At 37.8% G+C, this 57,671-nt stretch carries 62 protein-coding genes and 1 tRNA gene (1 of these 63 running past the window's edge); 57 read left to right on the forward strand and 6 right to left on the reverse strand.

Features of this window, described 5'->3' with window-relative positions:
• Positions 1-371 precede the first annotated feature (371 nt).
• From E7Z78_RS05280 to E7Z78_RS05290, 3 genes are read left to right on the forward strand one after another with little or no spacing between them, the layout of a single operon-like run.
• Complete coding sequence (locus E7Z78_RS05280; RefSeq protein ID WP_303724136.1) at positions 372-2,960, forward strand: DUF5814 domain-containing protein; 2,589 nt, start codon at positions 372-374, stop codon at positions 2,958-2,960.
• 6 nt (positions 2,961-2,966) lie between these two features.
• Positions 2,967-4,568, forward strand: a complete 1,602-nt coding sequence (locus tag E7Z78_RS05285) for a helicase HerA-like domain-containing protein (protein ID WP_303724137.1) — start codon at positions 2,967-2,969, stop codon at positions 4,566-4,568.
• A 10-nt stretch (positions 4,569-4,578) separates the two neighbouring features.
• Positions 4,579-5,070: a hypothetical protein gene (locus tag E7Z78_RS05290; RefSeq protein WP_303724138.1), complete on the forward strand. Its 492-nt coding sequence runs from the start codon at positions 4,579-4,581 to the stop codon at positions 5,068-5,070.
• Here E7Z78_RS05290 and E7Z78_RS05295 read toward each other — a convergent pair.
• Positions 5,060-5,485: a DUF123 domain-containing protein gene (locus E7Z78_RS05295; protein ID WP_303724139.1), complete on the reverse strand. Its 426-nt coding sequence runs from the start codon at positions 5,483-5,485 to the stop codon at positions 5,060-5,062. The two genes, E7Z78_RS05290 and E7Z78_RS05295, sit on opposite strands and share 11 nt — an antisense overlap.
• A 45-nt stretch (positions 5,486-5,530) precedes the next feature.
• On the opposite strand from E7Z78_RS05295, the gene E7Z78_RS05300 reads away from it, so the two are divergent.
• The 5 genes from E7Z78_RS05300 (at position 5,531) to E7Z78_RS05320 (ending at position 9,932) form a co-directional block, all read left to right on the forward strand.
• A complete protein-coding gene (locus E7Z78_RS05300) occupies positions 5,531-5,944 on the forward strand; it encodes a DUF371 domain-containing protein (RefSeq protein WP_303724140.1) in 414 nt (137 codons plus the stop codon).
• Positions 5,945-6,003: 59 nt separating this feature from the next.
• Positions 6,004-6,090: transfer RNA gene (locus E7Z78_RS05305), tRNA-Leu, on the forward strand.
• Positions 6,091-6,217: 127 nt separating this feature from the next.
• On the forward strand, positions 6,218-7,723 hold the full coding sequence (locus tag E7Z78_RS05310) for a hypothetical protein (protein ID WP_303724141.1): 1,506 nt from the start codon (positions 6,218-6,220) through the stop codon (positions 7,721-7,723).
• 92 nt (positions 7,724-7,815) lie between these two features.
• The gene (gene galU / locus E7Z78_RS05315) at positions 7,816-8,670 is read left to right on the forward strand and encodes a UTP--glucose-1-phosphate uridylyltransferase GalU (protein ID WP_303724142.1); all 855 of its coding nucleotides are present in this window, start codon (positions 7,816-7,818) and stop codon (positions 8,668-8,670) included.
• A gap of 38 nt (positions 8,671-8,708) precedes the next feature.
• Positions 8,709-9,932: an aldo/keto reductase gene (locus tag E7Z78_RS05320; protein ID WP_303724143.1), complete on the forward strand. Its 1,224-nt coding sequence runs from the start codon at positions 8,709-8,711 to the stop codon at positions 9,930-9,932.
• Here the strand turns inward: E7Z78_RS05320 and E7Z78_RS05325 are convergent.
• Positions 9,929-10,111 (reverse strand): hypothetical protein, encoded by a 183-nt coding sequence (locus tag E7Z78_RS05325; protein WP_303724144.1) that lies wholly within the window; start codon positions 10,109-10,111, stop codon positions 9,929-9,931. The two genes, E7Z78_RS05320 and E7Z78_RS05325, sit on opposite strands and share 4 nt — an antisense overlap.
• Before the next feature lie 168 nt (positions 10,112-10,279).
• On the opposite strand from E7Z78_RS05325, the gene E7Z78_RS05330 reads away from it, so the two are divergent.
• The 8 genes from E7Z78_RS05330 (at position 10,280) to E7Z78_RS05365 (ending at position 17,687) form a co-directional block, all read left to right on the forward strand.
• On the forward strand, positions 10,280-10,489 hold the full coding sequence (locus E7Z78_RS05330) for a TIGR04165 family Cys-rich peptide (protein ID WP_303724145.1): 210 nt from the start codon (positions 10,280-10,282) through the stop codon (positions 10,487-10,489).
• Position 10,490: 1 nt separating this feature from the next.
• Positions 10,491-11,618 (forward strand): TIGR04083 family peptide-modifying radical SAM enzyme, encoded by a 1,128-nt coding sequence (locus E7Z78_RS05335; protein WP_303724146.1) that lies wholly within the window; start codon positions 10,491-10,493, stop codon positions 11,616-11,618.
• Between the two features lie 9 nt (positions 11,619-11,627).
• The gene (locus tag E7Z78_RS05340) at positions 11,628-11,909 is read left to right on the forward strand and encodes a hypothetical protein (protein WP_303724147.1); all 282 of its coding nucleotides are present in this window, start codon (positions 11,628-11,630) and stop codon (positions 11,907-11,909) included.
• A gap of 163 nt (positions 11,910-12,072) precedes the next feature.
• The gene (locus tag E7Z78_RS05345) at positions 12,073-14,121 is read left to right on the forward strand and encodes a cation-translocating P-type ATPase (RefSeq protein WP_303724148.1); all 2,049 of its coding nucleotides are present in this window, start codon (positions 12,073-12,075) and stop codon (positions 14,119-14,121) included.
• 94 nt (positions 14,122-14,215) lie between these two features.
• Positions 14,216-15,205, forward strand: coding sequence for an ATP phosphoribosyltransferase (locus E7Z78_RS05350; RefSeq protein WP_303724149.1), 990 nt, complete (start codon positions 14,216-14,218; stop codon positions 15,203-15,205).
• Between the two features lie 112 nt (positions 15,206-15,317).
• Positions 15,318-16,220 carry a CBS domain-containing protein gene (locus tag E7Z78_RS05355; protein WP_303724150.1) on the forward strand — a complete coding sequence of 301 codons (903 nt, stop codon included), beginning with the start codon at positions 15,318-15,320 and terminating at the stop codon, positions 16,218-16,220.
• A gap of 15 nt (positions 16,221-16,235) precedes the next feature.
• Positions 16,236-17,159: a deoxyhypusine synthase gene (locus E7Z78_RS05360; RefSeq protein WP_303724151.1), complete on the forward strand. Its 924-nt coding sequence runs from the start codon at positions 16,236-16,238 to the stop codon at positions 17,157-17,159.
• Positions 17,160-17,687: a hypothetical protein gene (locus E7Z78_RS05365; protein ID WP_303724152.1), complete on the forward strand. Its 528-nt coding sequence runs from the start codon at positions 17,160-17,162 to the stop codon at positions 17,685-17,687.
• 49 nt (positions 17,688-17,736) lie between these two features.
• Here the strand turns inward: E7Z78_RS05365 and E7Z78_RS05370 are convergent, their stop codons facing one another.
• Both E7Z78_RS05370 and pyrF read right to left on the reverse strand, forming a co-directional pair.
• On the reverse strand, positions 17,737-17,982 hold the full coding sequence (locus E7Z78_RS05370) for a DUF5654 family protein (protein WP_303724153.1): 246 nt from the start codon (positions 17,980-17,982) through the stop codon (positions 17,737-17,739).
• Between the two features lie 85 nt (positions 17,983-18,067).
• Entirely contained in the window at positions 18,068-18,715 is a 648-nt protein-coding gene (gene pyrF, locus E7Z78_RS05375) for an orotidine-5'-phosphate decarboxylase (protein ID WP_303724154.1), read from the reverse strand.
• Positions 18,716-18,912: 197 nt separating this feature from the next.
• Here pyrF and cbiM point away from each other — a divergent pair, with 197 nt between their 5' ends.
• The 18 genes from cbiM to E7Z78_RS05465 all read left to right on the forward strand — a co-directional run bounded on the left by cbiM (position 18,913) and on the right by E7Z78_RS05465 (position 30,783).
• A complete protein-coding gene (gene cbiM / locus E7Z78_RS05380; RefSeq protein ID WP_303724155.1) occupies positions 18,913-19,578 on the forward strand; it encodes a cobalt ECF transporter S component CbiM in 666 nt (221 codons plus the stop codon).
• Between the two features lie 10 nt (positions 19,579-19,588).
• Positions 19,589-19,876, forward strand: coding sequence for an energy-coupling factor ABC transporter substrate-binding protein (locus E7Z78_RS05385; protein ID WP_296874036.1), 288 nt, complete (start codon positions 19,589-19,591; stop codon positions 19,874-19,876).
• A gap of 41 nt (positions 19,877-19,917) precedes the next feature.
• Entirely contained in the window at positions 19,918-20,610 is a 693-nt protein-coding gene (cbiQ, locus tag E7Z78_RS05390; protein ID WP_303724156.1) for a cobalt ECF transporter T component CbiQ, read from the forward strand.
• Positions 20,611-20,616: 6 nt separating this feature from the next.
• Complete coding sequence (locus E7Z78_RS05395; protein ID WP_303724157.1) at positions 20,617-21,450, forward strand: ATP-binding cassette domain-containing protein; 834 nt, start codon at positions 20,617-20,619, stop codon at positions 21,448-21,450.
• A gap of 136 nt (positions 21,451-21,586) precedes the next feature.
• Positions 21,587-22,045 (forward strand): riboflavin synthase, encoded by a 459-nt coding sequence (gene ribC, locus E7Z78_RS05400; RefSeq protein ID WP_292894000.1) that lies wholly within the window; start codon positions 21,587-21,589, stop codon positions 22,043-22,045.
• Between the two features lie 12 nt (positions 22,046-22,057).
• Positions 22,058-22,762 (forward strand): glycosyltransferase family 2 protein, encoded by a 705-nt coding sequence (locus E7Z78_RS05405; protein ID WP_303724158.1) that lies wholly within the window; start codon positions 22,058-22,060, stop codon positions 22,760-22,762.
• An 8-nt stretch (positions 22,763-22,770) separates the two neighbouring features.
• On the forward strand, positions 22,771-23,121 hold the full coding sequence (locus E7Z78_RS05410; protein WP_303724159.1) for a DUF2304 domain-containing protein: 351 nt from the start codon (positions 22,771-22,773) through the stop codon (positions 23,119-23,121).
• Positions 23,121-23,792: a (Fe-S)-binding protein gene (locus tag E7Z78_RS05415; RefSeq protein ID WP_303724160.1), complete on the forward strand. Its 672-nt coding sequence runs from the start codon at positions 23,121-23,123 to the stop codon at positions 23,790-23,792. The genes E7Z78_RS05410 and E7Z78_RS05415 overlap by 1 nt, the downstream gene beginning before the upstream one ends.
• Positions 23,779-24,981 (forward strand): LUD domain-containing protein, encoded by a 1,203-nt coding sequence (locus E7Z78_RS05420; protein WP_303724161.1) that lies wholly within the window; start codon positions 23,779-23,781, stop codon positions 24,979-24,981. Before E7Z78_RS05415 ends, E7Z78_RS05420 begins: the two co-directional genes overlap by 14 nt.
• Positions 24,982-25,184: 203 nt before the next feature.
• Positions 25,185-25,898: a (5-formylfuran-3-yl)methyl phosphate synthase gene (locus E7Z78_RS05425; protein WP_303724162.1), complete on the forward strand. Its 714-nt coding sequence runs from the start codon at positions 25,185-25,187 to the stop codon at positions 25,896-25,898.
• Between the two features lie 13 nt (positions 25,899-25,911).
• Positions 25,912-27,396, forward strand: a complete 1,485-nt coding sequence (guaB, locus tag E7Z78_RS05430; RefSeq protein WP_303724163.1) for an IMP dehydrogenase — start codon at positions 25,912-25,914, stop codon at positions 27,394-27,396.
• Positions 27,397-27,618: 222 nt separating this feature from the next.
• Positions 27,619-27,888, forward strand: a complete 270-nt coding sequence (gene rpl37A, locus E7Z78_RS05435) for a 50S ribosomal protein L37Ae (protein WP_297825608.1) — start codon at positions 27,619-27,621, stop codon at positions 27,886-27,888.
• A gap of 3 nt (positions 27,889-27,891) precedes the next feature.
• Positions 27,892-28,023: a DNA-directed RNA polymerase subunit P gene (locus E7Z78_RS05440; protein WP_303724164.1), complete on the forward strand. Its 132-nt coding sequence runs from the start codon at positions 27,892-27,894 to the stop codon at positions 28,021-28,023.
• Between the two features lie 151 nt (positions 28,024-28,174).
• Positions 28,175-28,555, forward strand: coding sequence for a ribonucleotide-diphosphate reductase subunit beta (locus E7Z78_RS05445; RefSeq protein WP_303724165.1), 381 nt, complete (start codon positions 28,175-28,177; stop codon positions 28,553-28,555).
• Positions 28,548-28,814 carry a KEOPS complex subunit Pcc1 gene (locus E7Z78_RS05450; RefSeq protein WP_303724166.1) on the forward strand — a complete coding sequence of 89 codons (267 nt, stop codon included), beginning with the start codon at positions 28,548-28,550 and terminating at the stop codon, positions 28,812-28,814. The genes E7Z78_RS05445 and E7Z78_RS05450 overlap by 8 nt, the downstream gene beginning before the upstream one ends.
• 34 nt (positions 28,815-28,848) lie before the next feature.
• The gene (locus E7Z78_RS05455) at positions 28,849-29,196 is read left to right on the forward strand and encodes a prefoldin subunit beta (protein WP_303724167.1); all 348 of its coding nucleotides are present in this window, start codon (positions 28,849-28,851) and stop codon (positions 29,194-29,196) included.
• Positions 29,197-29,231: 35 nt separating this feature from the next.
• Positions 29,232-29,516, forward strand: coding sequence for a DUF3194 domain-containing protein (locus E7Z78_RS05460; RefSeq protein ID WP_303724168.1), 285 nt, complete (start codon positions 29,232-29,234; stop codon positions 29,514-29,516).
• Positions 29,517-30,093: 577 nt separating this feature from the next.
• Positions 30,094-30,783, forward strand: a complete 690-nt coding sequence (locus E7Z78_RS05465; protein WP_303724169.1) for a HisA/HisF family protein — start codon at positions 30,094-30,096, stop codon at positions 30,781-30,783.
• Here E7Z78_RS05465 and E7Z78_RS05470 read toward each other — a convergent pair.
• Positions 30,775-30,954, reverse strand: coding sequence for a hypothetical protein (locus E7Z78_RS05470; RefSeq protein ID WP_303724170.1), 180 nt, complete (start codon positions 30,952-30,954; stop codon positions 30,775-30,777). The two genes, E7Z78_RS05465 and E7Z78_RS05470, sit on opposite strands and share 9 nt — an antisense overlap.
• 110 nt (positions 30,955-31,064) lie before the next feature.
• On the opposite strand from E7Z78_RS05470, the gene E7Z78_RS05475 reads away from it, so the two are divergent.
• The 5 genes from E7Z78_RS05475 to E7Z78_RS05495 all read left to right on the forward strand — a co-directional run bounded on the left by E7Z78_RS05475 (position 31,065) and on the right by E7Z78_RS05495 (position 42,554).
• Positions 31,065-31,913, forward strand: coding sequence for a cation diffusion facilitator family transporter (locus tag E7Z78_RS05475; protein ID WP_303724171.1), 849 nt, complete (start codon positions 31,065-31,067; stop codon positions 31,911-31,913).
• Positions 31,914-31,922: 9 nt separating this feature from the next.
• Positions 31,923-32,744 (forward strand): PfkB family carbohydrate kinase, encoded by an 822-nt coding sequence (locus tag E7Z78_RS05480; protein WP_303724172.1) that lies wholly within the window; start codon positions 31,923-31,925, stop codon positions 32,742-32,744.
• A gap of 159 nt (positions 32,745-32,903) precedes the next feature.
• A complete protein-coding gene (locus tag E7Z78_RS05485; RefSeq protein WP_303724173.1) occupies positions 32,904-40,151 on the forward strand; it encodes a DUF3320 domain-containing protein in 7,248 nt (2,415 codons plus the stop codon).
• 9 nt (positions 40,152-40,160) lie between these two features.
• Positions 40,161-41,912, forward strand: coding sequence for an excinuclease ABC subunit UvrC (gene uvrC, locus E7Z78_RS05490; RefSeq protein ID WP_303724174.1), 1,752 nt, complete (start codon positions 40,161-40,163; stop codon positions 41,910-41,912).
• A 99-nt stretch (positions 41,913-42,011) separates the two neighbouring features.
• Complete coding sequence (locus tag E7Z78_RS05495; RefSeq protein ID WP_303724175.1) at positions 42,012-42,554, forward strand: zinc ribbon domain-containing protein; 543 nt, start codon at positions 42,012-42,014, stop codon at positions 42,552-42,554.
• On the opposite strand, the gene E7Z78_RS05500 is transcribed toward E7Z78_RS05495, so the two are convergent.
• On the reverse strand, positions 42,551-42,847 hold the full coding sequence (locus E7Z78_RS05500; RefSeq protein WP_303724176.1) for a hypothetical protein: 297 nt from the start codon (positions 42,845-42,847) through the stop codon (positions 42,551-42,553). The two genes, E7Z78_RS05495 and E7Z78_RS05500, sit on opposite strands and share 4 nt — an antisense overlap.
• 87 nt (positions 42,848-42,934) lie before the next feature.
• Between E7Z78_RS05500 and E7Z78_RS05505 the strand changes: the two genes are divergently transcribed.
• The 18 genes from E7Z78_RS05505 to serS form a co-directional block, all read left to right on the forward strand.
• On the forward strand, positions 42,935-44,641 hold the full coding sequence (locus E7Z78_RS05505) for an ATP-binding cassette domain-containing protein (protein WP_303724177.1): 1,707 nt from the start codon (positions 42,935-42,937) through the stop codon (positions 44,639-44,641).
• 2 nt (positions 44,642-44,643) lie between these two features.
• Entirely contained in the window at positions 44,644-45,069 is a 426-nt protein-coding gene (locus E7Z78_RS05510; protein WP_303724178.1) for a universal stress protein, read from the forward strand.
• Positions 45,070-45,191: 122 nt separating this feature from the next.
• Positions 45,192-45,359 (forward strand): 4Fe-4S binding protein, encoded by a 168-nt coding sequence (locus E7Z78_RS05515; RefSeq protein WP_292609466.1) that lies wholly within the window; start codon positions 45,192-45,194, stop codon positions 45,357-45,359.
• A gap of 5 nt (positions 45,360-45,364) precedes the next feature.
• Complete coding sequence (locus E7Z78_RS05520) at positions 45,365-46,543, forward strand: NAD(P)/FAD-dependent oxidoreductase (protein ID WP_303724179.1); 1,179 nt, start codon at positions 45,365-45,367, stop codon at positions 46,541-46,543.
• A 9-nt stretch (positions 46,544-46,552) separates the two neighbouring features.
• Entirely contained in the window at positions 46,553-47,521 is a 969-nt protein-coding gene (gene galE, locus E7Z78_RS05525) for a UDP-glucose 4-epimerase GalE (protein WP_303724180.1), read from the forward strand.
• Positions 47,522-47,530: 9 nt separating this feature from the next.
• On the forward strand, positions 47,531-48,424 hold the full coding sequence (locus E7Z78_RS05530) for a hypothetical protein (protein WP_303724181.1): 894 nt from the start codon (positions 47,531-47,533) through the stop codon (positions 48,422-48,424).
• 68 nt (positions 48,425-48,492) lie between these two features.
• Positions 48,493-49,914 carry an amidophosphoribosyltransferase gene (gene purF, locus E7Z78_RS05535; protein ID WP_303724182.1) on the forward strand — a complete coding sequence of 474 codons (1,422 nt, stop codon included), beginning with the start codon at positions 48,493-48,495 and terminating at the stop codon, positions 49,912-49,914.
• 5 nt (positions 49,915-49,919) lie between these two features.
• Positions 49,920-51,167 (forward strand): peptidase U32 family protein, encoded by a 1,248-nt coding sequence (locus E7Z78_RS05540; protein ID WP_303724183.1) that lies wholly within the window; start codon positions 49,920-49,922, stop codon positions 51,165-51,167.
• The gene (gene cfbC / locus E7Z78_RS05545; RefSeq protein WP_292742273.1) at positions 51,160-51,954 is read left to right on the forward strand and encodes a Ni-sirohydrochlorin a,c-diamide reductive cyclase ATP-dependent reductase subunit; all 795 of its coding nucleotides are present in this window, start codon (positions 51,160-51,162) and stop codon (positions 51,952-51,954) included. Before E7Z78_RS05540 ends, cfbC begins: the two co-directional genes overlap by 8 nt.
• Before the next feature lie 2 nt (positions 51,955-51,956).
• The gene (locus E7Z78_RS05550; RefSeq protein WP_292742272.1) at positions 51,957-52,421 is read left to right on the forward strand and encodes a methylated-DNA--[protein]-cysteine S-methyltransferase; all 465 of its coding nucleotides are present in this window, start codon (positions 51,957-51,959) and stop codon (positions 52,419-52,421) included.
• 64 nt (positions 52,422-52,485) lie between these two features.
• The gene (locus E7Z78_RS05555; protein WP_292742271.1) at positions 52,486-52,806 is read left to right on the forward strand and encodes a hypothetical protein; all 321 of its coding nucleotides are present in this window, start codon (positions 52,486-52,488) and stop codon (positions 52,804-52,806) included.
• On the forward strand, positions 52,781-53,947 hold the full coding sequence (locus E7Z78_RS05560; protein WP_303724184.1) for an MFS transporter: 1,167 nt from the start codon (positions 52,781-52,783) through the stop codon (positions 53,945-53,947). Before E7Z78_RS05555 ends, E7Z78_RS05560 begins: the two co-directional genes overlap by 26 nt.
• A gap of 67 nt (positions 53,948-54,014) precedes the next feature.
• Positions 54,015-54,533: a YgjV family protein gene (locus tag E7Z78_RS05565; RefSeq protein ID WP_303724185.1), complete on the forward strand. Its 519-nt coding sequence runs from the start codon at positions 54,015-54,017 to the stop codon at positions 54,531-54,533.
• A 13-nt stretch (positions 54,534-54,546) separates the two neighbouring features.
• Positions 54,547-54,993, forward strand: a complete 447-nt coding sequence (locus tag E7Z78_RS05570; RefSeq protein ID WP_303724186.1) for a GNAT family N-acetyltransferase — start codon at positions 54,547-54,549, stop codon at positions 54,991-54,993.
• Positions 54,994-55,036: 43 nt separating this feature from the next.
• Positions 55,037-55,681, forward strand: a complete 645-nt coding sequence (locus E7Z78_RS05575; protein ID WP_292742269.1) for an HAD family hydrolase — start codon at positions 55,037-55,039, stop codon at positions 55,679-55,681.
• A gap of 16 nt (positions 55,682-55,697) precedes the next feature.
• Positions 55,698-56,048 carry an arsenate reductase family protein gene (locus E7Z78_RS05580; RefSeq protein ID WP_292742268.1) on the forward strand — a complete coding sequence of 117 codons (351 nt, stop codon included), beginning with the start codon at positions 55,698-55,700 and terminating at the stop codon, positions 56,046-56,048.
• Between the two features lie 18 nt (positions 56,049-56,066).
• Complete coding sequence (locus E7Z78_RS05585; protein WP_292742267.1) at positions 56,067-56,849, forward strand: nitroreductase family protein; 783 nt, start codon at positions 56,067-56,069, stop codon at positions 56,847-56,849.
• Between the two features lie 121 nt (positions 56,850-56,970).
• On the forward strand, positions 56,971-57,671 hold the 5' portion of the coding sequence (gene serS, locus E7Z78_RS05590) for a serine--tRNA ligase (RefSeq protein WP_292742266.1). It continues 577 nt past the right edge of the window; 701 of the gene's 1,278 nt are visible here — the first part of the coding sequence; it begins with the start codon at positions 56,971-56,973; its stop codon lies off the right edge, out of view.

The raw sequence follows: 57,671 nt of genomic DNA on the forward strand, positions 1-57,671 counted from the left end.
GAATATACGAAAAATAATTGAAATTAAGCCTAAAAATTTTTTGACAAAAAATCAAAAATCAATTTTGGCGGACACCCAAAAATAATATTTATAATAATTCATTCATTTGTAACTAAATTTTAACAATCAAAACATTAAAATACTATAAAAAAGAATTATTATTTAAGAATTTAATTTCAAATGTAATTAATTTTTTTCACCGTCATTTTTGAACGGTTTAAATTCATAAGGTGTTTAAAAGAAAAAGTTTCCAAATATACCTATTAGGGGGATAATCTTATTCTCTCTTTAATCATGTTCTTTTGAACACCTTATTTTTTTCATCTTGTTTTTATAAGATTTATTAACAATTAATAATATATCTAAATACAATGCTAGTTTTAAAAAAGATTAAAAAACAGTGGAGACTATATCCGATAGGTTCGCCGAAAAATGCACTGAACCATAAGAGGGAACCTGAATTTGTTGGAAACATCAAGTTCTCACATGACGGCGACACATTATCAATATCAAGATTCGTGGCGGATTATAACTTCAAGGACAACTCCACTTTAAATGAAAAGCTCATGCCTCCGGGAGAGGTAATTAAGCTATTGCGTTCACAGGCGGTTTTTCTAGCGACAAGAGATAAGAAGGTTGAGGATTTCCTGAAATCCCTGAACATCAAGGTAAGGCACACTCAGGTATGTGATTTCTGTGCCTATGACGGAAACATTACCATAGTCAATTCGGATTATTCATATAAGCATAACAATCAATTGATCTGCAGGGACTGTGCACATGACACCATAAAGCAGGAAATAAAGCTTCAAGGGTTTGATAAAAAGATTTTCAGAAACCTGAAATCCACACTTGAAAAGACAGGAAGCCTTGAAAAGACATTGTCCGTGCTTGACCCTCATTTCGACCCATTGAAAAACCGTAAATTAACTTTATTCGACAAGACAAGAAAGTCAAAGCATATCATCCCTCCAATTGACATGAAAAGGTTAAAGATTGACAAGAGGTTCAAGGAGGTGTTGCTTGAGTCCGGAAACACCAAGCTATTGCCGGTCCAGTATCTTGCAATCAAGGAAGGGCTTTTAAAAGGAGAGGACCTTTTGGTAGTGAGTGCTACAGGTTCAGGTAAGACACTTGTCGGTGAGCTTGCAGGTATTTCAAAGGCTCTTAAGGGCAAGAAATTCGTTTTCCTAACTCCACTGGTCGCCCTTGCAAATCAGAAATATCGTGATTTCAAAAGGAAATACTCAAAGCTTGGATTGAAGGTTGCAATCAAGGTCGGAAGAAACAGGGTGAAGGCGAAAGGAGAGCTGAACCTGCCGGACAGTGATGTTTCAAAGGCAGACATTGTTGTGGCCACCTATGAGGGAATAGATTATCTTTTGAGAAACGGAAACTCACAAAGCCTGTCCAATCTAGGTGTGGTGCTGATAGATGAGATTCACATGATTGATGATGAGGACAGGGGAACACGTCTAAACGGCCTTATAAAACGTGTAAAGCACCTGTACCCTAAAACCCAAATAATAGGATTGTCTGCAACCGTGAAAAACCCTGACTTTTTAGCCAGTGAGTTCAACATGAAGCTTGTCGAATACTCAGAGCGTCCAGTGCCTCTGGAAAGACATTTGGTGTATGTTAGAAACGAATCCTCCAAAAGGCACATCATGCAGAAACTGGTAAAAAGGGAGTACAACACCAAATCCAAAAAGGGATATCGTGGACAGACCATAATATTTACAAATTCAAGGCGAAAAACCCATCAAATCGCCAATTACCTCTCAAACAAGCGCATAAATGCACAGGCATACCATGCGGGATTGTCATATTATAAAAAGGAAAAGATTGAAAAGGACTTTGACAAGGGTAAAATCTCCTGTGTAGTCACAACAGCAGCCCTTGCTGCAGGTGTGGATTTCCCAGCTTCACAGGTCATATTCGACTCACTGGTGATGGGTAACAAGTGGATTAATCCGAATGAGTTTTCACAGATGCTCGGGCGTGCCGGAAGGCCATCCTATCACGACCGTGGTATAGTATATCTTCTTCCTGAAGTTGGCAATGATTTTCAGGGAGAATCCGAAGAGGCCATGGCATTGGATTTGCTTGAAAGCAACAGCGATGACGTTTACATTGAATATGATGAGGAATCAGCATATGAGCAGATTCTTGCTGACATATCCTCAACATCCATCCAATCAACAAACGAGCTCAATAAGTTCTACAAGAACATTGACGTGCCGATAAGCATAAAGATTGCCGTTGATGAGATGGAGGATTTAGATTTAATCAATCGCATGGCAAACCGGTTGGAGGTCACCAGATACGGAAGGGCAACATCAGTCTCATTCCTTTCAATTCCTGAAGCTGAATTCATCAAAACCACTTTAAATGATAGAAATTACTTGAAGCATTATGTCGGACACTCTCCTATGTATAAGAAAAAGGAAAAGTACGATAAGCTCAAGGTGCTGATTCTTGCAATGGCAATGGACCTGGAGATGTTTGAAAACGCTTATCTTTCAAGCGTCATCCACAATCAGATATCAAACGCATTGAAAATCAAGTTCTCAACAAGGCTGTTTGCAGAATCCACCCTAGACATAATATCAAGCGGAGAGGCCATTGACAAGGTAGACAAGAAATTCCAGGATGCATTAATCCAATTGCAGACAGATTTCATGCAGTGCAGGTGTCAGGAAAGACCGTTCTGCCAATGCCTGCAGAGGGGAATATCAGAGGTAATCGTCCATGAGAGGCTCAAGGGAAAGGACCCTCAAGACATTTCAAACAAGCTCTTCAGGAAATACCAGATACAGGTCTATCCGGGAGACATATTCTCATGGCTGGACAATTTCGTCAAGAATCTGGATGCAATCAAAAGGATTGCTCAAGCTTACAATAAAAGAAATATAGTTAAAAAAACAAACTACTTAATTAAGAAAATTGAAAATGGGTGAACATCAATGTATGCAGAAGAAAAAATATTGGTCGGATGCAATGACAACACCAATGTGTTTTTATTGCCTAAACTGGCAAACCGTCACGGTCTGATTGCCGGTGCAACCGGAACTGGTAAAACAATAACCTTAAAAACCTTAGCAGAATCATTTTCTGATATGGGCGTGCCTGTATTCTTGGCGGATATGAAAGGGGACATTTCAGGACTTGCTAAAATAGGTTCAGAAACAGAAAAAATCAAGACTAATGTTGACAAGTACGGTCTTGCAGATAAAGGATTCAAATATCAGCAATATCCTGTGGAGTTCTGGGATTTATTCGGTGAAAAAGGTCTTCCCGTAAGGGTGACAATGTCTGAAATGGGACCGATTTTACTGGGTAAAATCTTAAATCTCTCAGAAGCCCAGCAAGGGGTATTGAATATAGTGTTCAAGGTGGCTGATGAGAAATCATTGTTCATCATTGACATGAAAGATTTGAAATCAATGATCAATCACGTTGTTGAAAATAAGGCGGAATATGAAAGTCAATACGGTGCCATTGCTGAAAAATCAGCAAATACAATCTTAAGGAATTTAATCACCCTTGAAGACCAAGGGGGAGACATGTTCTTCGGAGAGCCAGCTCTTGATTTGAACGATTTCATGAGGGTTGATGAAAACGGCAAGGGTATTATCAACGTATTGGACTCACAGAAACTTTCCCTATCTCCTGAAATCTACTCAACATTCCTCTTATGGATGCTTTCCAATCTCTATCAAAACCTTCCAGAAGTAGGGGATATGGACAAGCCTAAATTCGTATTCTTCTTTGATGAAGCTCATTTGCTGTTTGATGACATGACTCCTGAACTTGGTAAGAAAATCGAACAGATCGTAAGATTGATCCGTTCAAAAGGAGTAGGGTTATATTTCATATCACAATCTCCTGCAGACATCCCCGATGATATATTGGCACAGCTTGGAAACCGTGTTCAACATGCACTTCATGCATATACTCCAAAAGACCAAAAGGCAGTTAAGGTTGCAGCCGAAACATTCCGTCCAAACCCTGAATTCGACACTGCAAGCGTAATTTCAGAACTTGGAATCGGTCAGGCACTAGTTTCCGTATTGGAGGAAGGCGGTGTGCCTGGAATAGTTCAAAAAGTCGATATAGTGCCTCCACAAAGTTATATCGGAGCCATTGATGATGCTATGAGAAGTGAACTGATAAGTTTGTCAGAGCTCAAATCAAAATATTGGGAAGCTGTTGACCCTCTTTCAGCTTATGAGATGCTTCTTGAAAAGGTTGATTCAAACCCTAATGTTGAAAGTGAAGTTGCACAAATCGACAAGCAAATCATCGAGGAAGCAAAGGTTGAAGTTGAAAATCAGCCTGAACCTGTCCAAGAGGCTCCTGAACAAGCCCAAAATCCTAATGCCGGTGATGTAATCGGAGGTATTTTAGGAACCGTTTTAGGCGGTCAGCAACCTGCCAGCGGCAAGAAGACTAAAAAGTCCGCTCAACAAAAAGCAATTGAAAAGGCTGCTTCACAGGCCATGAACACTGCTGCTCGTGAAGTCACCAAGGGAATCATGAGAGGAATATTCGGCCAAATGAAATAAAGGTGATATGATGGCCCATCCTCATAAAGACGCAATTGCAAGAATGCCTGCCTCCTCATTGATTGGTGTCATTGAGGAGTCCAAAATGACTTATGTACGGGAAAACCTAAGCGTTTTCCTTCATGAAAGTCAAATAAAACTCCTTAAACAGGTCAAGAAACATCAAAAGCCTCATCACAAAAGGATTAGGGTAAAGCAATATCAAAAGGCTGAAAAGGACGATTTGTTCAATCTTCATTTGGACCTCTACCTGAAAAAGTATGGGAAGCTCGCCAAGAAAGGATTGATTGAAATAGATGAAAATCCAGACAGTGGCCTTCCTTATGACTGTGAACTTACTCCTAATGGCATTGAAGTTCTTGATGAGATATCCGCTCTTGAAAATGAATGGGAAAATGTTGTAGGTATTGATGGCGAAGCAAAAGAAGTCCTAAAGGAAATTGCACTCAATTCATTTGAAATTAGTTATAGACATAAGAAAAAGCAGAGATTCATTTTTTAAAAAATTTGTAATCCATGGCTATTGAATCATAGGCATTTTTCACCTGTTCAATAGCTTCTCTTCTATTTTTGAAATAATACAAGTGACTTTCACAGTCACAATCTGAACATCCGAAATTTTTCACTCCAATTGCTCTAGTTTTAAGGAATTCAGATATATCACACTCTACCTTTTTATCGATGTTGTAGATAATGTCAAGTATTTTAGAGTTATCATCTTTTAAAAGATAGTCTATATGCCAATGTAGTTTTTTATCATCACTCAAATGTCTTTTAAGACGTGATTCCAATGAGTTCATGGCTGAGCCTACATAAACATAAATTCCTCTTTTGAATTCCATGGGTCCCAGTTTCGAACCTATCCTGATTTCGGATTTTCTCTTGACATGTATTATCAAGCAATAGCAGCCTTTCATCTTCACACAAAACTTTTATTAATTTTTTCAATCTAAATTATATTTATGATTTTCAAACTTAAAAGTAGGGGCCATAAGAATGTAACCTCACTTCACAAGTCCACCTTTGAAGTAACAAAGGATGTTGAAATCGGGCCGACTGCAGACTGCATTGTTGGAACATCAGCGGACAAGTCAATGCTGAACTTTCCTGAGGAGTTCAAGGACAAGATTGCTAATTCAGATACCAGAATAACAGTCATTCTTGATACGGAAAATGGGCATGATGAAATAAACGGTTTTGGCCATGAGGACTTGACATTAACTCATCCTACTGACATTGTCTGCAGAACCAGTGACTATACCTGTTCACGCACATTGATGATTAGGGCAGACAAGGCTGCAAGGGATCTTGACAGCAACCTTATTGATGATTTAAAAAATGAAAAAATCATGGATGTAACTATAAAATTGTGCTAATAATAGTTAACTTTATATAATGTAAAAAACATACTCTTTAATAACCACTTTTGTTATATGCGGGGGTGGTCGAGCGGTCAAAGGCGCTAGGTTGAGGGCCTAGTGGGTCAGTCCCTTCGCGGGTTCAAGTCCCGTCCCCCGCACCATTTATATAAATTTTTTTTTAAGGTAATTTTTATATTCCATTACTCTATAAATATTATTATGAATCAAATTGCTCAGAAATTTTTTAAAAATAAACTTATTTTATGCGCATTGCTTTTTCTACTGCTGATGACCCTTTCAACAGTTAGTGCTAGTGAAAATGGCACAGATGAGTCTAATGTCATGGACATTCCAGGTTTTAATGATCTGTCCGATAAGATTAACAATACAGATGACACAGTCACATTAGATTCAGATTATGAATACAAAAACGGTACCGATAAGGAAATCGTCATTTCCAAGCCTGTGACAATAGATGGTTCAGGACACACAATAGATGCTAAGAAGTCATCAAGGATATTCAATGTAACCGCTGACAATGTTGTTATAAAGAATATTCGATTTGTCAATGGAAATGCCTTGGGAAACTATTTCAGGTCTGATGTTGGAGGTGGCGCCATTTACTGGAGTGGTGCAAATGGAATTTTGGAAAACTGCACATTCATCAACAACACCGGCAGCGGAATCGAGGATGATCCATTCGATAAGGAAGAAATCATAGTCAATGAGGACGGTTCCATAACTCATATCTATCGTTTCAGACCTATGGGAGCTCGTATCAATCAGGGAGGAGCCATACTATGGGAAGGTGATAATGGTACTGTTGTAGATTGCGGTTTCAACCACAATGATGTCGGTTATCCAAATGGAGGAGGTGCAATCTGCTGGAGAGGTAATGATGGTAAGATTATAGGCTCTTCATTTGTGGACAATGGAGGATGGACAGGTTCGGCTGTTGAATGGAGAGGAGCGAACGGGTCAATATTTTCATCAAAATTTATGAATTGGGGCATAAGCGACAATGGAATTTTCTGGGCTGGTGAAAATGGAACCATTAGAAATTCAATTTTAATCTCTCCTGATGGAAGAAGGGTTGTTCACAGCTATTCTGACAGTCTTGATGCCAACTATAACTATTGGGGTGATTCAATCGATAATCCTGATCAATATCTCAAACCGGATGATGTTGAATATTGGTATGCAAGTGAAAGTAATGTAACCAGTTTTGAGGACTTGGAATTGAACAGCTCATTTGTATTGGTGAAAAGCACTGAAAAGATTAGTGAAAAAATCATCTCAAGTGACTTGAAAGTTTACTACAACTCCAACGGCAAGTTCAATATTCAGGTTTACGACAAGCATGGAAAACCCGCAATTTTTGAGGATGTTAAATTTTACATCAACAACCATGAATACTCATTCATGACTGATGATAATGGAATTGCAACATTAAAGATTAAAGAAAAGCCTGGGAAATACACAATCTTTTCACAGTATGGTGATGTCATTGTCAAAAACAAAATCACCGTTAAAAGCGTATTGATAACTAAAAACTTGTCAAAAAAGGTTAAGAAATCTGCTAAATTCAATGTTAAAGTGTTAAACTCCAAGGGAAAGGCCTATAAAAATCAAGTTGTCAAAATCAAGTTCAAAAGCAAGACATATAAAATCAAAACAAACAAGAAGGGCATTGCAGCATTCAAGGTTTCAAAAAAATTGAGGGTTGGAAAATATGTCATCAAGACAACTTATAAGGGTCTAACAAATTCAAATAAAATTGTAGTTAAAAAATAACTACATTTCTCTCTTTTTTTTCAAATTAATAATTATTTATTTATAATAATTAAACCAAAAATTATATTAATAAACTTTTATGGTGATAATTTATGAAAGCTGTAATTCCAGCAGCAGGTTTCGGAACAAGATTCTTGCCTGCTACTAAAGCGCAACCTAAGGAAATGTTGCCAGTTTATGATAAACCAACAATTCAATACGTTATTGAAGAGGCAGTGGCTTCAGGTATTGACGATATTTTGATTGTAACCGGTAGAAACAAAAGATCAATTGAAGACCACTTCGACAAGTCATTCGAACTTGAACAGACCCTTCAAAGCGCAGGAAAGGATGACAGGTTAAGGCAAGTTCGTGCAATCACTGATTTGGCTGACATATGCTATGTAAGGCAAAAGGAGCAAAAGGGTCTTGGAGATGCTATCTACTGTGCTAAAAAGCATGTCGGCGGAGAGCCATTCGCAGTTCTTTTAGGAGATTCAATCACTAAAGGACCTACTCCATGCACAAAACAACTTATGGATGTCTATGATAAATATGGAGCTTCAGCAATTTCCCTTGAAGAGGTTCCTAGAGAAAAAGTCGAAAGGTACGGTATCATCAAGGGAACAGAAGTTGAGGATAACGTTTATAACATTGAAAAATTGGTTGAAAAGCCATTGGCTCATCAAGCACCATCCAATCTTGCTATTATGGGTCGTTATGTCTTATCTCCTGATATTTTTGATAAAATCGATGAGACAGAACCTGGTGTTGGCGGTGAAATACAGCTCACCGATGCCCTTCAAAAGCTCGATGCCATCTACGGTGTCACCTTTGAGGGAAAAACCTATGACATAGGTAACAGGTTTGAATGGTTAAAGACTTCCATTGAGTTTGCAATGGATGATCCTGAGTCAAAGGATGCTTTAATCGACTATATGAGAGAAATGATTAATGAATATAAATAGTTACATACTGTAACTATCCTTTTTTTTCTTTGATTTTTATGCAGAATAGATTGATCAAAAAGACAGGCGATGAAGTCTCTCCATTGGGTTTTGGAGCTATGAGATTGCCTTTAAAAAACGGTAAAATCGACAGGGATAAAGCAAGACAACAAATCTATTATGCAATTGACAATGGAATCAATTTCATTGACACTGCTTATCTTTATGGCGACAGCGAGAAGTTTCTAGGTGAAATTCTTCAGGGAGAATATGCAGATAAGGTTAAAATCTGCACCAAGCTTCCATCCATTCAGGTAAGGAAATACGAGGATATGGAATACTTCCTAGATGAACAGCTCAAAAGGCTTCAAAGGGATTGCATAGACTATTACCTGATTCATTCAGTCGACTTGAAGACAGTAAACAGGCTGCTTAAGAAGGGTTTGTTTGAATTCTTAAGCAAGGCCAAGCGAGAAGGAAAAATCAGCCACGTGGGCTTTTCATACCATGGGGTCAAGGAGGAATTCGACCTTCTCATTGACGGTTATGACTGGGATGTTGTCATGGTACAGTACAATTACTTTGATGAGAACGTCCAGGCAAGCATTGAGGGAATAGAGTATGCTGCATCAAAGGGGATGGGTGTTTTCGTAATGGAACCTTTAAAGGGTGGGATACTTGCAGGAAAAATGCCTAAAGAGGCTGAAGAAATATTTAAAAAAGCTGACCCTGACAAGACCACTGCCCAATGGGCAATGCAATGGGTATTGAACAATCGCAATGTCAGCTGCGTATTTTCAGGAATGAATTCCATGGAGCAAATCAGGGACAATATCGCAATTGCTGATGTGACAACTCCAATGTCAATGACATTTGAGGAGCTTGAAACAGTGGAGCTTGTAAAAAGGGTAATGAAGAACTCCCTTAGGATTAACTGCTCCACCTGCGGGTATTGCATGCCATGCCCACGTGGAGTCAATATTCCGGAATGTTTGAAAATATACAATGAAAAGTATCTATTTGACCATAAGGGTTTCATAAACCAGTCATTCATGGATTACTATCAGTACGTTGGGGGAATAATGGGCAAGGCAGGAAATGCCGGATTGTGCAATGGCTGTGGAAAGTGCCTTAGAAAATGTCCTCAAAAGCTTGACATTATCTCTGAGCTTAAAAAGGTTAAAAAGGAATTTGAAATACCTGGATTCAGATTCATATTGCCTATTGCAAAGGGCATTGGAATTCCGCTGTATAATCAAATAGTTAAACTTCTAAACCGTTAGTTGTATCTTAACAAAAGATACAATCTTATTCTTATTTTGTCTTCCACTTCCATCCATTCAATGGATTTTTGAAAATCAATGCTGTCATTCCACACATTTTTCCTGATAATATCACTTGTCTCAGTGTATTTTTCACTGTCTCTTTGCTCTTTTAACTGGTCATAGTAGTCATATGGCATAACAATCACTTTAAATATTAATTAAGTATATTATATTTGCCTATTTTTTATTTAAAGCTTGTTGAAGCCACTTCGTAAAATTGTTCCCGTTACACCAAAGTATTTAAAGGTTTCGATTAACTATATGATTATATATTTTGAAAACCAAAAGTAATACAAGGTGAAAAAATGAAACTTGAAGAATTAGTAGCACCATGTCCAAAATGTGGTTCAAAAGATAAGATTGCTCACAGAAGAATGTTGGATAATCACAGGGCTCACGCAGAAATGGATACTGTAAAATGTGAAGAATGCGGTTACATATTTTTCGTAAATGAGAACATGGACCCGGATGAGAAAAAACAATTATTAAATGAATTAAACAAGATACACGGTTAAAATGACATTTCATGTAATGATTATCCCCACCCTTAACTGTCCATCAAACTGCAAGTACTGCTGGGGATCTGAAAACAAAAAGGAAATGATGGATTTGGAAATAATCGACCAAATCGTCGAATGGCTGAAAGACTTCAGGGACGACAAGGTTCATTTCACATTCCATGGAGGAGAGCCTCTACTTGCCGGATATGACTTCTACGAGGCAGCATTGGAAAAGCTGTCCAAGCTGGATAATTTTGAAGGATTTTCACTTCAAAGCAACATCTGGCTATTGTCCGAAGAGCTCATTGACCTGTTTTTAAAATACAATGTTGTTGTAAGCACAAGCATTGACGGGCCAAAACAAATCAATGACTTCCAAAGGGGAGAAGGATACTTCGATAAGACCATGGCCAAATTCAGATTAGCTAAGGAAAAAGGATTAATTATTAACTTCGTATTGACCGTAACTGACTATTCAAAGGATTTCTCCGATGAATTGTATGAATTCTTTAAAAGTGAACAGATGAATCTTAAAATCCATGCTGCGCTCCCGTCCCTTAGAGGGGACAATGCAGACCCATGGGCACTTGACCAGGAAGAGCACGGTAAACTACTCATTGACTGGTTGGACAAGTACCTTTATGACCTGGATAAGTTCACAGTAATGGATTTGGACCATATCTGCAAGTCATCTCTTAGAAGAAGAGGAACATTATGCACATTTGCCGACTGTATCGGTACAACTCTTGCAGTGGGTTCCGACGGTTCAATCTATCCGTGCTACAGGTTTGTCGGAATGCCTGAATATGTATTGGGCAATGTGGCTACAAATCCTAGTTTTGACGATTTGAAAACCTCTGATGCATGGGCTAAGCTTATGGAATTCAGGGATTATGTTGATGAAAACTGTAAATCATGCAAATACGTTAAATACTGTGAAGGAGGATGTCCTTACAATGCAATCGTTGCATATCAGACACCACAGGCGGTAGATCCTCAATGCACAGCATACAAGATGATTTTCGGTGAGGTTTCAAAAAGAATGAATAAGGAATTTGCCCGTTCAGCCTTTGGAATGGGTGCGCCTGTTGAAAGAAAAGAGGGAGATCCGTTCAGCATAATGGACCTTGCGATGAAGCCTTAGTGGTGTTTTATGAGGGATGAGCTTTTGGAAAGACTGTCTGAATTGGAACATGAACAGTGGTGTGAATGGTCCAGTCATCTTTCCCAAGAGTTGTCTTCATTGCTTGTCATTTTGGATAAGCTTGATGATGAGTTAAGTGATGAAGACAAGCAAACTATTTTTAATATCAAATCCAAGTTAAATAGGTGGAATGAGCTACAGATTCCATATTCCGAACTGTCCGAAGAGGAAAAGGAAAAGGATAGGGTTTATGCCCGAAAAATCATCAGTATTTTAGATGATGAAATCTAATTTTTACATTTTGTAATACTTAGTATATAAATGATTTTTAAAAAAGTAATACTTTTATATATGTCCTCTTGCATAATTATTAATAGTAATACTTAGTATTTAAAAGAATTAAAAAAAAGTAATACTTTTTAATCTAAAACAATTATTCAAGAAGGTGTAAAATGTGATTGATGAAATAACTGATTTTTTATTTGGCTTGAAAATGACTATTCTCTCAGGTATATTTCTATTGATTGCAATAATTTTCATGATATTCGGAATAGACACTCCCGTTTACCTCAACCCTGCTTGGGGAACAGTAATTATAAGTGGTATTCCGATGTTGCTTCTGGCAATGACCAGATTAATCCGTGAAAAATGGATTTCATCTGCACTACTGATTGCAATAGCAATGGTGGCATCACTGCTGATTGGCGAGATATTCGCTGCAGGTGAAGTCGCATGGATCATGGCATTAGGTGCTCTTTTAGAGGACTGGACAGTTGAAAGGGCTAAGAAAGGTTTAAGAAACCTCATCAACTTGACTCCACAAACAGGAAGAAGAATAATTGACGGCGTTGAGGAAGTTGTTCCTGTTGATGAAATCAAAATCGGAGATACCTTAAGGATTCTTCCGGGTGAAAGCGTACCTGTGGATGGTGAAATAATAAGCGGTACAACCTCACTTGACCAGTCAATCATGACTGGGGAATCATTGCCAATTGATAAGGAAGTGGGCGATGAGGTATTCTGCGGAACAATGAACATGTACGGAGCAATTGACATAAAAGCAACCAGTTTAGGTGAAAACTCCTCACTTCAAAAACTGATTGACCTTGTAAAGGCAGCCGATGAAAAGCAGGCTCCAACACAAAGGATTGCAGACAAATGGGCAACATGGCTTGTTCCTGTTGCACTGATAATTGCAATTGTGGCATGGCTTGTAACCGGCAACATCGAAAGGGGAGTGACAGTTCTGGTAGTGTTCTGCCCATGTGCATTGATACTTGCTACACCAACTGCAATCATGGCCGCTATCGGTCAGGCAACAAAGTATGGTGTATTAATCAAATCCGGTGAAGCACTTGAGACATTAGGTGGCCTAAATACTTTAGTGTTCGACAAGACCGGTACTTTAACTTACGGTAATTTAGAAGTTTCTGATGTTATCTCCCTCAGGGAGGATTTGACTGATTTGGACTTGCTTAAGCTCACAGCATCATGTGAAAAGTTAAGCGAACACCCATTGGCTAAGGCCGTTGTAAACAATGCAAAAGAAGCTGAAATAGATATTGAAGAACCAAAAGACTTCAAGATGTACCCTGGTAAGGGAGTCACTTGTGAAAACTCTTTTGGTATTGTATATGCAGGAAACTCCAAATTTCTCAATGAAAATAATATAAAAGTTGATATTGATGACTATTTAAACAAGCTGAAAAGCGAAGGAAAAGCTTCAATTATTGTTGCATTAAACGGTGAAGTTGTGGGATTAATCGGTTTATCTGATGTGATACGTGAAGATTCCAAAGGCATGATAGAAAACTTGCATGAATTGGGTACTGAAACCATATTGCTCACTGGAGATAACACAGAAACTGCTAATTACTTCGCTTCACAAGTCGGAATCGGCAAGGTTTTTGGAAATCTCTTGCCTGAAGAGAAACTCTCATGGATTGAGAAACTTAAAGGCGAAGGCAAAAAGGTCTGCATGATTGGTGATGGTGTGAATGACGCTCCTGCACTTAAAACCGCAGATGTAAGTGTGGCGATGGGATCCGTTGGAAGTGACGTGGCCATTGAGGCTGCAGACATTGCGCTTTTAGGTGATGATATCGGTAAAATACCATATCTCAAAAAGCTTTCAAACTCAACATTATTCACAATCAAGGCCAACATTGCAATCTCAATGACAATCAACGCAGTTGCGATAATATGTTCAGTGCTTGGATTGCTGAATCCTGTAACAGGAGCTATCGTGCACAATGCAGGCTCATGTTTGGTGGTTTTAAATGCAGCATTGCTTTATGACAGGCATTTCGATGACTCAATCAAAAAGATAGACACTGAAAACGTCGAGCATTCCCATTATCATTTCCACAATGATGGCGAACACACTCACTCTCATGACGGAATTGAGATAATTGATGAAATCGAAACCGAAAATGGAATCAAGCATATGCACGCACACAAGCATGCATTGGACAGACAAAGTTGTGAACCATATCACAACTAATTCTTTTCTTTTTTGTAAATTTTATTTTACTTATTTTTTTTAAATATCCAAATTCTTAAATATTTAAATGATTAATCTTATTGTAGGTAGTAACATGAACGATAAAATAATATTAGGGCTTCCAAAGGGAAGTTTGAATAATGTGAAAAGAGGCAACACTCACCAGCTTTTTGTCGATGCAGGTTATGAAGTGAAAGGATACGAGCCTGGTGACGAGTCCTATGAAATTGAAATTTTAAATGATGATGAAATCAAGGCTTTTCTAACCCGTCCGCAATCCACTCCCGTTGAACTGAACAGGGGAATGGTTGACATTGCAATTGTCGGTGAGGACTGGATTAAAGAGGAATCAGTTTTAAGAAAGACAAGCACAATTAAAATCGGTGACTTGGATTATGGTAAGACCCGTTTGATCGTTGCTGTTCCTAACGATTCACCCTATGATAGTCTATCAGATTTATTCAGGGCAAACAAGGATAGAAAAACTCCAATTCTATGTTTCACTGAATATCCAAACTTGACCAGAAAATTCATCATGGAAAATGAAGTTTACCAGGAATTATACGGCGATTCAGTACCGTTTGTTCAGGTAAGAGGCTTGACCGATGGAGACAATGAGATGGTTCAGGTCATAAACTCAGACGGTGCAACAGAAGTTTACATTGCAAAAGGTGCTGATTTGATTGTTGACAACACCCAAACCGGAAGCAGCCTCAAAAAGGCAGGGTTGAAGGAAATAGAAACAATCTTGCACTCTTCAGCAGGCCTGTATGCTGGTGTGAGCTGTACCGGCGAGAAGCTCGAAAAGGCAAAAATGATTTATGAGCAATTGCTTGGGGCAATCACCGCTAAAAAATACTTCGATGTAAAATTCAACATTGCAAATGAAAAGATTGAAGAGGTTTCTAATTATCTAATTGAAAACAAGCTTTGTGCAGATGAGCCTACAATAACTCCAGGTTCTGATTTTTCACAAATCAATGTTTTAATTCCAAAATCAAAATTCCCTGAAATGGTTGATGCCATTAAAGGATTTGATGCAACTTCAATCATCAGAAATGATTTGAAACAACTCATAGAGTAAAATCATTTCACTCTCTTTTTTTCTCATTTTTAAATTATCATTATTTATCATTAACATTTATAAATCATACTTTACATAAATATTTATATTATATTACTCGAAGGGGATAAACATGTTAACATCCGTTCAAAAAGAAATTTTACAAACACTGATTAATTTATATCAATCCTCCAATGGCAAGTCTATTAAGGGAGAGGATATTGCTGAGGTTATGAATAGGAACCCTGGAACAATACGTAACCAGATGCAATCATTAAGAAGTTTAAGTCTAGTTAAGGGAGTACCTGGACCTAGAGGAGGATATAAACCAACAATTGAGGCTTATCATGCCTTAAACATTTCAGTTTCTGACAATGATTCGATTGTACCTATCTTTAAAAACGGCCAAAAGGTGGAGGACATTTCCGTTGCAAAGATAGAGTTCACAAGTGTTCCTCAACCTGGGGAATGTGAAGCTGCAATTAAGGTTTTGGGAAGCATTAAGGATTTGAATTTGGGAGATACCATAAGAATCGGTCCGACTCCAGTAAACAACTTGGGAGTAATAGGAAAGATTGTCGGAAGAGATGATATGGACAATATCCTGCTTGTTGACACACAAACAATAAGAAGCATTCCAAAGCTGACCGTAGGAGACATTGCAAGCCGTGACGTAATATCATTCAGTCCGAGCTGTTCTGTAAAGGAGGCAGCCAGGAAATTTGTCAGCAATAGCATTGACGGAGCTCCTGTAATCAAGGATGGAAAGGTTGTGGGAGTGTTTACCTTAAGCGATCTGGTAAAGGCAATCGCCAATGATGATGAGGATAAGGCTGTAGAGGAATTGATGTCAACAAATGTGGTAATAGTCAATGAGGATTTAAAAATTGCAAATGCCATTGAGGTAATGCGTAAAAAATCAATTTCCAGATTAATCATAGCCGATAATAATCAAGTTCTACTTGGAATTGTTACAAGAACAGATTTAATTGAAAGCATTACCAATTTAAAGGAATTCCCAGTTAATACAAATTAATTTTAAAGTGATTTAATGAAAGTGAATCAGATTGATGTAGACAGCAGTATGAAAGTAATTGATTTGATAAATCAATTTGATGATTCAGGTGTTTTAGGTGCAGGCAGAGTAGCAAGAGCCTGCAATATACTGGCCGAAATGATCCAGGATGATGACATGAGCGTATTCATGAGCCTTGGAGGGCCATTGATACCTGGTGGAATGAGAAACATAGTAACAAAAATGATTAACGAGGGTCATGTGGATTTGATAATATCAAGCGGAGCCAATATCACTCATGATCTTGTAGAGGCCTTTGGAGGATCTCATTATCGCCATGAAGGAAAGGATGATGAGGAATTAAACGAAGAGGGCATTGGCAGAATCGCAGACATTAACGTTGGCTCTGATGACTTTACACTATTTGAAAGCGAAATAACAAAAATCTTTGAGGAAATTTCCTCTAAAAAACAAGTAATCTCAATTCAGGAGTTGCTGTATGAAATAGGCCTTCTGGTTGAAGATGAAAACTCATTTGTCGCCACAGCAGCAAGAAATAACATTCCAATATTTGCACCGGGATTGATAGATTCAATGACAGGTCTTCAATTGTGGATTTTCTCACAGGACCATGATTTTGTAGTAGATGCCGTTGCAGATATGCACTATCTATCAGACATAGTATTCGAATCTGAAAAGGTTGGAGCCGTGCTTTTGGGTGGAGGATTGACAAAACATTACGCATTGGCTTCCAATGTTATTAAAGGCGGTCTTGATGCAGCTATCCAGATTACCATGGACCGGCCTGAGGCCGGAAGTCTTGGTGGGGCTCCATTGGAAGAGGCCAAATCATGGGCAAAAGCAAAATGCGGATCAAATCTAGCTAGTGTAGTTGGCGATGTCACTGTAATTTTCCCATTGATTTATGCAGCTGTCTTAGATAAAATTAAAAGTGATTAGATGAGTTATATTATTTTAGCAATATTGTTTATACTGTCTGGATTTTTCATGAAGTATTCAGACGACTTGTTCGATGTAAATCATGACTTGAAATTTGCGACTGTCCTTGGGGTCATATGCGGATTGGCTTCTGGTGTTGCAGCAATTTATGATGTCGGTGCGGCATATATTTTCATAGCAATTCCAATAGGCAATTTTTTGGCCTTAAAAATAGATGGGGCTCACCATATTGTCACATTGATAGTGTTTATCTTGATTTGCCTGGCTTTCGGAATTCCGCAATTGAGTCTTGTAATACTGTTAATATGTATTCTTGGAACCTTGGCTGATGAGGTTGGTCATGAATTGATAGACACAGTCACACAAAATAAGTTTTTAAACCTGTTTTTCGAATATAGGTTTGTGTTGAAAATAGTATTATGTTTGCTTGCAATTTGCGGAGCATTCAGTATTTGGACATTTGTCTGTTTCCTGCTGTTTGAAATATCCTATGTGATTGCAGGAATTTGTTTTGAAAAGTTTAATTAAAAAAAAGAAGATAAAAAAGGAATTATAAATTCCTTTATTTTTTTTATATTTATTCACCAGTTTCAATACCCATTCTACCAGCAATTCTTGCAATGAGTACGGTTACGATAACTGCGATGATTGTAACTATGATAGCGTAAGTGAATAAACTAGATAATGCACTTCCAGCTCCAATCCATTCTTCAATTAAAGCTTGGATTGCACTGTTCCATGCTTCACCTGCAACGAACGCAAATGCTGTTGTGATTAATGCTAAAATAGTTTCCATAATCATTTTTGTTACTTCATTTGCCATGCTTTTTTTCCTCCGTTCAATTTATTTGTTCCAAGATAATAAGAACAATATTATTTTTATATCTTTTTATTAAAAAACTTTACATTTAATCAAGTGATTTTATTAGATTTTCACATGCAACCTTAGGGTCTTCGGCTTCATAAATACTTCTTCCAACAATGATTGCATTTGAGTACTCAAGTGTTTTTTTACCGTCTCCACCCTGTTTTCCAACTCCCGGTGAGATGATGTATGCATCATTGCCGACAATATTCCTTATGTCTGATAGGCGATCAAGCCTTGTTGCCGGTGCAACGTAGTTATTGATTCCCATTTCAACTCCCATTTGAGCTATTGCGTCTGCATTTTTCTGCAGGAACATTTTTGCTCCGGGATGTGACATTTCAGTCAGCAGGAACAATTCCCTTTCGTACTTGTTTGCCATGTCAAGGCATGCCTGGACACTGTCTGATCCTACAAATCCATGACAGATTATTGCATCTGCTCCTGCCTTGAAGGTTTCTTCACATATTTTTGAATTTGTTGCATCGATGTCGGCCACCTTGAAGTCGCATATTACCTTAAATCCAAATTTGTCCTTTAATTTGCTGATTATTTCAAGCCCTTCCGCTAGAGCCAGTGGGTAGCCTATCTTTATTGTGTCAATGTAATCTTTAATAGAGTCACAAATTTCGATGGATTCACCTTCGCTCATGACATCAAGGGCCAAAATTAAGTTATTTTTTATATTCATATAATCTCCATCATTTATTTTTTACATAAAATTTTTAGGTTTGCCTAATTAAATAGTATTACTTTTTCCTATACCTTTATATGTAATAAGTAATATAATAACATTATCAATAAAACTTTATTAAATTTTAATTTAAATTTAAATTTTTATTGAGTGATTTATCAAATCGTTTTGATAATATTTGGAGGAAAAAATTTATGCATATTATGGAAGGATATTTACCATTGAACTGGTGTATCGTATGGTTCGTTGTCGCAATCATCGTCGTCGCTTTTGGTATTTATCAAATCAAAAAAATCGTAGATGAAACCCCTGAATCAAAAGCATTGCTTGCTGTGAGTGGGGCATTCATGTTTGTATTATCATCTTTGAAATTACCTTCTGTTACTGGAAGTTGTTCACACCCTTGTGGTAACGGATTAGGTGCAGCACTCTTTGGTCCTGCTGTAACTGCAGTACTTGCAGCTATCGTACTTATTTTCCAAGCATTATTACTTGCACACGGTGGATTAACCACTTTAGGAGCAAATATTGTTTCAATGGGTATTGTAGGACCATTTATCGCTTGGATTGTATACAAAGGTTTAACAAAAGCAGGTATTTCATCAACTATTGCTGTTTTCTTTGCAGCATTTTTAGGTGACTTATTAACTTACGTTGCTACTTCATTCCAATTAGCTTTAGCATTCCCTGCTCCAACATTTGGTGCAGCATTAACTAACTTCTTAGTTATCTTTGCAGTAACTCAAGTGCCATTAGCTATTGGTGAAGGTATTTTAACTGTAATTATATGGGACAGATTAAAAGAATACAAACCAAAATTGTTAGATAAACTTGGTGCATTAGCTCCAAATGAAGCATAAGGTGATAAATATGAAAACATCAACATTAATTATTTTAGCGGTAGTTTGTATTATTATCTTCATTGCACCATTAATAATGTTCAGTGGTCATGGAGAAGATGACGGATACTTTGGAGGTTCAGATGATGCAGCTAGTGAAGCTATCGAAGCAACCAATTTCAAACCATGGTTTGCATCAATATGGGAACCACCAAGCGGTGAAATAGAAAGTTTATTATTCGCTCTTCAAGCAGCTATAGGAGCAATCATCATTGGTTACTTCTTCGGTTACTGGAGAGGACAAGGTAAAGAAGAATAATTAATCTTCTTTATTATTTTTTTCTTTTTTTAGTGATTTTTATGAAATTTGATATGGATTATATTGCGCATCATAACGAATTAACAGAAACAAATCCTTATTTCAAATTGTTTTTAACAATCATATTGTTAGTTTTGACTTTAGCACTTGATAATCTGTATTTTGACATATTAATGTTCATGGTAATGTCCATTGTGATTTTAGCAATAGCAAAAATCAATTGGAGATCATATTTGAAGTTCCTGTCCATTCCAATGGCATTTGTTGTAATAACCTGTCTGTTCTTGATATTCTTCTTCGGAAGAGGGGAAGTGATTTACGAGACAGGAATATTCGGCATTGTGGTTACAACAGACTCCCTGCACTATGGTGTTTACACATTCTTTAGGGTTGTGGGCTGTTTGCCTTTATTGGGTTTTCTTGCACTGACAACACCGATTGCGAAAATCCTGCATTGTTTGGCTTCTATGAAAGTTCCAAAAATCTTCATTGAGATTGCATTGTTAATGTATAATTCAATTTTCATTTTCTTAAATGAGATTGATACAATGCAGAAGGCACAGGAAACAAGATTAGGTTATCATTCCTATTGGAATTCATTTAAATCTCTAGGAGCACTTGCAAGTACAATTTTCTTAAGATCCCTTGATAAAAGTGAAACTTTACAGCATTCCCTTGATTCAAGAGGATACACAGGAGAATTGCCAATTTACGAACCACAAAAAAGGGAGTAATCACTAATGTTAGAAGTTAAAAATATAAAATATTCATATAATGCTGATTATCAGGCATTAAAGGGAGTTAGCTTAAAGATTGAAAAAGGAGAAATGGTTGCTCTTTTAGGTAAAAACGGTGCTGGAAAATCAACATTATTCTTACATTTGAATGGTATTTACGAACCTGATGAAGGTCAGGTATTTATTGATGGTGAAGAATTAAAGTACGATAAGAAATCCCTGCTTAAATTCAGGCAAAAGGTAGGAATAGTTTTCCAAAATCCAGATGACCAAATTTTCGCTCCAACAGTGGAGGAAGATGTTGCTTTTGGACCATTGAACTTGGGTTTGCCTATGGAAGAAGTCCAAGATCGTGTCGAAGAGGCTCTTTCTCGTGTAGGAATGAGTGGTTTTGAGAAAAAGGCTCCTCATCACTTAAGTGGAGGTCAAAAGAAAAGGGTTGCAATTGCAGGCATTCTTGCAATGAAACCTGAAATTATGGTTTTAGACGAACCAACAGCTGGACTTGACCCACAGGGTGTTACCAATTTAACAAAATTACTGAAAGAATTAAACGATGAAGGAATTACAATTATCATATCAACACATGAAGTGGATTTAGTTCCTAACTATGCAAAACGCGTTTTTGTTTTAGTTGATGGTCTATTGATAGCCGAAGGAACTCCAAAAGAGATTTTTGCTCAACCTGAAATTCTTGAAAAAGCTAATTTGAAAGTGCCAATAGTTACAGAGCTATTCCAACAGCTTGAAGCTGAAGGATTTGATATGGAAAATGATTATCCATTAACAATCGAAGAAGCTAAGGATAAGTTTTTAAAATTTGCTAATAAAAACTAATTTTTTTTTAACTCAAAAATTTTTCATAATTCCATCACATAAAGTATTACTCACAGTAATAATTCATAATACTTTCTTATTTTTCAACTAAACTTTTATATTTTAATAAACATAATTCTTCATAAGGTGAATTTAGATGAGAATTGGAATTTGTGACACAACTTTCGCTCGCTTTGACATGGCTTCAGCAGCAATTGACGAGCTTAAAAAGAACGCTTATGATTTAAAAATAATTCGTGAAACCGTTCCAGGTGTAAAAGACCTTCCAGTAACCGCTAAAATTCTCATTGAAGAGGAAAACTGTGATATAGTAATGGCACTTGGAATGCCTGGACCTATGGAAAAGGATAAGATGTGCGCCCATGAGGCATCAACAGGACTAATCAACGCACAATTGATGACAAACACTCACATATTGGAAGTGTTCGTGCATGAGGATGAAGAGGAAGATCCTGTTGAGCTTGCAAAGCTTGCAGAAAACAGGGCACGTGAACATGCACAAAACCTCATTAAGATGATGTACTCAAGAAAGGCAATGAGAAAAGAGGCAGGAATGGGAATGCGTGAAGGAAAAGAGGATGCAGGACCATTATAATAAAGGTGCAATATGGGATTTGAAATAACAGAAAAGGACAAGAAGGATACATTTGTCATTCTTCCGGCATACAATGAGGCAACAAGAATCCAGCCTGTGATAGAATCGATTGCCCGTAAAGGATACAATCTCATCATTGTAAATGACGGATCATCAGACAATACCCTTGAGGTCATCAAGGAGTCAAAAATGAAATATCCGGATAATATTCACATATTCTCCCTCATGATCAACAGGGGAGTTGGCGTTGCAACACAAACAGGATTCGATGCGGTTTTCAAGTTCAACCCTAAATATGTTGTAAGTATGGATTCAGATGGTCAGCACTCTCCTGAGGACTTGGATAATGTCATAACTCCATTGGTGAAAGGGGAAGCACAGGCAGTGATTGGTGTAAGGCCATTGAAGGACATGCCGTTTACAAGAAACTTTGCAAACTGGGTTATGAACCTTCTTACAAGAATATTTTATGGAGTTAAAGTAAGTGATTCACAGACCGGTTTCAGGGCAATAACCCTTGAAGCCTTAAGGAAGATTGATATCAATGCAAGAGGATATCTAATCTCATCAGAATTCATACGTGAAGTCCATGACAATAACATTCCATTTGCGGAAGTTCCAATTCAAACAATCTACACTCCAGAAACCCAGGCTAAGGGAACAAATTCCAAAGAGGCATTAAAGATTTTAATTCAAATGATCAGACATCAGTTTTAGGTGATTAAATGTTATTATACTCAATATTATTCCCAATAATATCCATATTGGCTATCTTATGGTTCTTTTACAGGTACCTAAGAGAGAAACAGTCATTGATGACTGTAATCCTATGGACAGTATTGTGGATATTCGTTATCATATTTTCAATCTTCCCAAATGCAAGTGAACATTTTGCGGAATTGTTCGGTATCACCCGTGGATTGGATTTCATCATTATCGTAGTGTTTTTAGTGTTATTCTACATAATATTTGCATTATATAATAGAATTGATATATTACAGGATGAAATCAACAAGATTGTTAAGGAATCAGCTATCAACAATGAAATAACTCTCGATGATGAAGAGGAAGAATAATGCTTTATTTTAGAGGATGCACCGCAAGGGAAAAGCAGACCAGCATTGCTGAGGCAACTGAAAAGCTTTTAAATCTTGCAGGTGTAGATTATCATATTTTAAAAGATGAGGCTTGCTGCGGTTCAGTATTGCTTAGAACTGGTTTTTTAAAGGAGGCGCAGGAGCAAATTGCAAAAAACAGCGAAGCCTTTAAGGATGAAACCGTTTTGACATCATGTGCAGGTTGCTATAAGACTTTAAAAGAGGATTATGAGAACATTGATGTCATTCACATTTCACAGTTATTGAATAATTTAATCAGTGAAGGCAAACTTAACTTCTCAAAAAATGATTTCAAAGTTACATATCATGATTCATGCCATCTGGGAAGGCATATGGAGATATTTGACGATCCGAGAAGTGTCATTGAAAGCGTTGCCGACTTGGTTGAAATGGAAAACAATCGTGAAAACAGCCTATGCTGCGGAGCTGGTGGTGGAGTGAAATCCGCTTATCCTGAAATTGCTGATGAAATGGCAAAATCAAGAATTGGCCAGGCCAAGGACACTGAATGTGAAATTTTGATTACTGCCTGTCCGTTTTGCAAGCTTAATCTGGAAAATGATGAAATGGAAGTTCTGGACTTGACTGAATTTCTAGTTAAATATGGTGGTTTGGATGAAGAAGAGTGAACTTGAAACAATGAGAAAATCATTTAACACAGTAAAAAATAGGTCAGACTCCATTAAGGAATCCTCATCCACTAAAAGACTAGTCAAACGGGTTCAGGAAATCAAGAAATATTCTATTGAACACAACGATGAGCTTTTAGCCCAACTATTGGAATCATTTGAGCGCAACGATATCGAATGCATATTGGCCGATGACTCTCAAGACGCCCTGAAAATCATTGATGAACTGCTTGAGGAGTATGATGCCTCAGTTGTTGCAAAGGCAAAATCAAATACATTGGGTGAAATCAACCTTAAAAACCATCTGAAAGATAATGGCATTGATGTTGTTGAAACAGACCTTGGGGACAGGATACTTCAGCTTAAAAAGGTTGACAACAAACCGGTTCACCCTACAGGACCTGCTTCACATTTGAACGTTTCAAACATAACCGACATTGTAAATGAGTCACTTGATGTCAATGTTGATCCGGTGCCTCGTGAAATCATGGAGGCCGTAAGGAAAGATGTGCTGAATCGGCTAAAATATGCAAATGTAGGTATAAGTGGAGCCAATGCAATAGCATCCGAAGAGGGGTCATGCGTTATGGTGCACAATGAGGGAAATATTTCAATAGTTTCACTCAAGGACTTGCATATAATTGTAGCTGGAATCGATAAAATAGTGCCGACACTTGAGGATGCAATATCCATTGTGAAACTGGAGACAATATTTGCAACAGGAAGCTATGTCACCTCATACATGAACGTGATATCAGGACCTTCAAAGACAGCTGACATTGAAAAAAAGCTCTTGAAAAACATGTATGGTGCTGAAAGGGTTGTGGTGATTCTTTTGGATAATGGAAGAAGCGATGCCACTCCGGAATGCCTCTACTGTATAGGATGCGGAAACTGTGTCGTGCATTGTCCGGTCTACAATGCAGTTGGAAACGAATTCGGATTCAACAATTACCTTGGGGGACGTGGAGTTGCAATGTCCAAGTTCATTGAGGATGATGAGACCTGCTTCAACTCAGGATTGTACATGTGTACCTTATGCGGATTGTGCACACTTAACTGTCCGGTAGCCATACCAACCAATGAGATAATCGAAAATATGAGGAAACTGTCAACTGAAGTTGGATTCTATCCTAAGGCACATGGAAAAATCAAGGATAATGTTTCCAAAAGGGATTCTCCATATTGAACTTAATGATCAAATCAATGCATATTTGTGGGTAAAACCACAACAATAATGCATTAAATATTAAATACTTTTTTTCATGCTCTTTTTTGATTTCAAATATTTTAATTTTATAATTTAATTGGAATTTTCCCTAAAAATCAATAATATTATAAATAATAAGGAAGTAATATTATTATATTATAATATAATATTGGAGGAAATACATGCTTCTATTAATAAGTCCTATAAATCGTGAAGAAGCTCTAGAATCAATTGAAGGTGGAGCAGATATTGTTGATGTGAAAAATCCTAAAGAAGGTTCTTTGGGAGCTAATTTCCCTTGGGTAATCAAGGAAATCAGAGAATTAACCCCAGAAGACAAGCTTGTCAGTGCAACTTTAGGTGACGTACCATACAAGCCAGGTACAGTTTCACTTGCAGCAATGGGAGCTCACGTTTCCGGAGCGGATTATATTAAAGTTGGATTATACGGAACAAAAGACCATGACGAAGCAGTTGAAGTCATGGAAAACGTTGTAAAAACTGTAAAAGACATTAGTGAAGATACAATTATTGTGGCTGCAGGATATGCAGATGCTCACCGTGTAGGTGCGGTCGACCCTATGGAAATACCAAAAGTGGCAAAAGACGCAGGATGCGACCTTGCAATGTTAGACACTGCAGTTAAAGATGGTCATACATTATTTGATTATTTAGATTTAGACAAATTAAAAGAATTTGTAGAAGAAGCTCACAGTTACGGTTTGATGACTGCACTTGCAGGATCTGTCAAAAAAGACCAATTGAAACCATTGCATGACATTGGATGTGATGTTGTAGGTATCAGAGGAGCTGCTTGTGTAGGTGGAGATAGAAATACTGGTAAAATCCACCATACTGCTGTAGCAGAGCTAAAAGAATTAATCGATTCATTCTAATTAGGTGTTTATCATGTCATTTTCAAAAAAAGTTCAAGAAGCAAGAATGTCTTACACCTTTGATGATTTTCTTTTAACCCCTAATGCAAGTTATGTTGAACCAAAAGACATTGATACTAAAATTGAATTAGGAAAAGGAATTAAATTAAACATCCCTGTTTTAAGTGCAGCTATGGATACAGTTACAGAAGCTGAACTCGCAATAGCCATGGCACAGGAAGGGGGAGTAGGTGTAATTCACAGAAACATCACACTGGAAAGACAAGTTGAAGAAGTTAAAAAGGTTAAAAACGCTGAAGACTTAACTATCCGTGATGTTGTAACTATTACTCAAGATTCCACAGTCGCTGAAGCTCAAGATAAAATGCGCAATGAACTCATCAGCGGACTGCCTGTAGTTGATGGTGATGAAATCATTGGTATCATCTCAAAAAGAGATATCAGACCATTCCTCAAATCAGAGCCAGCAGCTCTAATCAAGGACATAATGACTTCTGATGTTGTAACCGTTGACGAAGGGGTTTCAGCTGAAGAGGCATTGAACATTGCATATGAAAACAAGGTTGAAAGACTACCTGTTGTTCGTGACGGCAAGCTTGTTGGAATCATTACTATTAAAGATATCCTAAACCGTTCCCAATATCCAAATGCCGCAAGGGACAAGGACGGCAACTTCCTGGTTGCTGCAGCTTGTGGACCATTTGACTTGGAAAGGGCAATGGCACTTGATCAAGCCGGTGCTGACATCATTTCAATCGACTGTGCTCACGCTCACAACATGAATGTTGTCAAGTTCACCGAAACCATCAAGGATAATATTGATGCTGAATTATGTGTAGGTAACATTGCAACCGCTGAAGCTGCAGAAGACTTAATCGCTATGGGTGTAGATGCACTTAAAGTAGGTATCGGACCTGGTTCAATGTGTACCACTCGTATTGTTGCTGGTGTAGGTGTACCACAGCTCACCGCAATTTCAGATGTTGCTGATGCTGCAGCTGATTCAGGCATTCCTGTTATTGCTGACGGTGGTATCAGATACTCCGGTGACGTTGCAAAAGCAATCGGTGCAGGAGCAGATGCAGTAATGCTCGGTAACTTACTTGCAGCATCATACGAAGCACCAGGGGACATTGTTGTCATGAACGGTAAACAATATAAGAAATACCGTGGAATGGGATCTATGGGTGCAATGACCAGTGAGTTTGACGGTGGAGCAGACAGATACTTCCAAGGTCAAAAAAGTAAAATGAACCACACAAAATATGTTCCAGAAGGAATTGAAGGTGCTGTACCATACAAAGGTACTGTTGCTGAAATTTTATTCCAATTGGTTGGTGGTTTGAAATCATCCATGGGATACTGTGGTGCTAAAGATATTAAAGCAATGCAAGAAAAAGCAAACTTCGTTAGAATTACAAGCAGTGGAATCAAGGAATCCCACCCTCATGACTTGTTAATTACTAATGAAAGTCCTAATTATCCAACACTTGACTAGTTGGATAATATCTTAAATTTTTTTTTGATGGGAGTTGAAATTGGCAAAGCGATTTATAGGTAAAAGTTTTTTCTCATCAAAAAATGTATTTTTTCGCTTAAAATGCTAATTTTAAGCAAACCTTTAAATATGAGTTAGTCTTATATTATAATATTAGATAATTTTATGATTATTTTACATAATCAATTTATATTAAATTTTATTATTAAGGAGATAATTTAAATGGCAAGAACTAAAAAAGTGGGAATTACAGGAAGGTTCGGTGCAAGATACGGAAGAAAAGCAAAAAGATCTGTTAAAATCATTGAAGAAAACATGAAAAAAAATCATGTTTGTCCTAAATGTGATAGACCATACGTAAAAAGAGAAGCTGCTGGAATTTGGAAATGCAGAAAATGTGGTGCAGTATTTACCGGTGGAGCATACGTTCCACAAACCCCTATGGCAAAATCTGCAGCACGTAGTATCAGAGACATTAAAGTGGAGGAATAGGCCTTGTACTGGTGTCCAAGTTGTGGGGAAGAAGTAGATCATAAAAGCTACATGGAAAATAAATGTCCTAAATGCAGATATAGGATTTTATTTAAGAAAGTCCCTGAAACAACAAGAGTTATAAAAGCAAGATAAGTTTTTATCTTCTTTTTACTAAATTTTTTTACTATTTTTGATTTAAATGTTAATTTCAACTTCTAGAAAACCTTCTCAAAAAACTAGGAAGTTCTGTAAGAATTTAGCCCATGCTACTGGTTTTACCTCTGTCAACAGGGGAAAAATGAATATGCGTGAGTTATTGTTGAAGGCTTTGGAGGTTGACGAGTACAATCTGGCGGTTGTAAACGAGATTAAGGGAAATCCTAGTAGAATTTCCTTTTATTCAAATAAGGGAGAATTACTTTTAACCCTTCTTATCGGAGCAACTATTGAAAACGAGAAGATGAACATTGCTCCGTCACAATTGAAAATAGTGTCCCAGGTCGAAGAGCTAAATGTCCTAGCAGACATTTTCGATTTGGATTTAGTTGAAAAGGCTGAAGATAATTATATTTTGATTTCTAAAAGCGACGATTCACCGGCTAGAATTTACTTCATTAACAAGTTTGGGGAAAGACTCAATTTCCAAATAAACGTTAAAAAGATCATAGAGGTTTCAAATGATTGAAGAAAGCCCTCTTGAATCTGTAAAAAGTAATATAGTTGTTGAATTTGAAAGTGGAAGTCAGGCTAAAATCGTTTATGATTCCATAATCCTGGAGTTTGAAACCGCTCCGGATTTCAGGTCTTCAATGACAATTGAATTGGATGATTCCAAGATAGTCATTGACATTGACGCTGCGGATTCCACATCTTTTAGGGCTTCTGTCAACTCTGCAATCAAATGGATCAACTTAGCATTGGAAATAAATAACTTGACAATTTAATGTTTATATAAATAATTAAAATTTAGGTGATATTATGGAGATTCCTGAAAACATTCAAGCACAATTAAATCAGTTTCAACAATTACAACAACAAGCTCAAGCAGTAACCATGCAAATTCAAAATGTTGAAGTACAAATTCAAGAAACTGAAAAAGCATTAGAAGAACTTAAAAAAACTGATGAAAATACTGATGTATTCAAACAAGCTGGTACTTTACTTATTAAAGTAGAATACGCTGATGCTTTATCTGACACTGAAGACAAGTTAGAAACCCTTCAGTTAAGAAAACAAACCATGGCTCGTCAAGAAGAAAGAGTCATGAAAAAACTTGAAGAAATGCAAGCTACCATTCAAGCTGCTATGCAAGGTATGGGCCAATAGGCTTAAACCTTTAATTTTTCTTTTTTTAGATTTTTATGTCAAAACTTAAAGTATTAACTTCCGACGATTTGGCTGAAATTTCCGACAAGTTCGGTGAAATTCTGGAAAGTGAAGTTTCAAAAGCTCTTCCTAGCAAGGAAATTGAAGATCTTGACCTTGACATCATTCTCAACTATGAAAACGAACAGCTTGATGTTGACGTTGATGTTGGAGTTAGTTTTGATGAGTTATCTGAAATCACTCAAGAGCAAATCATGCAGGCCATTGATGAGGCTTATCTAGGGTTTGATGCTTATATTGATGAGAATTTCAGAGTTTAATTATTTTTTTTAAAATTTGTAGTAATACTTAATCTATATTTTATATTAATTAAAGTAATACTTTTTTATAAAAAAGTATTTATATCATTAAAACATATATTAAAATGAAGTTTGGAGTAAACTAAATAGCTTAGCATATTAAGGACAAACACGTAATACTATCTTTCAAATTCCCTCTTTCATTTACTTCAAACCTCCTCTATTTTTTTAAATCAATTTAACTTTATCAAACTGATTTTATTATTTTTAGGAAATTTAAGGTCTCCTAAAATTTAGCGTTTTATGTTTTTTTATTTTTATTAATATTTTGTTTATATTTGAGTATCTTTTATTAAATTTATTTCAGTTAATTAATATAATTATTAAAAATTATATATTCAAGTTTACTTTAATTTTTATAAATTATAGTAACATTTATATACTATGTGAATTAACTTAATTAATAGAGGTTCATAACTCATAGTTATTTACCATAAATTGATCATTATTTTTAAATTACTCAGAGAGGGGCTGAAAAACACTTAAGTTCCTCTCACCTCCTTAAGTTTTTAATACTACTTTTTACCAACTATCTATTATGATTAAGAAAATACCAGTAATAGATTTAAAACAACACCAGGCCGTAAGCGGCAAATCAGGTATGAGGGACACTTACAAACCATTAAACACTGTTTTTGCATCTTCAGCAAATCCCGTTGAAATAGCACAGGGGCTAAAGTTAAACGGCGCCGATGAAATGTACATTGCCGATTTGGACTTGATAGAATCCCAAGGCCACAACATCAACGATATAAAAATGGTGAATACAATTCTTCCGGTCATCTTCGATGGTGGAGTCAAAAACCTTGAAGGGTTTGAATTTTTCCTTGACTATGCTTATAAGATAATCGTACCAACAGAAACACTGGAAAGCGTTGATGAGCTGAAAAAGATTTTCGAGAAATATCCTAAGGAAAGGATAGTCGTGAGTGTTGACACAAAAAACAATGAGCTATTGGCAAAGCACATGGACATGACACTGTCAGAATTCAAGGATGTTCTAGTGGAACTTGATCCAAACGACATAATCCTTTTAGATATCACAGGTGTCGGCACAGAAAAGGGTTATAATGAATATCTTTTAAATGAATTTGCGGAACTAAAAGAAAAATTAATCATTGCTGGTGGTTTGAACAAGGACTCTTTAGGTGAGTTGGAGTCCATCGGTATAAAAAGAGTATTGATAGGAACTAGCCTACATTCAGGTGAAGTGAAACTTCTAGATTAAAACACTTAACACCAAATAAGGGAATATGCAAGCTATAACAAATAAAACTACGCCTAAACCTAATTTAGGATTGTTATCTTCAAGAGATCCAGAAATTATCAATATTAATGCAAATAATCCAAAAATCACAGGTAAAATATGTGAAAATATTGTTGTTCCCACTATCGCCATTTTTAATCACTACTATAATTTACTTTTTCTAATTATATAAAATTAACTTTAATGTTTCTTGATTAAACAGAAGGTTAATTTTTTATTATTAAATGTTAAATATTAAAGTAATGAGAATAGATACGCATCATCATCACAAAAAGGCTGGTGAGAATTTAGCATTTGTATTTTTTATGAACTTGGCATTCAACATAATAGTCGTGATTGGAGCACTTGCAACAAACAGTATGGCAATACTTGCGGACTTCATTCACGATGCATCCGACACCATATCCATTGCAGTGGCCTGGATCCTTGAAAAGGTTTCACAGAAGGACTCCTCAGACAAGTACTCCTACGGCTATCAAAGGTTTTCAATACTTGGAGCAGTCATAATATCAGTTTTTGTCATCATAATGGCATTCGTGATATTGTCAGAGGCAATTCCAAGACTATTTGCACCTGAAGGGGTTGACGCAGGTGGAATGCTTGTAGTTGCAATCATTGGAATCATATTCAAATCAATTTCAGTCTATCGCCTGCATGACGGTGAGACATTCAACGAAAAGGCAATCCTGTTCCATCAGCTTGGTGATGTGTTTGAATGGGTTGCGATTTTGGTATTGAGTCTTGTTCTAATGTTCTGGGATGGAGCACCATACCTTGATCCGTTTGTTTCAATAGGAATCGCATTATGGTTGATATTCAATCTCGGAAGGAATTTATATAAAGCATTAGAGGTATTGCTTCAAAAGACACCTGATTACTTTGATGTTGATGAGTTTAGACGTTCAATCGAGGAGATTGATGGTGTAAATGCCATTGACGATTTCCACATATGGTCACTTGACGGAATAGATTCCGTAATGACATTGAAGGTTGATGTGGACTTTGGAAAGAACGTCAATGAGATCAAAAAGGAAATCTATGCCATTTCAAACAAGTATCATGTTGTTGACATCACTATCGAATTGGAGTAAGGTTAAGTTATGACATTGGTTGTTATCGGTCCTGTAACAAAAGATATGATAGTTATTGGGGATGAGGAGTCTTTTAAGGTTGGAGGAGCCACTTTCTTCCAGTCATTCGTTTTTGAGGAGTTTTTCAATGACTACCTTGCAATCGTCAACTGTTCAGATGAAAGTTTAGTTGGGGATTTCCCGGATACTGACAAGGTCAGGGTAATAAAAAAGGACACAACACACTTTTTCATAAACCATTATCCAGACAGGGATGACCTAGACAAAAGAAGGCAACTGAGCAATTTTGCTGATATTCCAATATGTCCAAATGACTTGGAGAAAGTTCTTCCAGAGGCGATTGACGCCTTTGTGATCAATCCATTGAACAGATTTGATTTTCCCGCTCACACCATAGAATATCTCAAAAGTTTTGACGTTCCTATATTCATGTCAATCCAGGGTTTTTTAAGGCTTCCGGATGTTAAAGCAAATGAAAACTACACTATAAAATTGGATAACTTTGATGAGTTAACAGGCATTTTATCAGGAGTTACTGCAATATTTTTGGATGAGGCAGAGGAAAGCATCATTGGCATGGGCTATGATGTAGATGAGATGGTCATAACAAACGGAAGTCACGGTTCCAGAATAGTCGCTGATGAAGAAATCAGAATAAGTCCTGTAAAGTGTGACAATGTTGTGGATACCACTGGTTGCGGAGACACTTACATGGCGGCATATATCTCACAGAAATTATTGCTTAAATCACCGCAAAGAGCTGGAAACTTCGCATCCATGATTGCCAGTAAAAAAATAGAAAAATTTGGCCCATATTCTCCAAGCCATTAGGTGATTTCATCAAATTTGAAATCATTCTATTTAATATTTATTATTTCTAATTTTTAATAGATTTAACCTAAAATCACCTAGTTTAGAAAACTTTATTAATTAATATGATAATAATTATATATGTATTTTGAATTTTTTTAAACACTACAAAGGGTCATCATGTTAAACAAATCATCAAATATAATCGAAAAGGAATTTAAAAATTTACGTAAGGAGCTATTGGATTTAACATTAAGAAATCAACTTCTTAACTTTAAAACAAGGGCTAAAACTATCACTATAGTAAATCAAACTCCTATAAATCTTTATCAGACATTGGTTCTTCAAGAGAACAAAATGTATTTCGTGGCCAATAAGAAGGATAAAAAGGAGGACAAGTCATCAGTATGGGACCACATTCCATTTGACTTTTCAAAGTTTTCAGAAGGAGACAAGAAATTAGCCACTGATTTGACCCCTAAAGAGCTCCAAAAAAGATTATATTACATTAACAACCAGGCCAAGACAATGCTCCAGGAGCAAGGTTACAACATCCTGTATTTGGCAATAGGATTCTTGGAATGGAAGGACAAGTCCAAGCCAAGGCAAAAGAACAATGCGCCATTGGTATTGATTCCTGTTTCAATGGAAAGGAAAAAGGTTGGGGAGTCATTCAACCTTGAATGGACAGGAGAGGACATTCAAACCAACATATCCCTTAAGGCCAAGTTACTGGAAGCGGGAATAGAGCTTCCAGATTTTGAATTCAAGAAATACGGTGAAGTCATTGACCATTACATTGCAAGCGTAAGAAGGGCAGTTTCCAGAATGGACGGATGGAATGTCAACAACAATGTGGCTCTAGGATTTTTCAGTTTCACAAAGTTCGTAATGTATAATGACCTAAACCCTGAAGCATGGGCAGATAATGTTGACTTGACTAAAAACGAATTGATACAGGCCATCTTCAATCCGGCCAAAAACGATCAGGAAGCGTTTCGTGAAGAGGATATCGATTCAAGACTGGAATATCAGAACATGTACCAGGTTCTTGATGCCGATTCATCACAGATTGCAGCCATCCAGGACGTTAAGGCAGGCCGCAACCTAGTGGTTGAGGGTCCTCCGGGAACAGGTAAGTCACAGACAATTGTAAACCTGATTGCGGAGCTGTTGGCAGAAGGAAAATCAGTTTTATTTGTATCAGAAAAGATGGCTGCATTGGATGTAGTAAAGGACCGTCTGACAGGTGTAGGTTTAGGCAAATTTGTACTTGAACTGCATTCACACAAGACAAGACGTAAGAAATTCCTGAAGGATTTGCAAAAGGCAACCAATGTAAGGGCACAGGAGCCTTTAAACATAGACCAGACAATCAGGAAACTTGAAACTCTGCGTCGTCAACTTGATGATTATTCACAAATCATTCACATGCCTGCTTTTGCAGTTAATCTATCTCCATTCCAACTATATGGAATGAAGGAAGCAGCCGATGACCATTTTGCACGCAAAGGCACATTGATGCCACTGGTCAGGTTTGAAAATCCGGAAAGCATAACCCTAAAAGATCTGGATGACATGAAAATCGCATTGGAGAACCTTGCCGAGCTCTATCAAACCATTTCAAAGGAAAATCCATGGAGTAAATGCGCACCGAAAAGTCTCCTGCCGGCTGATTTGAGAGAAATAGAAATGCTTATAAATGACACATTGCACGCATTGGACAATTTCCTTGTTGAGCGTGGAAGGGTCTATGACATTTATGGAATCAAGAAGCCTGACACTTTAAACGAGTTCCAGAATTCACTTTCAGCATTTGAGGTAATCAAGTCCCAGAATGCTGAGTTGATTGACGCAAGCATCATCCGTTCAGGTGCATGGAACAGCAACAATGAGGATGCATTCAGGTTAATACAGGAACTACAGAAGTATCAGAAATATGCAGCGGCATTGACTAAATTCAATCAAAACATTTTCCAGGCTGACATTGACCGCTTGATTTATGAGTTGCAGCAACTGTCAACCAAGAAATTCCGTTTCTTCAACAACAAGCAGCACATTGCCTTGGTTGAAATGTATTATGCAATGCCTGTTCCAAACAGCATTGATGAGATTATCAGGGACTTGCAGCAGGCTAAGGCTGTAATCAAAATCCGCAAAAACCTTGAGGCAAATGATGCACTTGGAAGAAAATACTATGGTGGATACTGGCATTTAAATGCAAATCCAAAGGATTTAATGGCTATTGCCCGCTGGATGAATGAGTTCACAGCACTTGTGCGTGCCGGAACATTTTCCCAGAATACCATTGACCTGATGAGCAAGGATTTATTTGAATTCAAGCCTGAAAGGGACTTGGCGGAATACATCGATTCAGGTGAGGATTTTGTAAGGGTATTGTCAAGGCTTAAGGACAAGCTCAATCCAAGAAGCAAATTAATATTTAAAAGAGAAACTGGTGACGTTCCGTTTGAGGCATGGCAGGAACAGTTGTATAATTGGAGAGGACAACTATCAAGCCTTCACTTATGGTCACAATACTTAAATACTAAAAATGCACTTAAAAGCTCCAATGCAAAAATGTTTGTTGAATCAATCGAGAAAAGAAACATCAACAAATACGATATCGAGGCATTGGTTGAAGGAAACTTTGCAGACTCATTATTAAACATATTATTCATTGAAAATCAGGAATTGGCAACATTTGTCGGAGAATTGCATGAAAACAGAATCCGTGAATTCAAGGACTTGGATAAAAAGATTCTCACACTGAACCGTAAAAGAATCTATCATAAGCTAAACAGCAACATTCCAAAAATCTTCGGTGGAACAGAAAACCCACAGGCAAAAATCCTGGCAGGAGAGTTCACAAGAAAAAGCGGACACATGCCAGTTAGAAAACTCCTGGAAAAAGCCGGTGGAATGATAAAGCAAATCAAGCCTTGTTTCATGATGTCTCCATTGTCAATTGCACAATACCTTGATCCTACAAATGAGGAACTTCAATTTGATGTAGTTATTTTTGACGAGGCAAGTCAGGTAAAACCTGAAGATGCACTCGGTGCATTCATGAGAGGAAAAACAGCAGTTGTTATGGGAGATACCCAACAATTGCCTCCGACATCATTTTTCGACCAGATGTCAGATGCGGAAAGCGATGAGGAAGAAGCAACCTCTCTTGATATGGAGAGCATATTGCACCTGTGCAAACTCTCATTCCCTGTAAAAATGCTTAAATGGCACTACCGTTCACGTCATGAATCATTGATCACAGTGTCAAATAGGGAATTCTATGACGATGACCTGTTGGTTTACCCTTCACCTTCACATTCAGACCCTGAACTCGGTTTGAAATTCCACTACAATCCAAATACAGAATACTTAAGAGGAGCATCATCCAAAAACCCTCTTGAAGCAAAGGATGTTGTTGAAGAGATATTCAACCATTTCAGAAAATACGGCGATACAAAAAGCCTAGGTGTCGGAACATTTTCCGTAGCCCAGAAGAATGCAATCCTGGAGGAATTGGAGGTTCAACGTAAGGAACATCCTGAATTCGAACCTTTATTCTCAGAAAACAAGGATGAGCGTTTCTTCGTTAAGAACCTTGAAACAATCCAAGGGGATGAAAGGGATGTAATCCTAATCAGTGTAGGTTACGGTTATGACCAAGACCGCAAGATGTCACTCAACTTCGGTCCATTAAACCAGGACGGTGGGGAAAGAAGGCTAAACGTGCTCATCACCCGTGCAAGAGAAAAATGTGTAGTGTTCTCAAACTTCAAGGCATATGACATGAACCTGACAGCAAACCCTCCTTATGGTGTCAAGTCACTCAAGGAATTCTTGGAATATGCTGAAAACTTGACATTGGGTGCAGGTGGCAATCAGGAATACTCCAAGGAACCATTTGAAGATGCAATTGCAAGCTTTTTGGAGGAAAACGGTTACACAGTTGACAGGCAAATCGGTTGTGCAGGATTCAGAGTAGATCTGGCAATTGTAGATGATGAAAATCCTGGAAAATACATATTGGGAATCACAACTGATGGAAAAATGTATGCATCAAGTAAAGTTGCACGTGACAGGGATCGATTACGTGAACAGGTATTAACCGGACTTGGATGGAAATTATATCACTTATGGTCCACAGACTGGTATAGAAACCGTGATTTAGGACGTAAAAAATTATTGGAATTCGTTGAAAATTCAATCCGCCAAACCCGTGAGGAAGAAAGGCGCAGGTCAGAAAAAGAGAAGAAACTGGCTGAAAAAAGAAGACTTGAAGCTGAGAAAAAAGCTGAAGAATTGCGTATAGCACGAGAAAAAGAGGAAGCGGAAAGAAAAGCCAAGGAAGAAGCTGAAGCCAATGAAATTAATCCAGAGGATATTGGTCCGGAAGACTTTGTAGAGGTTGAAAAAGTCGATGAGGGCGATGACATTCTGGAAAAACCTATTGATGTCAGTGAACTCGACCCAGATGAATTCTTTAAGGAAGTCTCTGCAGGAGACCCGGAAACACCAAATGTTTCAATTAATGATAATTCATCACAGAAATCAGAGTTTGTGGAAGTTGAAACTCCTGAAGGCAATAAAGATTATGAAGCTGAAGAATTCACCTCAGAGTTTGTTGAAGTGGAAAACACTGACATTGATGAATTAGATAAAGTTAACACTCCAACTGATAATGATAATCAACCTGAAACTCCTAAAACAGAAACTAATGAAACTACCTCCCATGATATGGATGCTGAAGTTTGGGAATCAGATGAAGGGGTTTCACCAGAAGATAATGCAGAAGTATGGGAAGACGAGAAAGATTACTCCGATGAGAATGTTTCCATAGATGATAATGTTAAAGATGTTCCGGATGAGGGAATTTCTTCAGATGTTAATGTTAATGATGATCTTCAGGATGAAGACGCTCCTGCAGATGATAATGTTGATAGGGATTCTGCAGAGGATGTTACTGAAGAGGATACTGTTGATGAGGATTACTCAACCGATGATGAAATTGAAGATGATGCTGATGAAAAGCCTCACAGGTCAATTAAGGATAGGGTAAAATCATTCATCAATCCTGGCCATTCAATGCTGGATGATTCAATAGTTGACAGTGAAGATGATGACAATGAAAAAGAATCATTTTTAAGTTCTCTCAGATTCAGGAAGGATTTAAATGAGGATTCCGATGTGGAAGAGGAGTCAACAGAATCTGAAGATACAGAAGAGGATGTCAATGAGGATATCCCTGAACCTATTCAAGATGATAAAGTTGATTTGGGCTCTGATGATGATTATATCATTGTCGACCACAGCAACGATGAAGTGGTTGAGGAAGTTGAGGAAGCTCCAAAAGTCCAATTCAATAAAAAGATTAAAAAACCTGTAAAAGAGGACCCTATTGTTGAACCTGTTAGGGAAGAGGTCATTGATGAACCTATAGTTGATGAACCTATAGTTGATGAGCCTGTTGAGGAAGAGGTTATTGACGAACCTATCAAAGAAGAACCTATAGTTGAACCTGTTAGGGAAGAGGTCATTGATGAGCCAGTTGTAGATGAACCAGTCAAAGAGGAAGTCTCAAATGAACCTTCCGATGACAAGGTCGACCTAGGTCCTGATGAAGATTACATTTATGTTGATCACAGTCATGATGATGAAAGAGTTTTACCTGATGAGGAAAAATTCGATTTCGCTTTTGAAAATGAGACAGTAGATGAACCTGTTGAGGATGATGTGGCTGAAGATAAGGAGCCTGAGGAAAAATCACATGAACTCGGTGAAAAACTCAAGCATAAGCCTAAGAGGAACAGCCGTGTAAAATCAATCATTTCCGATGTTGTCGGTGGGGAAACCAAACTCGAGCCGATGGAAGTCAAGAAGGTCAAAGGCGAATTCATAGATGATGACGATGAGCCATTGCACAAGCCTGCCCCTCGTGACGATTATGTTGTTGAGGCTGAAATAGTAAACGGTGAAGAGGAATTGAATGCCCTAAACGATGACTTTTCAGACTCAAACAAGGAAGAGGAATTCTTCTTTGATGAGGAAAATGAGGAATGGAACATTTTCAATGATGAATTGCCTGATTTAAGTAATGATGATGAATCTGATGATGTTTTAAACATTGTCGATGATGCTAAAAAGGAATACCTTGACGATATCTTTGTCGAGGAAGACAAACCTGAAAAAGAAAATCAGACTGTTGAAAACGTTCAAGCATCTCAAAATAAAGACTCACAAAATCAAGCGGAAGTTCCAAACGTTGATGATAATCAACAGGATATCCAATATGATGAAAGTATAAGAGAAGATAATGCAGAACCTGTTGAGGAAGCCATATCAGGCGATGGAGTTACATATTATCAGGGTTCAAATGACGTGACAAGCAAGCTCAGGAAAAACAATTTCTACTATGAGGAAGAAAAACCAAGAAGCGTTAAGGAATCCCTTCAGGGAATCAAAAAGGACATGAAATACATTAACAGGTCCCTTAAGGAAATTGAAAACCCTACACACATAGATTATGTTTCAGTGGTGGACAGGACAGAGGAATACAATCCTGCCGATTACTTGAACATGCCAAGTGATGATGATTCTGATAAGATTATAGAAATGGAAGAGGAAATGACTTTCGCTGAAAAAGAAGAGCAGAGAATAGAAAAGGAAATGAAAATGGAAGCTCTTCAAAAAGAGATTTCAAGCGATGAGGATGTAATAATTCCTGTTCATGAACAATTCAGAAGAGAGGAATTAAAAGACCAGGCTCTTGAAGACATTATCCAGTCAGCCGATGAGGACTACAAGGAGATTGAAAAGGAAAGATTCCAAAGGAACAATACCCTGAAATCCTATGATGACCATAAGCTTCCGGGCAAAAGGTCTTATGAGGACAACATTGTCAATTATGTCCAATCAACAGATATAGGCTTGAATTCATCAGACGATTTATACAAACAGCCAATCAGCAAGGTGTCCGATTCCATTAAGTTGATAGTTGATATTGAAGGACCTATTCATGTCAAGGAAGTGACCAAAAGAATCAAGGACAGCTGCCATATCAAGCGTGCCGGATCAAATCTTAAAAAGACAGTCAACTCAGCTATTGAAAACGCAGAAAGCAATGGTGAGATAATAAAAATCGGTGACTTCTTATATGACGCTTCAAACAATGATGTTTTAATCAGAAGAAGGGATAAGCCAAACATAGACTTAATATCAGATGAAGAAATAGCAAAAAGCATAGAATTGGTTTTAACTCACAAGCAGAACATTACCACTAAGCAGATTCCTAAGGAAACCTCACGCAACTTCGGATTCAAATCCACTTCCAAAAAGACCGCTTCAAGAATCAACAGCGTACTGGATTTGATGATTGCAAACAATAGAGTTAAAATCGTAAACGATTTCGTTGAACTTAAATAACTGATTTACATGTCAACCAAAGTCAAATCCCCTGACAATTTGCCGAATAAGCCTGGAGTCTACATCATGCGTGATGAGACAGACACCATAATCTATATTGGAAAGGCAAAAAATCTCATTAAAAGGGTTAAATCTTATTTTAGGGAAAAGCTTGACAGGCCAAAGACTCAAATACTGATGAGTCACTTCGACAGCCTGGAGTATATAGTAACCAATTCTGAAAAGGAAGCACTGATTCTCGAGGCAACCCTAATCAAGAAGCATCGTCCAAGATATAATGTTCAGTTAAAGGACGATAAGAGATACCCTTACGTTAAAATCACCGATGAGGAATTCCCAAGGCTTGTGATTACACGTAACGTAACTAAAAACGGAGTATATTTCGGACCGTTCACAGACGTGGGATCAGTAAAGCAGACAGTTAAGTTTTTAAAGTCATTATTTAAAATCAGGACATGCCGCAACATGAACGGCCCTTGCCTGAACTCACAAATCGACTTATGCTATGCTCCATGTGACGGCAGAATCACCAAGGAGGAGTATTCAGAGATAATCAACAAGATTGACCTGTTCTTCCAGGGAAAGTATTCCACTATAGTCAAGAATCTCAAAAAGGAAATGATGGATGCCGCTTCTAATGAGGAATTTGAAAAGGCTGCCGTAATAAGGGACCAGATAGCATCCATAGAAGAGATTATGGAAAAACAGTTCGTTGACCTTGTGGACGATGACCTTGACCAGGACGTCATAGCCATTGCTCCTGGGGAAAACGAGGTTGTGGTAATCATAATGCCTATTAGAAACGGCAAGATCGTTGGCCGTGACGACTTTTTGATGAGCGCATCACAATACGATTCACCATCAGAAATCATGTTCGCATTCATACAGCAGTATTACGGTTATAATCGTCATATTCCAAAGCAGATTCTTCTCGATGAGGACATTGACGATAAGGATCTTTTAGAGGATTGGCTAAGTGACCTGAGAGGCAACAAGGTTAAAATCAAGGTTCCTCAAAAGGGAGTTAAGCTAAGGCTCGTCAAGATGGCAAAGAAAAATGCTGAAATCATCAAGCACCAAAAGAAAAAGATGGAGGATGCATTAATCGAGCTTAAAAAATACCTTAAGCTTGAAAAATTGCCTCGTGTAATCGAAGGATACGATATCAGTAACATTTCAGGGAAATTTGCAGTTGGCTCTAAAGTGTCATTCAAGGACGGCAAACCCAACAAAAAAATGTATAAGCATTTCCGTATGGAAACTCCAGGTCCGAACGATTTTGCAATGATGGAGGAATTGCTGACCCGCAGATTGAAAATGGTGGATAGGGACCCGGAACCTGACCTTATAGTCATCGATGGAGGTAAGGGACAGCTGGGCATGGCTTGCGGAGTATTGGAGAAATTAAATCTCACTCATATACCAATCATTGGGCTTGCAAAGGAGTTTGAGGAAATATTTATTCCAAATTCATCACGTCCGATTATCATTCCTAAAAACAACAAGGCTCTTCATTTGCTTCAGCAAGTGAGGGATGAATCTCATAGATTTGCGATAACCTATCATAGAAAACTCCGTAGCAAGAATATTCAAGCCTCTTCACTCGACGATATCGTTGGCATCGGTAAAAAAAGAAAAATTGCTCTTTTGAAAGAATTCGGAACCTTAGAAAACATTAAAAATGCATCAGTGGAGCAATTAGCCGAAACCGAGGGCATGAATTTGAAAACTGCTCAAAATGTCTTTGATTTTTATCACTAGAAATTAATTATTTTTTTCTAAAAACGGCTAATTTTCAATTACATTTAAATATAAGAATTTTTATAAAGTTTTCATAACAAGTGTAGAGGAATCAAATTTATGGTTAAATGTCCACGATGTGGGTATGAAAATGCACCCTCATCGATATATTGTGATAACTGTGCCTATCTTCTAGCTGACTCCGATGGAAATAGGATTAAAAATACTCGGCGGGACAGCAGCTGGAATATGGGTTTAGGTAAAAAAATTGTAATTATCTTAGGGATTATTATTATAGCGTTTTTATTATTCTCTTTTATTTATAATAATACCCAACCGACTTATCAGGATTCATTGAATGTCATTACTGATGATGGAAGTCATTTACAGTCATCTTCTTATCCTTACAAAGCTGTAATTAGTTATGAAGGTAGTTGGTACGCCGAAATGGGTGATCCTAATTACCTTGTAAAAGAGTCAGATTATGGAAATAAAACTTATACTCTTGACTGTGCCGCCTGGGATAGGATAGCACTTGACGTTCAAAAACAGGATTATGGTGAAGGGGAATTAAAAGTTCAGCTTTTAAGAAATGGTGAAGTTGTAGAAGAGCAATCAACTACAAATGCAACAGGCCGTATAGTAATAAACTATAACTATTAGAACTGGCTGAGCCTGTCTTCTAAAAGTCCAATCAGTTCTTCGGTTTTGTAGAGCCTGATTTCCTGTTCATCCTTGCCCTTGAAAACCTTGATGAAGTTGATAAGATCATTGCATAATTGGTCGTATTGGATACTTAGTGTGTTAAAGTTATTCAGTAGTCCGAATGCTTTTTCCTGGTCTAATTTTGGTTCGTCCCTTAAAATTCTTTCCATATTGGCGAAATGGGTTTCAATCATTATTTTATCTTGTTCTAACATGTTTTGGTATTCTTGAATCTTATTCTCGCTAGCCATATTTATCACTTGTTTTAATAATTTAAAAATTAAAATATAAATAGTTTCATTTATAAAAATTGGTATGATTAAAAAGGGGCATAAAGAATGATAAAAGTTGAAAATGTAAGTAAAGCTTATGAACTCGATGATGGAACAAAAATTACTGCACTTAAAGATGTTAGTTTTGAAGTAAAGGAAGGAGAAATACTTGGAATCATGGGTAAGAGTGGTTCCGGTAAAACTACACTCTTAAGGGCAATCAGAGGTGTTGAACACATTGACGCCGGTTCAATCAGTGTCGGTGATGCTAAAGTAACATCTGAATCCTCTCAATTTTACTATAATAACCTTAAAAAGGAAACAGCAATACACCTTCAAAGGTCTTTCGGAATCTGGCCGGACACAGTTCGTGAAAACGTGTTGCGTAAACTCTATGCCAGAAGATACTTCGATGAGGGAGACACCAACTTTGAAGTAGCCGAAAGCGAATTCGGTGAAGAGGCCGATGAGCTTCTGGAACTTGTCTCATTGACCCATAAGAAGGACCATTACGCATCTGTACTAAGTGGTGGTGAAAAGCAAAGACTCATCATGGCAAGGCAGCTTGCAAAACAGCCTAAGGCTTTACTTCTGGATGAACCTGCAACCATGGCATGCCCTAAAACAAAACAAGAGATATTGGATGCAGTCAAAAAGATCAATAAGGAATTGAATATTACTGTAATTGTCATTTCCCACTTGCCTGAAGTGCAAAAATACTTGGCTGACAGGGTTATTTTACTTGAAGACGGCGAAATAGTCGATGAGGGTTCACCCGAAAAGATCTGTGATGAGTTCATGGAAGGAATGGATGACATTGTGGATATTGAAAACGTCTCCACAGATGAGGATGTTATCCAGGCAAATGACATTTACAAGAGATTCTACCTCCTGACAGGCGGTGAGGTTCTCCAGATAGAGGATGTGAACTTTACCGTTCAAAAGAAAAATATATTAAGTATTATCGGACCTAGTGGTGCAGGTAAAACCGTTCTTTTAAGAATGCTCGGCGGTTTGGAAGACCCTGACAAGGGAGAGGTATTGTATAAGCTTGACGATGGAAACTGGGCAGATATTGACATTCCGGGTATGGGACGTATGGAAATCCGTTCAAAACTTGGTTTCATGCATCAGGAATTCGCCTTAAACCATTATGCAACAGTCTTAAATCAACTGGCCACCAGATTAGGTTATAAAAATTCAAACATCGTTAAAGAGGCACAGGAAAGAGCCAGAAAAATAGGCCTCAGCGATGAATTATTAGACTCATTCTATTTACTTACAGACTTGCCGGAAGTAGAGGCAAGGGACCGTCTAAAGCAAATTGGACTTGATGCAGATATCTTGGATGATCTGTTCCCTAGATTCCCTGAAACAGCAACCAAGGAAGCAGTTGCTGACATCTTTGAAAGCCTTGACTTGGACATGGACATTCTCCATAGGAAATCATATGAGCTTTCCGGTGGACAGAAAGTCCGTGTAATGCTTGCACTGATCTTGATTTCAAGGCCTAAATTCCTGTTGTTGGATGAGCCGTTCGGTGATTTGGACCCTGTCACATTGAGGGATGTGACAAACGCATTGAAAACAATCGCAAAGGATTATGGAATCACCATCGTGATGATTTCACACAACACCGACTTCATCAAGGAATTGTCCAACCGTGCAATATTCATGGATGACGGTAAGATTGTTGATGACAGCGAAAACATTGATGAGATTGTAGATAATTTCATTGACTTCTGTCATGCGGATTACTTGAAAGGGGAATAGCAATGTTTGAAGTGATTGCTGTACCTGTGGACGGTTCAGATTACGGTTATAAGGCAGCGGATGTTGCCATTGAAATAGCCAAAAAATTCAACTCCAAAATCGCAGCGGTGCATGTTCTTGAGGAATTCTCCTTTAACAGCTATGCTTCAGAGGAGGATTCAGGAGATGCGATTCTTGCAAAGATTACTGAAAAGGCAGGCAATGTTGGTGTTGAAGTTGTCGAGCACCTGCTCACTGCTGACCCATTAAGGGACATGAAGTTCATTATCGACCAGACCAGAGCTGATTTGGTAGTCATACATGCACATGGGGCCAATGATAAGCGTTTCGTTTCTTTTGAGGAAAATGAGGTTTCAGATACTCAAATAGGTTCCGTTTCAGAAAGACTCTTAAGGACTTCTGATGTTCCAGTATTATTGGTTAAATAATACTCTAAAACTTTTTTTTACTCTTTTTTATTGCTATATTTGTCTATTTTTTACTAAACCTTTAAATATAATAAAAAACTTACTATTCATAACATAAACTGTTTATATTAGGAGATAATTTTATGATTGTAAAAGATTGGTGCTCATTCTGTGGAGAATGTGCCGGAGTTTGTCCAAGAAATTTAATACAAGTAAGAGAATACGCATTAGTGTTTAATGACGATGACTGTAAAGATTGTGACACATGCATTAAAGCATGTCCAATTGATGCTTTAGAAAAAGAGGACTGATTAATATGATTGAAACTGATGTAATTGTAGTAGGTTCAGGACCTGCAGGATCCAGCGCAGCAAAACACGCTGCATTAGGCGGAGCAAAAGTTATTTTAATGGATAAGAAATCAGAAATTGGTGCACCAAAAAGATGTGCAGAAGGAGTTTCCATTCAAGGATTAGAAAAATTAGGAATCGAACCTTCTCCTCGCTGGGTAACCCAGGAAATCGAAGGTGTAAGATTACAGGCACCTGACGGAACCGACGTATGGTTAACCAAAGATGAAGTGCAATTGCCAGAAGCAGGTTACATTCTTGAAAGAAAAGTGTTCGATAAACACATGGCAATGGATGCTGCAAGAGCAGGTGCGGAAATCAAAATCAAAACATTAGTTACCGGCATTGAAAAAATCGACAACGGATACATTGTTGAAACCGAATGCATGGGAGAAAAGATTGACTACAAATGTAAAATCTTAATCGCAGCAGACGGTCCTGAAGGTCACGTTGCAAGATGGGCAGGATTAAGACCAGCTGCAAAACCAAAAGAAATGGAATCCGGTGTTCAATATGAAATGTGTAACGTTGAATTTGAAAGACCTGGAGTTATCGAATTCTACTTCGGTTCATGCGCACCTGGAGGATACGTATGGATTTTCCCTAAAGGTGATGACATTGCAAACGTAGGTTTAGCAATCTTACCTCACAAAGCTGAAAAAACCGCAAAAGAATACTTAGACGACTTTGTTGCTAAATCCCCTTACTTGAAAAACGCTCAAGCAGTGGAAATGAATGTAGGTGGAGACCCAGTCGGTGGAATGACCAAAAAACTTTACGATGACAACATCATGGTTGTTGGTGACGCTGCAGGTCAAGTAAACCCATTAACCGGTGGAGGAATCATCTCCGGTATGACTGGAGGAATGTGCGCAGGTCAAGTGGCAGCTCAAGCTATTAAAGAAGACTGCTCCAAAAAATTCTTGAAACAATATGACAAGATGGCTCACGAAGAGCTTGACCATGAAATCAAAAGATACAAAAAAGTTCAAGAATACTTACTCACATTATCTGATGATGAATTAGACAGCATTGCTCATGCATTTGAAGGAGAAAGCTTTGAAAAGATCTCAACCACTGAAATCGTTCAAAAATTAATTAAAATCTCTCCAAAAGCTTTACTCAAATTAGGTAAATTTATCTAGGTGTTGAAATTGATTTTAGTTACTGGAGGAGCAGGCTACATTGGTTCACACACCAACAAGGCATTGCACAATGCCGGCTATGACACTGTTGTTGTTGATAATCTCTGCAAGGGATATGAGAACTTTGTAAAATGGGGAAACTTCGAAAACTATGATTTTGGAAGCAAGGACATAAGGGAAGTCTTTGAAAAATATGACATTGATGGTGTCATTCACTTTGCCGCTTTTTCATCAGTAGCTGAATCAGTTGAACTTCCTCAAAAATACTTTAAAAACAATTACAAAAACACACTTAATCTTTTACAAATCATGAGGGAGTTTGGTGTAGATAAATTTATTCTATCATCCACCGCAGCGGTGTATGGAAATCCTGAAAAGGTGCCGATTACCGAAGATCAGGATTTAAAGCCGATTAATCCTTATGGACATTCCAAGTTCATCACCGAAAAGGCGCTTGAAAGGGAAGCTGCCAAAGGTGATTTCAATTATGTGTCCTTAAGATACTTCAATGCGGCAGGATGTGATTTTGACGGTGAGATTGGGGAATTGCATGACCCTGAAACTCACTTGATTCCTTTGATTTTAGATGCTGCAATCGGAAAAAGGGACAGCATTTCCATTTTCGGTACTGATTACGACACTCCGGACGGAACTTGCATTCGTGATTACATTCACGTAAATGACCTTGCCGATGCCCATATTAAGGCATATGAATACCTCTGCAATGAAGGCGAGTCAAATGTCTTCAACCTGGGAAACGGTGAAGGATATTCAGTTCGTGAAGTCATTGACATGTGCAAAAAAGTCACCGGTCGTGATTTTGAAGTAAAAATGGATGATCGCCGTGAAGGTGACCCTGCTGTTTTAATTGCAGACTCTACTAAGATTAAGGAAAAACTCGGATGGACTCCTCAATACAATCTGGAGCAGATTGTTGAGTCCGCATGGAAATGGCATGAGAAAATGAATATAATTTAGGTAATTTTCATGGATAATGAAAATCATGAATCAAAAATTGATGTTCGTATAATTGTCGATGGTTTGGATGTTGCACAGCTTGTTTCCAAGGCTGTGAACAATATTCAGCTTGAAAACGATTACAATATTATTGTTTCATCCATTATTCCTACCGTAGAGGTCAATATTGTTAAGAAAGTTGCCAGTGGCGCTGACATTCTGCTTATCGGTGGATACGGTCATGATGAAACATTCAATATTCTTTTTAATGAATTGAAAACTGATTTTAATCACATTGGATTGTTTGATTATAACAATATTATTGTTGAGGATGAGTCCATTGACTTTAGACTTGCTGAAAAGGAGATATTAAACTCAATAATAAAATCAACATTGTCTTATTCTTTAAATTTAATTAATATCCACACTTTGGAAAACAAGCTAATGAAGGTAACTCATAATTATAATAATTTACTTGATGATTACAATCAACTTATTAAGGAACAGGATGTGCTCACTCAGGAGAATAAGGAACTGCGTGAAGACCTTGATGAGGTCAGGTCTGATTTTTCAGCATTTAAGTTGCGCTATGATGATATCTACTCACGGGACATCCTGGAAATATTCAACCTGAACGACCTGTGGCAGGATGTTTTCCATCAGGAGCTGAATGATGAGGAGCGTGTTGTAATTGCCACAAACAAGTTCAAGCCTGAAAACATTATGGTTGGACAGGGTTTCATTGCAGCAGAATCAAGACAGAAGGCTATTGAGTGGTTAAACATTGTTAGAACCGCTTTAATCTTTGTCGATGACAATAGTGAGGATTTGAAAAAGGAACTGTCCTCAAATGAAGAATCCGTCCCTCCTGAAGTGAATGATGATTATGAAATTCCAAACAATTTTGAAAACTTTTGGGATTAAAACAATTATTATTTTATACTAGTTTAACAAAATTATTATTATACTATTTTATAAGGGAGTTATAGTACATGCAAGGTGAAATGGAAGACAAGTGTGGTATTGTTGGATTTCATTCTAAAGATGAATCTAAGGATGTTGCATCACTAATTTATTACTGTTTGTATGCTTTACAGCACAGAGGTCAAGAATCAGCAGGAATTGCTACTTTTAATCAAACCGTAGGTTTAAGTCATCACTGCGGTATGGGTTTGATAACTGATGTATTTGACAATGATTTGATTCAGAGTCTACCGGGTCACATGGCCGTTGGTCATGTGAGATACTCTACTACCGGCCAGTCAAAACTTGAAAATTCCCAACCGTTCGTAATCGATTTCGGTGATGGATTTATTGCAATGGCTCATAATGGAGATATTGTAAACTCTGACGAGTTAAGACAAGAGCTTATTGATGACGGATTTTATTTCAGATCAGATTCAGATTCAGAAGTAATCTGCTATTTGATTAAAAGAGAACATTACGATAACAAGAAAGACATTTTAGAAGCAATTGAAGATGTATGCAAAAGGCTTGTAGGGTCATATGCATTGACTATCCTTGTTGATGGTGAACTTTATGGTGTAAGGGATCCTATGGGAATCAAACCCCTTGCCATTGCGGAAAGGGACGGAGATTATATTGTAGCTTCAGAAACTGTTGCTTTTGATGTTATCAATGCCAAATACGTTAGGGATGTAGTGCCTGGTGAGGTCGTTTACTTTAAAAACGATGAAATAAACTCCCACATGTTGGAAAGTGCAGGAAAATGCAAGCTTTCACATTGTATGTTCGAATATGTTTACTTTGCAAGGCCTGACAGTACAATCGACGGCATCAATGTTTATGAAACCAGAATGAACATTGGTAAACAATTGCATGAACTATACCCTATTGACGCTGATGTTGTTATTCCAGTGCCTGACTCCTCAATTCCAGCGGCTATTGGATATTCCAGAGCTTCCGGAATCCCTTACGGTGAAGGATTAATCAAGAACAGGTATGTCGGAAGGACATTCATTATGCCAACCCAGGAAGAAAGGGAATTGGCGGTCAGACTTAAATTAAACCCTATCAAGGAAGCAATCAAGGGTAAAAAGATTATTCTAATAGATGACAGTATCGTTAGGGGTACCACTTCAAAACAATTACTTGATCTTGTTAAGGAAGCGGAACCTGCTGAAATTCACTTCCTAGTGGGTTGTCCTCCTGTAATGGCGCCTTGTTATTACGGTGTGGCAATGGCTACCAAAAAGGAATTGATTGCAGCAAACTACACTGTTGAGGAAATTCAAGAGCAACTTGACATTGACAGTTTAGGCTACATTACCTTGCCTGCATTGGTAAAGGCTATTGGAATGCCTAAGGAAAACCTATGCCTAGGTTGTTTGAATGAGGAATATCCTACTGAAATTCCTGACGGTCTTGAAGCTGAAACTTACTATAAACCTTAGATATTATGGTTGAGTTATTAGCTCCTGCTGGAAACTTCATATCATTGCGTGCTGTTCTTGAAAACGGTGCCGATGCGGTTTACTTTGGCCTTGATGACTATAATATGAGGGCCAATGCCAAAAACTTTTCCATTGATGATTTGAGTGAAGTTTCCCAAATTGCTAAAGAATATGGGGCTAAAACCTATTTATGCACTAATATTATTTTAAATGAGCGTTTGGCCAGTGAGCTTGACGCAAATCTTGAGTCAATTTCATCATCTGAAATTGACGGACTTATTTTATCTGACATCGGACTTATTGAGGATACGGTTTCACATGGTCTTGAGGCTCACATTAGCGTTCAGGAAAACGTTACCAATTCCTACACTCTCAAAACCCTTAAGAAATTAGGTGCAAAGCGTGCAATACTTTCACGCGAACTGTCCTTAAGGGAAATTACTGAAATCACCCAGAAATCACCTATTGAAACTGAAATATTCATTCATGGTGCAATATGCATGGCCATTTCCGGAAGATGCTTTTTAAGTTACGGATTATACGGCAGAAGCGCCAACTGCGGGGACTGCCTGCAGCCATGCCGCAAGAACTGGACATTGAAATATGAGGAAGGCGAAGACAATGTCATTAACTTCTCTGATGTTGAGGACGAATCATTTGTTATTACAGGAAGTGAAGATGGAAGCTACAGAACCAACTTCTTCTCACCTAAAGACATGTGCATGATTGAATACATTCCTGAACTGATGAAAAGTGGTGTTGCATCATTCAAGATAGAGGGAAGGGCACGAAGTCCGGATTATGGTGCAATGGTTACTGGGATTTACAGAGAGGCAATTGATGACTATGTAAAAGACCCGTTGAATTATAATGTTAAAAGTGAATGGATGGATGAGTTGACAAGTGTTTTCAACCGTGGTTTTGACACAAACTTTTACTTTAACACTCCATTTGAGATTAGCGAGGACAATCAATCCAAATACATTAAAAGAGACATTGGACAGGTCGTTAATTACTTCAATAAGGTAAAGGCGGCAGAACTCAGAATATGGGATGATTTGAAAATTGGAGATAAGATTATTATACAGGGCAGAACCACAGGATCTGTCACTCATACAATTGATTCAATGCAGATTGAAGGAAAATCTGTTGATTATGTTGATAAAGGTTGCAATGTTGCAATTGCAATGCTTACAAAAGTTCGTGAAAACGATTTTGTTTATAAGTTAGTTGAGAGGACTATTGATGATTAAGAAAATAGCTATTTATGGAAAAGGCGGAATAGGAAAGAGTACCACTGTGGCAAATCTATCAGCCGTATGGGGCAGTGAGGATTTGAACTGTCTGGTAATTGGATGTGATCCAAAGGCGGACACCACACGTACATTATATGGAAAAAGAATTCCAACTGTTGTAAACACATTGAAGAATAACAGGAATCCTGAAAAGGAGGACTTGGTTTTTACTGGTTTTAAGGATATTCAATGTGTTGAAAGCGGTGGGCCTGAACCTGGTGTCGGCTGTGCCGGACGTGGTGTTATCGTGGCCATGAAGCGCCTTGAAAAACTGGGCATTTTCGATGATGACTTGGATGTTGTCGTATATGACGTTTTAGGGGATGTTGTATGCGGCGGTTTTTCAGTGCCTTTGCGTGAAAAGTATGCTGATGAGGTATTGATTGTAACATCCGGTGAATATATGGCATTGTATGCTGCAAACAATATTGTTCGTGGTGTCAAGAAGCTCAAGGGAAACTTGAGCGGTATAGTGTGCAACTGCAGAAATGTCGACAATGAGGAGCAGATTGTTCATGACTTTGCCGAAAAGATAGGCACACATGTTATTGGTACTATCCATAGAAGTAATTTGATTCAAGATGCTGAATTAGATGCAAAAACCGTTGTAGAAAAATACCCTGAAAGTGCTGAAGCACAAGAATACCGAGACCTTGCTTCAAGCATTATGCATAATGAAAACATATCAACTCCGGAACCTATGGATGATGAGGAGTTCGAGGAATTTTTCAAGTCATACTTATAAAAATGTTATACGTAACCAAATATGACTCCCCATTGGGAAAGTTGCACATTGCAAGTGACGGCGAGGCAATCTGTCAGGTGTCATTTGACAGCATTGATGAGGACCATATTGTTTGTGACAATTTGACTATTTTTAATCAGGTAAAAAGATGGTTTGATGACTATTTCAAAGGATTAAATCCAAAAATAGGCTTTAAGCTGAATCCAAAAGGCAGTCAGTTCAGGATGAAGGTCTGGGAGATACTGTCTGAGATTCCATATGGCGAGACATTAACATATGGGGAAATCGCCTCAATGATTTCAGATAACATGGCGGCTCAGGCTGTTGGAGGTGCTGTTGGTGCAAATCCTATAGCCATCATAATACCCTGCCATAGGGTTTTGGGAAAGAACGGGAAACTGACAGGATATGCAGCAGGCTTGGACAGGAAAATAGAACTGTTGAAAATAGAAAATATCCTAAAGTGATTATATGATCAGGTTTCCATTAAGGGCATTTGCCTATGCATCTTTATTTTTGATAATTGTTTTTTTGAAGTTGTTCACGGACTGGGGCAATGACATTATAATTTCTATTTCAATAATCGCAGTGTTTCTGATACTCTTCACATACATTTTTAATACTGAGGGTCATTCCTCATTGAATGCAGCCATAATCATCACGGCATTCATAGGCCTTCCAATATTCATTCTGATGTATCTGGACATTCCAAATTCCCTACAAGGCGTTTGGGGAGGCATTCTGATGGCAATCACCGTCGTAATATTTGGAGTTCTTGCAATTTATACAATAGTTAAGCTTAATTTTGTAGAAGTTGAATATATTAATGATGATGAACGTTCAAGAAAATGAGAAGATATTCACCAAATCATTCCTTTTGATATTTATAGCATTGCTTTTCACAGCCCTTGTGATGTATGCGTTAATGTCAACTGTCACAGAATACGCCACATCAATGGGAACCACTGCAACAATAGCGGGACTGGTTTCAGGAATCTATATTTTCGGAGGATTATGCTCAAGAATCTATTCAGGTAATGCACTTTCAAGAAGCGGCTGGAAAAGGACTGCACTCATTTTCATGGGCATTCACTTTATCGCCTGCCTTCTCTATTTCATTGTCGACAGCGTGGAACTGCTTTTGATTGTCAGGTTCATACATGGGATAGGCTTTGGCGCATCAGCCAATGCGATAGTGACAATCGCATCTGAAATCCTTCCGAAAAGTCGTTTCGGAGAGGCATTCGGATATTTCATGCTTGGAACAACAATCGCCGTCGGATTGGGTCCGTATGTTGGTGGATTGGTGTATGATAATCTTCACTCAACAGGATGTTTTATGGTAGCATCAGTATTTTCCGCCATAGCCCTGATTGCAATGGTTCTTTTAAGGTTTGACGAGCCTGAACATGAAACCTCAAGCGATGAGCATTCCGGTCTGGAGAAGGTGTTTGAATATAATGCAATTCCCGTTTCACTTTTTACAGCACTCACAAGCCTCGGCTATGTTTCAATATTGTCATTTTACAGGCTGTATGCGGTGGAGGTTAACCTGGCCTCTGCATTTTCATGGTTCTTTATCATTTATTCAATAATTTTAATTGTTTCAAGGCCGATTGCAGGCAGAATCCAGGACAGGGGCGGCGATTTGATTATCTGTATTGTAGGAATCGTCGCACAAAGCATCGGACTCTTTCTTATAGCTGTTGCACCGTCAGGTCTGACAGTTTTCATCTGTGCAGTCTGTGCCGCTTTGGGTTTCGGAACACTCAACTCCGCCTGCACAACCATCGTTACACGAAATACTCCTCCAGAGCGCAGGTCATATGCAATCTCAACATTTTTCATATTCTGCGACGGCACAATGGGATTCGGACCGGCACTTCTTGGAAGCTTCGTTTCAGCCACAAGCGGTTATGCACCGGTTTATCTTATTTCATCAATAATCACTCTAATAGCATTGCCAATTGCAATATATGCTCTTAAAAGATAAGTTCATTTAGTGATTATCACATTTTTTTAGGTTAAATTTATTTAACTGGTTTTATAAATAGGTCTACATGGATTTGCCGTTAAATATAGTCATAGGTAATGTGATATCTTTAATCGCTGGAATTTTCATCATTATCAGCATGTGGGTCAATGACGAAAAGCAGGCATATAAACACCAGTTTCTAAACGCTTTCATTTTAATGATTTCTTCCATGTTTTTCTTTTCATGGACAGGCGTTGTCACAATGGCTATTGCGGCTTCACGTAACCTGATGGTCTATAAGGACAAATTAACATTCAGATGGACAGTGTTTTTCATAGTAATTTCAATCGTGTTGGGAGTGCTGGTAAATACGATGGGATTCGTTGGGCTATTGCCGATAATTGCAATCGTTCAAATCACATTGTGCAACTACTATTTAAAGACAATCAAAAAGATCAAAATAGGTTTCATTGTAAACAGTGCAATTTACATTGTTTATTTTCTAGCTATTTGGGATTTCGCATCAGCCGCAATCGAAAGCTTCACCGCCATGGTTGGAGTTGTTGCGCTGGCAAGACTTTTAATGTCAAAGGATAATGCTTAAGTGTTGTGATATCATGCAGACAGTTCTCACAGACGAAAAGGATGAAAGATTCATTAAACTTGTAGATGAGCTTGACAGGGGATACTATGAACGCATTGGTGAGGAACTCTCAAAGTATGATGACTACAATGAGTTTACAAAGCCACATGTTGTCCTGCTTGCAGTAATATCAAACGAGGCAGTGGCATGTGCAAGCTATCGTGTTTTTGATGAGGATACCGTTGAGTTCAAGCGTGTTTATGTTAAAAAGGAATTCAGAAAAAAGGGAATTGCCTATACTCTCATCAGACAATTGGAAAAACGGGTCATAAACGATAACTTTAAATATTCAATCATTGTAACCGGAGCCAATAACAATCCTGCCATCATGCTATATGAAAAACTGGATTATCACTTGACTGACAGTTTCGGCCAGTTTGTTGATGATGAAAGTGTAATATGCATGAAAAAGGAGTTTTAGCTTAGAGAAAATTTTTTTTATTTGCAAAAACAAATAAGTAACCATGAAGAAACTTGCAATTTTTGATTTTGACGGAACAATAATGGATTCCGTTCACGATGTCGTTATACTTTTAAACAAGGCTCTCACAATGTATGATTTTCCAACACTGACAAGCGACGAATACGTCAAGTACCTGGGAGGAAACATTGACGAGATTGTAGCGCTTGTTCTTGAGGACAACTACACTCCCGAAAATGTCAAGATGGTAAAAGACACTTACCTTGACATGTATTATGCATCACCAAAGGAAAACACCATACCATTCCCGAAAAGCGTGGAAATATTAGAGAAATTGCAGGATATGGGAGTTATGATTGGAATCAACTCAAACAGATTCACCGATTCAATCGAAACCTTTGTCGAGAAGTTCTACAGCGACATTGACTTTTTCATGATAATGGGACATGACTTTGACTACCCCTCAAAACCTGATCCTCACGCCGTCTTGAAGATGATTGAAAAGGCTGATATCAGTCTGGATGATGCAATATACATCGGTGACTCCGGCACTGACATTCAAACCGCAAAAAATGCGGGAATCGATTGCGTTATCGTCAGATGGGGATACGGCAATGAGAAGGACTGGGAAAACGATTACATTCTTGAAGCTATCGATGACTTTGATGAAATAATTAAATATTTCTAGGTATATAAATCAAAGTATGTTATTCGTACAGTACCCTAAATGTTCAACATGCAAAAAAGCCAAAAACTGGCTGGATGAACACAATATTGAATATGAGTCAAGACACATTGTAGAGGACAATCCACAAGCGGATGAAATTGAAGCATGGTATAATAAATCAGGCTTACCTCTTAAAAGATTTTTCAACACCAGCGGTAAAATATATCGTGAAAACAAAATAAAGGACAAGCTTCCCGACATGAGCGAACAGGAACAGTTTGAATTGCTTGCAACTAATGGAATGCTTGTTAAACGCCCAATCGTTGTTGGCGACGACTTTGTTCTAGTCGGCTTTAAACAAAAGGAATGGGAAGAAAAATTGCTTTAATCTTTTTGAGGGATTGTTGTGGATTTTAAGCAAATCATCAAGACAAGAAAAAGTTTCAGAACTTTCAACGAAGAGAAAATATCAAAAAATGACATCAATAAACTTTTAGAATATATTCAAACAATCAAAAACCCTTACGGGATTCCAGTCAACTTTTACATACGTGACTGTGAGGAGTGCGGTCTTTCAAGCCCTGTCATTGAGGGTGAAAATGAATATGTCATCGCAACAGTGCCTGATGTGGAGCACTGCGAGGAGGCCTTCGGATACTCCTTTGAAATGATGGTATTATACGCATGGAGCCTTGGAATCGGAACCACATGGATTGGAGGCACACTGGACAGGAAAGTCTTTGAGAATGCCATTGACTTGAACGATGACGAGTTGATGATGATAGTTTCCCCATTGGGATATCCGTCAGATGATCATTCCAAAGTGGACAAGAAATTAAGGCAAATGGTTCAGGGAGATGAGAGATTTCCAGCAACCGAGCTATTCTTCGATGGTGATTTCAACACTCCATTGATTTCAAGTGATGAATGTCTTGAAGCGGTCAGATGGGCACCATCAGCTGCAAACAGACAGCCTTGGAGAGTCGTAAAGCAGGATAATAAGTATCATTTCTATGTGAGGCACACTGAAGGATATTCATCAGGTGTCAGTTGGCAGGTTCAAAAAATCGATTTGGGAATTGCAATCTGTCATTTCATGTGTGTAACCGATGGCGAGTTCAGCATTGATAATCCGGGAATTGAAGCTGATGACCACACTGAATACATTGCCACAATTACATGTGAATGAATTAGGTTTAATTTTAAAATTGGGGTTTTGAATTAAACCCTAAAAACACTTTTTTTCAATAACTTTAAAAAATAAGACAATCAAAGTTAATAGTGTATAAAATATTTTAGGGGACAAAATATTGTTAGATATAAAATTATTCAGAGAAAATCCAGAAATAATCATAGACTCTGAAAAGAAGAGATTTAGAGACACAGAAAACGTTGAAAAGGTAATAGAATACGACACCTTATGGAGAGAAGGTGAAAGAAAACTCAACTCTTTAAGATCAGAGAAGAATAAATTATCAAAATCATTCAAGAAAGCTAAAGAAGAAGGCAACTTGGAAGAAGTCATTTCAAGATCAAAAGAAGTTGCATCTGAAATCAAGGAATTGACCGCTAAAAACGCAGAATACCTCAAGCTTCGTGATGACTACAGGTACAAGGTTGGAAACATCATCGATGAGGATGTTCCAGTCTCAGATACCGAAGACGACAATGTGGTTGTGAGAACCTACGGTGAAATTCCTGAATATGACTTTGAGCTTTTAAACCATGTTGATTTAATCAACAAGATTGATGGAGCAGACCTTGAAACTGCAGCAAGCATTGCAGGAGCAAGATTCTACTACCTCAAACGTGACATTTTACATTTAAACTTAGCATTGATTCAATTCGCATTATCAGAACTTGAAAAAGAAGGTTACATTCCAATGCAAACACCATTCTTTGTAAAAGGTGAAGTTGCAGCGGAAACCTCCGAGCTCGGTGAATTTGAAGAGACATTATACAAGGTTGAAAACGAGGACATGTACCTTATTGCAACCGCTGAACAAACTTT

Source organism: Methanobrevibacter thaueri, from assembly GCF_015062915.1.
Taxonomy (GTDB): domain Archaea; phylum Methanobacteriota; class Methanobacteria; order Methanobacteriales; family Methanobacteriaceae; genus Methanocatella; species Methanocatella thaueri_B.

Excerpts from the sequence above, each read along its gene's own strand:
- E7Z78_RS05280 (WP_303724136.1), top strand. The coding sequence starts at position 372 with ATGCTAGTTTTAAAAAAGATTAAAAAACAGTGGAGACTATATCCGATA.
- E7Z78_RS05285 (WP_303724137.1), top strand. The coding sequence starts at position 2,967 with ATGTATGCAGAAGAAAAAATATTGGTCGGATGCAATGACAACACCAAT.
- E7Z78_RS05290 (WP_303724138.1), top strand. The coding sequence starts at position 4,579 with ATGGCCCATCCTCATAAAGACGCAATTGCAAGAATGCCTGCCTCCTCA.
- E7Z78_RS05295 (WP_303724139.1), bottom strand. The coding sequence starts at position 5,485 with ATGAAAGGCTGCTATTGCTTGATAATACATGTCAAGAGAAAATCCGAA.
- E7Z78_RS05300 (WP_303724140.1), top strand. The coding sequence starts at position 5,531 with ATGATTTTCAAACTTAAAAGTAGGGGCCATAAGAATGTAACCTCACTT.
- E7Z78_RS05310 (WP_303724141.1), top strand. The coding sequence starts at position 6,218 with ATGACCCTTTCAACAGTTAGTGCTAGTGAAAATGGCACAGATGAGTCT.
- galU (WP_303724142.1), top strand. The coding sequence starts at position 7,816 with ATGAAAGCTGTAATTCCAGCAGCAGGTTTCGGAACAAGATTCTTGCCT.
- E7Z78_RS05320 (WP_303724143.1), top strand. The coding sequence starts at position 8,709 with ATGCAGAATAGATTGATCAAAAAGACAGGCGATGAAGTCTCTCCATTG.
- E7Z78_RS05325 (WP_303724144.1), bottom strand. The coding sequence starts at position 10,111 with ATGCCATATGACTACTATGACCAGTTAAAAGAGCAAAGAGACAGTGAA.
- E7Z78_RS05330 (WP_303724145.1), top strand. The coding sequence starts at position 10,280 with ATGAAACTTGAAGAATTAGTAGCACCATGTCCAAAATGTGGTTCAAAA.
- E7Z78_RS05335 (WP_303724146.1), top strand. The coding sequence starts at position 10,491 with ATGACATTTCATGTAATGATTATCCCCACCCTTAACTGTCCATCAAAC.
- E7Z78_RS05340 (WP_303724147.1), top strand. The coding sequence starts at position 11,628 with ATGAGGGATGAGCTTTTGGAAAGACTGTCTGAATTGGAACATGAACAG.
- E7Z78_RS05350 (WP_303724149.1), top strand. The coding sequence starts at position 14,216 with ATGAACGATAAAATAATATTAGGGCTTCCAAAGGGAAGTTTGAATAAT.
- E7Z78_RS05355 (WP_303724150.1), top strand. The coding sequence starts at position 15,318 with ATGTTAACATCCGTTCAAAAAGAAATTTTACAAACACTGATTAATTTA.
- E7Z78_RS05360 (WP_303724151.1), top strand. The coding sequence starts at position 16,236 with ATGAAAGTGAATCAGATTGATGTAGACAGCAGTATGAAAGTAATTGAT.
- E7Z78_RS05365 (WP_303724152.1), top strand. The coding sequence starts at position 17,160 with ATGAGTTATATTATTTTAGCAATATTGTTTATACTGTCTGGATTTTTC.
- E7Z78_RS05370 (WP_303724153.1), bottom strand. The coding sequence starts at position 17,982 with ATGGCAAATGAAGTAACAAAAATGATTATGGAAACTATTTTAGCATTA.
- pyrF (WP_303724154.1), bottom strand. The coding sequence starts at position 18,715 with ATGAATATAAAAAATAACTTAATTTTGGCCCTTGATGTCATGAGCGAA.
- cbiM (WP_303724155.1), top strand. The coding sequence starts at position 18,913 with ATGCATATTATGGAAGGATATTTACCATTGAACTGGTGTATCGTATGG.
- E7Z78_RS05385 (WP_296874036.1), top strand. The coding sequence starts at position 19,589 with ATGAAAACATCAACATTAATTATTTTAGCGGTAGTTTGTATTATTATC.
- cbiQ (WP_303724156.1), top strand. The coding sequence starts at position 19,918 with ATGAAATTTGATATGGATTATATTGCGCATCATAACGAATTAACAGAA.
- E7Z78_RS05395 (WP_303724157.1), top strand. The coding sequence starts at position 20,617 with ATGTTAGAAGTTAAAAATATAAAATATTCATATAATGCTGATTATCAG.
- ribC (WP_292894000.1), top strand. The coding sequence starts at position 21,587 with ATGAGAATTGGAATTTGTGACACAACTTTCGCTCGCTTTGACATGGCT.
- E7Z78_RS05405 (WP_303724158.1), top strand. The coding sequence starts at position 22,058 with ATGGGATTTGAAATAACAGAAAAGGACAAGAAGGATACATTTGTCATT.
- E7Z78_RS05410 (WP_303724159.1), top strand. The coding sequence starts at position 22,771 with ATGTTATTATACTCAATATTATTCCCAATAATATCCATATTGGCTATC.
- E7Z78_RS05415 (WP_303724160.1), top strand. The coding sequence starts at position 23,121 with ATGCTTTATTTTAGAGGATGCACCGCAAGGGAAAAGCAGACCAGCATT.
- E7Z78_RS05420 (WP_303724161.1), top strand. The coding sequence starts at position 23,779 with ATGAAGAAGAGTGAACTTGAAACAATGAGAAAATCATTTAACACAGTA.
- E7Z78_RS05425 (WP_303724162.1), top strand. The coding sequence starts at position 25,185 with ATGCTTCTATTAATAAGTCCTATAAATCGTGAAGAAGCTCTAGAATCA.
- guaB (WP_303724163.1), top strand. The coding sequence starts at position 25,912 with ATGTCATTTTCAAAAAAAGTTCAAGAAGCAAGAATGTCTTACACCTTT.
- rpl37A (WP_297825608.1), top strand. The coding sequence starts at position 27,619 with ATGGCAAGAACTAAAAAAGTGGGAATTACAGGAAGGTTCGGTGCAAGA.
- E7Z78_RS05445 (WP_303724165.1), top strand. The coding sequence starts at position 28,175 with ATGCGTGAGTTATTGTTGAAGGCTTTGGAGGTTGACGAGTACAATCTG.
- E7Z78_RS05450 (WP_303724166.1), top strand. The coding sequence starts at position 28,548 with ATGATTGAAGAAAGCCCTCTTGAATCTGTAAAAAGTAATATAGTTGTT.
- E7Z78_RS05455 (WP_303724167.1), top strand. The coding sequence starts at position 28,849 with ATGGAGATTCCTGAAAACATTCAAGCACAATTAAATCAGTTTCAACAA.
- E7Z78_RS05460 (WP_303724168.1), top strand. The coding sequence starts at position 29,232 with ATGTCAAAACTTAAAGTATTAACTTCCGACGATTTGGCTGAAATTTCC.
- E7Z78_RS05465 (WP_303724169.1), top strand. The coding sequence starts at position 30,094 with ATGATTAAGAAAATACCAGTAATAGATTTAAAACAACACCAGGCCGTA.
- E7Z78_RS05470 (WP_303724170.1), bottom strand. The coding sequence starts at position 30,954 with ATGGCGATAGTGGGAACAACAATATTTTCACATATTTTACCTGTGATT.
- E7Z78_RS05475 (WP_303724171.1), top strand. The coding sequence starts at position 31,065 with ATGAGAATAGATACGCATCATCATCACAAAAAGGCTGGTGAGAATTTA.
- E7Z78_RS05480 (WP_303724172.1), top strand. The coding sequence starts at position 31,923 with ATGACATTGGTTGTTATCGGTCCTGTAACAAAAGATATGATAGTTATT.
- E7Z78_RS05485 (WP_303724173.1), top strand. The coding sequence starts at position 32,904 with ATGTTAAACAAATCATCAAATATAATCGAAAAGGAATTTAAAAATTTA.
- uvrC (WP_303724174.1), top strand. The coding sequence starts at position 40,161 with ATGTCAACCAAAGTCAAATCCCCTGACAATTTGCCGAATAAGCCTGGA.
- E7Z78_RS05495 (WP_303724175.1), top strand. The coding sequence starts at position 42,012 with ATGGTTAAATGTCCACGATGTGGGTATGAAAATGCACCCTCATCGATA.
- E7Z78_RS05500 (WP_303724176.1), bottom strand. The coding sequence starts at position 42,847 with ATGGCTAGCGAGAATAAGATTCAAGAATACCAAAACATGTTAGAACAA.
- E7Z78_RS05505 (WP_303724177.1), top strand. The coding sequence starts at position 42,935 with ATGATAAAAGTTGAAAATGTAAGTAAAGCTTATGAACTCGATGATGGA.
- E7Z78_RS05510 (WP_303724178.1), top strand. The coding sequence starts at position 44,644 with ATGTTTGAAGTGATTGCTGTACCTGTGGACGGTTCAGATTACGGTTAT.
- E7Z78_RS05515 (WP_292609466.1), top strand. The coding sequence starts at position 45,192 with ATGATTGTAAAAGATTGGTGCTCATTCTGTGGAGAATGTGCCGGAGTT.
- E7Z78_RS05520 (WP_303724179.1), top strand. The coding sequence starts at position 45,365 with ATGATTGAAACTGATGTAATTGTAGTAGGTTCAGGACCTGCAGGATCC.
- E7Z78_RS05530 (WP_303724181.1), top strand. The coding sequence starts at position 47,531 with ATGGATAATGAAAATCATGAATCAAAAATTGATGTTCGTATAATTGTC.
- purF (WP_303724182.1), top strand. The coding sequence starts at position 48,493 with ATGCAAGGTGAAATGGAAGACAAGTGTGGTATTGTTGGATTTCATTCT.
- E7Z78_RS05540 (WP_303724183.1), top strand. The coding sequence starts at position 49,920 with ATGGTTGAGTTATTAGCTCCTGCTGGAAACTTCATATCATTGCGTGCT.
- cfbC (WP_292742273.1), top strand. The coding sequence starts at position 51,160 with ATGATTAAGAAAATAGCTATTTATGGAAAAGGCGGAATAGGAAAGAGT.
- E7Z78_RS05550 (WP_292742272.1), top strand. The coding sequence starts at position 51,957 with ATGTTATACGTAACCAAATATGACTCCCCATTGGGAAAGTTGCACATT.
- E7Z78_RS05560 (WP_303724184.1), top strand. The coding sequence starts at position 52,781 with ATGATGATGAACGTTCAAGAAAATGAGAAGATATTCACCAAATCATTC.
- E7Z78_RS05565 (WP_303724185.1), top strand. The coding sequence starts at position 54,015 with ATGGATTTGCCGTTAAATATAGTCATAGGTAATGTGATATCTTTAATC.
- E7Z78_RS05570 (WP_303724186.1), top strand. The coding sequence starts at position 54,547 with ATGCAGACAGTTCTCACAGACGAAAAGGATGAAAGATTCATTAAACTT.
- E7Z78_RS05575 (WP_292742269.1), top strand. The coding sequence starts at position 55,037 with ATGAAGAAACTTGCAATTTTTGATTTTGACGGAACAATAATGGATTCC.
- E7Z78_RS05580 (WP_292742268.1), top strand. The coding sequence starts at position 55,698 with ATGTTATTCGTACAGTACCCTAAATGTTCAACATGCAAAAAAGCCAAA.